Annotated in this window: 53 protein-coding genes (1 of these 53 only partly in view); 29 read left to right on the top strand and 24 right to left on the bottom strand. The window is 64.1% G+C overall.

Annotated features, from left to right (window positions below; all coding sequences use genetic code 11):
* The 8 genes from MTR72_RS19710 to MTR72_RS19675 form a co-directional block, all read left to right on the top strand.
* Positions 1 to 406 carry the 3' portion of a DUF721 domain-containing protein gene (locus MTR72_RS19710; protein WP_280965472.1) on the top strand. It extends 74 nt beyond the left edge of the window, so only the last 406 of its 480 coding nucleotides appear in the window; the start codon falls outside the window, past its left edge; the stop codon is at positions 404 to 406.
* A 140-nt stretch (positions 407 to 546) separates the two neighbouring features.
* On the top strand, positions 547 to 1,218 hold the full coding sequence (locus MTR72_RS19705) for a DsbA family protein (RefSeq protein WP_280971049.1): 672 nt from the start codon (positions 547 to 549) through the stop codon (positions 1,216 to 1,218).
* Positions 1,219 to 1,448: 230 nt separating this feature from the next.
* A complete protein-coding gene (gene smc, locus MTR72_RS19700) occupies positions 1,449 to 4,913 on the top strand; it encodes a chromosome segregation protein SMC (protein ID WP_280965473.1) in 3,465 nt (1,154 codons plus the stop codon).
* 137 nt (positions 4,914 to 5,050) lie between these two features.
* A complete protein-coding gene (locus tag MTR72_RS19695) occupies positions 5,051 to 6,028 on the top strand; it encodes a small ribosomal subunit Rsm22 family protein (RefSeq protein ID WP_280965474.1) in 978 nt (325 codons plus the stop codon).
* A gap of 135 nt (positions 6,029 to 6,163) precedes the next feature.
* The gene (locus MTR72_RS19690; RefSeq protein WP_280965475.1) at positions 6,164 to 6,724 is read left to right on the top strand and encodes a LemA family protein; all 561 of its coding nucleotides are present in this window, start codon (positions 6,164 to 6,166) and stop codon (positions 6,722 to 6,724) included.
* A gap of 172 nt (positions 6,725 to 6,896) precedes the next feature.
* A complete protein-coding gene (locus MTR72_RS19685) occupies positions 6,897 to 8,105 on the top strand; it encodes a M48 family metallopeptidase (protein WP_280965476.1) in 1,209 nt (402 codons plus the stop codon).
* Between the two features lie 194 nt (positions 8,106 to 8,299).
* The gene (locus MTR72_RS19680; RefSeq protein ID WP_027553825.1) at positions 8,300 to 9,052 is read left to right on the top strand and encodes a hypothetical protein; all 753 of its coding nucleotides are present in this window, start codon (positions 8,300 to 8,302) and stop codon (positions 9,050 to 9,052) included.
* Positions 9,053 to 9,112: 60 nt separating this feature from the next.
* The gene (locus tag MTR72_RS19675) at positions 9,113 to 9,790 is read left to right on the top strand and encodes a hypothetical protein (protein ID WP_341510847.1); all 678 of its coding nucleotides are present in this window, start codon (positions 9,113 to 9,115) and stop codon (positions 9,788 to 9,790) included.
* Between the two features lie 116 nt (positions 9,791 to 9,906).
* On the opposite strand, the gene MTR72_RS19670 is transcribed toward MTR72_RS19675, so the two are convergent.
* From MTR72_RS19670 to petA, 5 genes are all read right to left on the bottom strand, one after another.
* Positions 9,907 to 10,446 carry an adenine phosphoribosyltransferase gene (locus MTR72_RS19670; RefSeq protein WP_280965478.1) on the bottom strand — a complete coding sequence of 180 codons (540 nt, stop codon included), beginning with the start codon at positions 10,444 to 10,446 and terminating at the stop codon, positions 9,907 to 9,909.
* A 152-nt stretch (positions 10,447 to 10,598) separates the two neighbouring features.
* Complete coding sequence (locus MTR72_RS19665) at positions 10,599 to 12,764, bottom strand: anthranilate synthase component I (RefSeq protein WP_280965479.1); 2,166 nt, start codon at positions 12,762 to 12,764, stop codon at positions 10,599 to 10,601.
* Positions 12,765 to 13,069: 305 nt separating this feature from the next.
* Positions 13,070 to 13,744: a dienelactone hydrolase family protein gene (locus MTR72_RS19660; protein ID WP_280965480.1), complete on the bottom strand. Its 675-nt coding sequence runs from the start codon at positions 13,742 to 13,744 to the stop codon at positions 13,070 to 13,072.
* A 284-nt stretch (positions 13,745 to 14,028) separates the two neighbouring features.
* Positions 14,029 to 16,092, bottom strand: coding sequence for a cytochrome b/c1 (gene fbcH, locus MTR72_RS19655; protein WP_280965481.1), 2,064 nt, complete (start codon positions 16,090 to 16,092; stop codon positions 14,029 to 14,031).
* A 62-nt stretch (positions 16,093 to 16,154) separates the two neighbouring features.
* Positions 16,155 to 16,685: a ubiquinol-cytochrome c reductase iron-sulfur subunit gene (gene petA / locus MTR72_RS19650; RefSeq protein WP_280965483.1), complete on the bottom strand. Its 531-nt coding sequence runs from the start codon at positions 16,683 to 16,685 to the stop codon at positions 16,155 to 16,157.
* Between the two features lie 275 nt (positions 16,686 to 16,960).
* Between petA and MTR72_RS19645 the strand changes: the two genes are divergently transcribed.
* The 6 genes from MTR72_RS19645 to MTR72_RS19620 all read left to right on the top strand — a co-directional run bounded on the left by MTR72_RS19645 (position 16,961) and on the right by MTR72_RS19620 (position 20,748).
* Positions 16,961 to 17,419, top strand: coding sequence for a tRNA (cytidine(34)-2'-O)-methyltransferase (locus MTR72_RS19645; RefSeq protein WP_280971051.1), 459 nt, complete (start codon positions 16,961 to 16,963; stop codon positions 17,417 to 17,419).
* Positions 17,420 to 17,437: 18 nt separating this feature from the next.
* Positions 17,438 to 18,070 (top strand): 7-carboxy-7-deazaguanine synthase, encoded by a 633-nt coding sequence (gene queE / locus MTR72_RS19640; protein ID WP_280965484.1) that lies wholly within the window; start codon positions 17,438 to 17,440, stop codon positions 18,068 to 18,070.
* A 17-nt stretch (positions 18,071 to 18,087) separates the two neighbouring features.
* Positions 18,088 to 18,453 carry a 6-pyruvoyl trahydropterin synthase family protein gene (locus tag MTR72_RS19635; RefSeq protein WP_280965485.1) on the top strand — a complete coding sequence of 122 codons (366 nt, stop codon included), beginning with the start codon at positions 18,088 to 18,090 and terminating at the stop codon, positions 18,451 to 18,453.
* Positions 18,454 to 18,457: 4 nt separating this feature from the next.
* Entirely contained in the window at positions 18,458 to 19,357 is a 900-nt protein-coding gene (hemF, locus tag MTR72_RS19630; protein WP_280965486.1) for an oxygen-dependent coproporphyrinogen oxidase, read from the top strand.
* A complete protein-coding gene (locus MTR72_RS19625) occupies positions 19,354 to 20,094 on the top strand; it encodes an HAD family hydrolase (RefSeq protein WP_280965487.1) in 741 nt (246 codons plus the stop codon). Before hemF ends, MTR72_RS19625 begins: the two co-directional genes overlap by 4 nt.
* Before the next feature lie 432 nt (positions 20,095 to 20,526).
* Positions 20,527 to 20,748, top strand: a complete 222-nt coding sequence (locus MTR72_RS19620) for a YodC family protein (RefSeq protein WP_280965488.1) — start codon at positions 20,527 to 20,529, stop codon at positions 20,746 to 20,748.
* Positions 20,749 to 20,940: 192 nt separating this feature from the next.
* Here the strand turns inward: MTR72_RS19620 and MTR72_RS19615 are convergent, their stop codons facing one another.
* The 6 genes from MTR72_RS19615 to MTR72_RS19590 form a co-directional block, all read right to left on the bottom strand.
* Positions 20,941 to 21,690 carry a hypothetical protein gene (locus MTR72_RS19615; protein ID WP_280965489.1) on the bottom strand — a complete coding sequence of 250 codons (750 nt, stop codon included), beginning with the start codon at positions 21,688 to 21,690 and terminating at the stop codon, positions 20,941 to 20,943.
* Positions 21,691 to 21,994: 304 nt separating this feature from the next.
* Positions 21,995 to 22,765 (bottom strand): sulfite exporter TauE/SafE family protein, encoded by a 771-nt coding sequence (locus MTR72_RS19610; RefSeq protein WP_280965491.1) that lies wholly within the window; start codon positions 22,763 to 22,765, stop codon positions 21,995 to 21,997.
* Complete coding sequence (locus MTR72_RS19605; RefSeq protein WP_280965492.1) at positions 22,762 to 24,018, bottom strand: CCA tRNA nucleotidyltransferase; 1,257 nt, start codon at positions 24,016 to 24,018, stop codon at positions 22,762 to 22,764. Before MTR72_RS19605 ends, MTR72_RS19610 begins: the two co-directional genes overlap by 4 nt.
* 10 nt (positions 24,019 to 24,028) lie before the next feature.
* Positions 24,029 to 24,292 (bottom strand): DUF6111 family protein, encoded by a 264-nt coding sequence (locus MTR72_RS19600; RefSeq protein ID WP_280965493.1) that lies wholly within the window; start codon positions 24,290 to 24,292, stop codon positions 24,029 to 24,031.
* Positions 24,289 to 24,960 (bottom strand): CoA pyrophosphatase, encoded by a 672-nt coding sequence (locus MTR72_RS19595; RefSeq protein WP_280965494.1) that lies wholly within the window; start codon positions 24,958 to 24,960, stop codon positions 24,289 to 24,291. Before MTR72_RS19595 ends, MTR72_RS19600 begins: the two co-directional genes overlap by 4 nt.
* A complete protein-coding gene (locus MTR72_RS19590) occupies positions 24,957 to 25,580 on the bottom strand; it encodes a DUF1285 domain-containing protein (protein ID WP_341510846.1) in 624 nt (207 codons plus the stop codon). The genes MTR72_RS19595 and MTR72_RS19590 overlap by 4 nt, the downstream gene beginning before the upstream one ends.
* A gap of 249 nt (positions 25,581 to 25,829) precedes the next feature.
* Between MTR72_RS19590 and MTR72_RS19585 the strand changes: the two genes are divergently transcribed.
* The 6 genes from MTR72_RS19585 to MTR72_RS19560 all read left to right on the top strand — a co-directional run bounded on the left by MTR72_RS19585 (position 25,830) and on the right by MTR72_RS19560 (position 35,834).
* Positions 25,830 to 26,828, top strand: a complete 999-nt coding sequence (locus MTR72_RS19585) for an AAA family ATPase (RefSeq protein WP_280965496.1) — start codon at positions 25,830 to 25,832, stop codon at positions 26,826 to 26,828.
* Positions 26,828 to 27,772, top strand: a complete 945-nt coding sequence (locus tag MTR72_RS19580) for a DUF58 domain-containing protein (protein WP_280965498.1) — start codon at positions 26,828 to 26,830, stop codon at positions 27,770 to 27,772. Before MTR72_RS19585 ends, MTR72_RS19580 begins: the two co-directional genes overlap by 1 nt.
* The gene (locus MTR72_RS19575) at positions 27,769 to 30,576 is read left to right on the top strand and encodes a DUF4159 domain-containing protein (protein WP_280965499.1); all 2,808 of its coding nucleotides are present in this window, start codon (positions 27,769 to 27,771) and stop codon (positions 30,574 to 30,576) included. The genes MTR72_RS19580 and MTR72_RS19575 overlap by 4 nt, the downstream gene beginning before the upstream one ends.
* 7 nt (positions 30,577 to 30,583) lie before the next feature.
* On the top strand, positions 30,584 to 32,647 hold the full coding sequence (locus tag MTR72_RS19570; RefSeq protein ID WP_280965500.1) for a hypothetical protein: 2,064 nt from the start codon (positions 30,584 to 30,586) through the stop codon (positions 32,645 to 32,647).
* A gap of 245 nt (positions 32,648 to 32,892) precedes the next feature.
* On the top strand, positions 32,893 to 33,297 hold the full coding sequence (locus MTR72_RS19565) for a DUF2946 domain-containing protein (RefSeq protein ID WP_280965501.1): 405 nt from the start codon (positions 32,893 to 32,895) through the stop codon (positions 33,295 to 33,297).
* 137 nt (positions 33,298 to 33,434) lie between these two features.
* Positions 33,435 to 35,834 carry a TonB-dependent receptor gene (locus tag MTR72_RS19560; protein ID WP_280965502.1) on the top strand — a complete coding sequence of 800 codons (2,400 nt, stop codon included), beginning with the start codon at positions 33,435 to 33,437 and terminating at the stop codon, positions 35,832 to 35,834.
* Positions 35,835 to 35,918: 84 nt separating this feature from the next.
* Here MTR72_RS19560 and MTR72_RS19555 read toward each other — a convergent pair whose 3' ends face one another.
* The 7 genes from MTR72_RS19555 to MTR72_RS19525 all read right to left on the bottom strand — a co-directional run bounded on the left by MTR72_RS19555 (position 35,919) and on the right by MTR72_RS19525 (position 43,911).
* Entirely contained in the window at positions 35,919 to 37,241 is a 1,323-nt protein-coding gene (locus tag MTR72_RS19555) for a TAXI family TRAP transporter solute-binding subunit (RefSeq protein WP_280965503.1), read from the bottom strand.
* A 122-nt stretch (positions 37,242 to 37,363) separates the two neighbouring features.
* A complete protein-coding gene (locus tag MTR72_RS19550; RefSeq protein ID WP_280965504.1) occupies positions 37,364 to 37,807 on the bottom strand; it encodes a DUF2721 domain-containing protein in 444 nt (147 codons plus the stop codon).
* Between the two features lie 5 nt (positions 37,808 to 37,812).
* Positions 37,813 to 38,115: a hypothetical protein gene (locus MTR72_RS19545; RefSeq protein ID WP_280965505.1), complete on the bottom strand. Its 303-nt coding sequence runs from the start codon at positions 38,113 to 38,115 to the stop codon at positions 37,813 to 37,815.
* 29 nt (positions 38,116 to 38,144) lie between these two features.
* On the bottom strand, positions 38,145 to 38,558 hold the full coding sequence (locus MTR72_RS19540; RefSeq protein ID WP_341510845.1) for a hypothetical protein: 414 nt from the start codon (positions 38,556 to 38,558) through the stop codon (positions 38,145 to 38,147).
* A gap of 100 nt (positions 38,559 to 38,658) precedes the next feature.
* Positions 38,659 to 41,064 carry an arylsulfatase gene (locus MTR72_RS19535; RefSeq protein ID WP_280971052.1) on the bottom strand — a complete coding sequence of 802 codons (2,406 nt, stop codon included), beginning with the start codon at positions 41,062 to 41,064 and terminating at the stop codon, positions 38,659 to 38,661.
* A gap of 167 nt (positions 41,065 to 41,231) precedes the next feature.
* On the bottom strand, positions 41,232 to 43,583 hold the full coding sequence (locus MTR72_RS19530; protein ID WP_341510844.1) for an arylsulfatase: 2,352 nt from the start codon (positions 43,581 to 43,583) through the stop codon (positions 41,232 to 41,234).
* 16 nt (positions 43,584 to 43,599) lie between these two features.
* Complete coding sequence (locus tag MTR72_RS19525; protein WP_280965508.1) at positions 43,600 to 43,911, bottom strand: hypothetical protein; 312 nt, start codon at positions 43,909 to 43,911, stop codon at positions 43,600 to 43,602.
* Between the two features lie 210 nt (positions 43,912 to 44,121).
* Here MTR72_RS19525 and MTR72_RS19520 point away from each other — a divergent pair, with 210 nt between their 5' ends.
* From MTR72_RS19520 to MTR72_RS19500, 5 genes are all read left to right on the top strand, one after another.
* Positions 44,122 to 44,391, top strand: coding sequence for a hypothetical protein (locus tag MTR72_RS19520; protein ID WP_280965509.1), 270 nt, complete (start codon positions 44,122 to 44,124; stop codon positions 44,389 to 44,391).
* Positions 44,392 to 44,405: 14 nt separating this feature from the next.
* The gene (locus tag MTR72_RS19515; RefSeq protein ID WP_280965510.1) at positions 44,406 to 44,777 is read left to right on the top strand and encodes a hypothetical protein; all 372 of its coding nucleotides are present in this window, start codon (positions 44,406 to 44,408) and stop codon (positions 44,775 to 44,777) included.
* A 211-nt stretch (positions 44,778 to 44,988) separates the two neighbouring features.
* Positions 44,989 to 45,795, top strand: coding sequence for a hypothetical protein (locus MTR72_RS19510; protein WP_280965511.1), 807 nt, complete (start codon positions 44,989 to 44,991; stop codon positions 45,793 to 45,795).
* A gap of 281 nt (positions 45,796 to 46,076) precedes the next feature.
* Complete coding sequence (locus MTR72_RS19505) at positions 46,077 to 46,376, top strand: hypothetical protein (RefSeq protein WP_341510843.1); 300 nt, start codon at positions 46,077 to 46,079, stop codon at positions 46,374 to 46,376.
* A 336-nt stretch (positions 46,377 to 46,712) separates the two neighbouring features.
* Positions 46,713 to 47,330: a hypothetical protein gene (locus MTR72_RS19500; protein ID WP_280965512.1), complete on the top strand. Its 618-nt coding sequence runs from the start codon at positions 46,713 to 46,715 to the stop codon at positions 47,328 to 47,330.
* Between the two features lie 48 nt (positions 47,331 to 47,378).
* Here MTR72_RS19500 and MTR72_RS19495 read toward each other — a convergent pair whose 3' ends face one another.
* Positions 47,379 to 47,894: a GNAT family N-acetyltransferase gene (locus MTR72_RS19495; RefSeq protein WP_280965513.1), complete on the bottom strand. Its 516-nt coding sequence runs from the start codon at positions 47,892 to 47,894 to the stop codon at positions 47,379 to 47,381.
* A 146-nt stretch (positions 47,895 to 48,040) separates the two neighbouring features.
* Positions 48,041 to 48,532 (bottom strand): NUDIX domain-containing protein, encoded by a 492-nt coding sequence (locus MTR72_RS19490; RefSeq protein ID WP_280971053.1) that lies wholly within the window; start codon positions 48,530 to 48,532, stop codon positions 48,041 to 48,043.
* A gap of 105 nt (positions 48,533 to 48,637) precedes the next feature.
* Here MTR72_RS19490 and MTR72_RS19485 point away from each other — a divergent pair, with 105 nt between their 5' ends.
* Complete coding sequence (locus tag MTR72_RS19485) at positions 48,638 to 49,522, top strand: metallophosphoesterase family protein (protein ID WP_280965514.1); 885 nt, start codon at positions 48,638 to 48,640, stop codon at positions 49,520 to 49,522.
* A 129-nt stretch (positions 49,523 to 49,651) separates the two neighbouring features.
* On the opposite strand, the gene MTR72_RS19480 is transcribed toward MTR72_RS19485, so the two are convergent.
* From MTR72_RS19480 to MTR72_RS19470, 3 genes are all read right to left on the bottom strand, one after another.
* Positions 49,652 to 50,206: a hypothetical protein gene (locus tag MTR72_RS19480; RefSeq protein ID WP_280965515.1), complete on the bottom strand. Its 555-nt coding sequence runs from the start codon at positions 50,204 to 50,206 to the stop codon at positions 49,652 to 49,654.
* Between the two features lie 197 nt (positions 50,207 to 50,403).
* Complete coding sequence (locus tag MTR72_RS19475; protein WP_280965516.1) at positions 50,404 to 50,616, bottom strand: DUF4170 domain-containing protein; 213 nt, start codon at positions 50,614 to 50,616, stop codon at positions 50,404 to 50,406.
* Between the two features lie 72 nt (positions 50,617 to 50,688).
* A complete protein-coding gene (locus MTR72_RS19470) occupies positions 50,689 to 52,314 on the bottom strand; it encodes an isocitrate lyase (protein ID WP_280965517.1) in 1,626 nt (541 codons plus the stop codon).
* Between the two features lie 241 nt (positions 52,315 to 52,555).
* On the opposite strand from MTR72_RS19470, the gene MTR72_RS19465 reads away from it, so the two are divergent.
* Positions 52,556 to 54,001: a helix-turn-helix domain-containing protein gene (locus MTR72_RS19465; RefSeq protein WP_341510842.1), complete on the top strand. Its 1,446-nt coding sequence runs from the start codon at positions 52,556 to 52,558 to the stop codon at positions 53,999 to 54,001.
* A 176-nt stretch (positions 54,002 to 54,177) separates the two neighbouring features.
* Here MTR72_RS19465 and MTR72_RS19460 read toward each other — a convergent pair whose 3' ends face one another.
* On the bottom strand, positions 54,178 to 54,471 hold the full coding sequence (locus tag MTR72_RS19460; RefSeq protein WP_280965519.1) for an antibiotic biosynthesis monooxygenase: 294 nt from the start codon (positions 54,469 to 54,471) through the stop codon (positions 54,178 to 54,180).
* A gap of 228 nt (positions 54,472 to 54,699) precedes the next feature.
* Between MTR72_RS19460 and MTR72_RS19455 the strand changes: the two genes are divergently transcribed.
* Positions 54,700 to 55,521 carry a hypothetical protein gene (locus tag MTR72_RS19455; protein ID WP_280965520.1) on the top strand — a complete coding sequence of 274 codons (822 nt, stop codon included), beginning with the start codon at positions 54,700 to 54,702 and terminating at the stop codon, positions 55,519 to 55,521.
* 192 nt (positions 55,522 to 55,713) lie between these two features.
* Positions 55,714 to 56,076, top strand: a complete 363-nt coding sequence (locus tag MTR72_RS19450) for a hypothetical protein (RefSeq protein ID WP_280965521.1) — start codon at positions 55,714 to 55,716, stop codon at positions 56,074 to 56,076.
* Positions 56,077 to 56,193 lie beyond the last annotated feature (117 nt).

Below are 56,193 nucleotides of genomic sequence, written 5' to 3'. Positions count from 1 at the left end.
CAGGCAGGGCTTTGCCGCGCGCGAGCTGGTGACGCGGTGGGCGCAGATTGCCGGGCCGGAGATCGCAGCCCACGCGGAGCCATTGAAGATGCAATGGCCGCGCCCGGTGGAGGGCCAGCCGCAGGAGCCGGCAACGCTGGTGCTGCGGGTCGAGGGGCCGATGGCGCTGGAAATTCAGCACTCCGCGGACGTCATCCTGGAGCGGGTCAACCGCTTCTTCGGCTGGAGTGCGGTCGGCAAGCTCGCTTTCCGCCAGGCCCCCCTGTCGCGGTCCCGGCGACCGGTGCGGCCCGGCCCGCCGGACCCGAAGGCGGTCGCCAAGATGGCGGAGAGCCTTACCGACATCGAAGATGAACAGTTGAAGACGGCGCTGGCGCGCCTCGGGGCCGCAATCAAGCGAAATTGAGCCTTATTGCGCCGGCAATCTGGACCCGTCCTTGCGCCTCGCCATTGCCTCAAACGACATTTCAAGCTAGCGACAGGCCGCCCGAGAAGGGAACCTTGATACGAACTTTGGGCGAGACCACGCCAACCCGGGAGCCGACCTTGATCATCACCCGCCGCGCCTTCACCACGATGCTGTCGCTGACCGGGCTCGCCGCGCTCGCCGGGCTCTCGCCGCTGCGGTTCATCTCCGAGGCCATGATCCCTGAAGCAAAGGCGCAGACCGCCGCCGATGTGGCCAAGCCGGTGTCGCTGCCCGACATGGCGCTGGGCCCGGCAGACGCCGCCGTCACCATCACCGAATACGCCTCGATGACCTGCCCGCACTGCGCCGCCTTCAACGAGCAGGTGTTCCCCAAGATCAAGAAGGAATACATCGACGCCGGCAAGGTGCGTTACATCTTCCGCGAGTTCCCGCTCGACATCAAAGCAGCCGCCGGCTCGATGCTGTCGCGCTGCATCGCCAATGGCGACGCGCCGAAATATTTTGCGGTCACCGACATGCTGTTCCGCCAGCAGAGCGACTGGGTGACGAAGAACACCACCGAGACGCTGACGCGGATCGGCAAGCAGGCCGGACTCACTCAGCAACAGGTCGAGGCCTGCCTGAAGGACCAGGCGCTGCTCGACAAGATTGCCGCAGACCAGAAATATGCCAGCGATGTGCTGAAGGTCGATTCGACGCCGACCTTCTTCATCAACGGTGAGAAGATCAAGGGCGAGGCCTCGTTCGAGGAATTCGCGAAGAAGATCAATCCGCTGCTCAAGAGCTGATTTGAGCGCTGATTCGCACGCACGAAGCCTGATTCGCGCGGCTGTCGCCGCATCATTCCCGGCACAAATCCCTTGGGAAAAGCGGCTTTCGCTGGTTGCCCTCGCGGCACGGCGCGGCCATTGTCCAGCCGCATGAGCCGCCTTACGCGACTCGTCCAGACAGCGACATTGCCTTCCATGGTATTGTCCCGGCAGGGAGATTCGCGCCCTGTCAACAGAGATGCGTGTTTATGAAGATCACTCGCCTGCGCCTTCATGGCTTCAAGTCGTTCGTTGAGCCCACCGACTTCGTGATCGAGGCCGGCCTGACCGGCGTGGTCGGACCCAACGGCTGCGGCAAGTCGAACCTCGTCGAAGCGCTGCGCTGGGCGATGGGCGAGACCTCGCACAAATCGCTGCGCGCCGCTGACATGGATGCGGTGATCTTCGCGGGCTCCGGCAACCGCCCGGCGCGCAACCACGCCGAAGTGACGATGACGATCGACAATGCCGATCGCACCGCGCCGGCGGCGATGAACGACAGCCAGCTTCTGGAGATCTCCCGCCGCATCGAACGCGAGGCGGGCTCGGTCTATCGCATCAACGGCCGCGACGTCCGCGCCCGCGACGTGCAGATCCTGTTCGCCGACGCCGCCACCGGCGCGCGGTCGCCGGCCCTCGTCCACCAGGGCAAGATCGGCGAGATCATCCAGGCCAAGCCCGAGCAGCGCCGCCGCGTGCTGGAGGACGCCGCCGGCGTCGCCGGCCTGCACGCCCGCCGCCACGAGGCCGAGCTGCGGCTGAAGGCCGCCGAAACCAATCTCACCCGCGTCGAGGACGTGATCGGCCAGCTCTCCGGCCAGATGGAAGGCCTGAAGAAGCAGGCCCGCCAGGCCGTGCGCTATCGCGAGGTCGCGGCGAAGGTCCGTAAGGCGGAGGCCACGCTGTTCCATCTGCGCTGGATCGCGGCCCATGCCGAGGTCAACGATTCCGGCCAGACCCATGATCTCGCCGTGCGCGAGATGGCCGAGCGCACCCAGCATCAGGCGGAAGCCGCCCGCATCCAGGCGATCCGGGCTGCCGAGATGCCGGCGCTGCGCGATGCGGAAGCGCGTGCCGCGGCCGGCCTGCAGCGGCTGACCAATGCCCGCGAGATGCTCGACCGCGAGGAAGAGCGCGCCAAGGAGCGCGTCGCCGAGCTCGAGCGCCGGCTGACGCAGTTCGAGGGCGATATAGCCCGCGCCCAGCAGCAGACCATGGATGCGGACGTCGCGCTGCAGCGGCTCGACACCGAAGACGCCGAGCTGAAGGAAGAGATCAAGTCGCGCGTCGAGAAGCGCTCCGGCGTCGATGAGCGCGTGTCAGAGGCTGAGGCGACGCTCGCCGAAGTCGAGCAGCAGTTCGCCGAACTCACCACCTCGCTCGCCGACCTCACTGCCAAGCGCAACCAATTAGAGGCCAACGTCCGCACCCATCGCGACAAGCTCGCCCGGCTCGACCAGGAGATCGCCAATGTCGCGGCCGAGGAGCAGAAGCTCGCGGAGGAGACCGGCGGTTTCGGCGATCTCGACGAGCTGACCGCGGCGGTCGAGAACGCGGAACAGACGCTTGCAGCTTCGGAAGCCGCTGCCCAAGCGAGCGAAGCCGCCCACGTCGCCGCGCGCCAGACGCTGGAATCCTCGCGCTCGCCGCTGAATGAGGCCGACAAGCGGGTACAGCGGCTCGAGACCGAGGCGCGCACGATCTCCAAGATCGTCAACGGCGAGACCAAGAACCTGTGGCCGCCGATCATCGACGGCATCACCGTCGACAAGGGCTTTGAAAAGGCGATCGGCGCCGCGCTTGGCGACGATCTCGATGCGCCGGTCGATCCGTCGGCGCCGATGCGCTGGACCAATGCCGGCGTCACCGAAGGCGATCCGGCGCTGCCCGACGGCGTCGTGCCGCTCGCCAACCATGTGCAGGCGCCAGCCGAACTGGCGCGCCGCCTGGCGCAGATCGGCGTGGTGCCGCGCGAGCGCGGCGCCGAGCTGGTGTCGCAGCTCAAGACCGGCCAGCGGCTGGTCTCGCCCGAAGGCGACGTCTGGCGTTGGGACGGCTTTGTCGCGGCGGCTCACGCGCCGACCGGCGCCGCGCGGCGTCTTGCCGAACGCGCGCGCCTCGTCGACATCGAGAACGAGCTGGAGCAGGCCCGTATCGATGCGCAGATCAAGCGTCAGGCGCTGGAGAATGCCGAAGCCGAATTGCAGATGGCCGCGAGCACCGAAGGCGCCTCGCGCGAAGCCTGGCGCGCCGCGCAGCGCGAGCTCAACGCCGCGCGCGAGCGCCATGCCACGACCGAACGCGAGATCAATCGTCACTCCGCCCGCAAGTCGGCGCTCATCGAAGCGCACAGCCGCCTTGCGGCCGATCGCGCCGAGGCCGAAGCCGCACACGAATATGCCGCGGCCGCGATCACCGAGCTGCCGTCGAGCGAAGACACCGAAACCCGGCTCGCCGCCGTCCGCAGCGACATCGAGGGCCATCGCCGCATGGCTGCCCAGGTCCGCGCCGAGGCGCAGGCGCTGGCGCGCGAGGCCGAGCTCGCCGACCGCCGCGTGCAGGCGATCCTCGCCGAGCGCACCGAGTGGCAGAACCGCAAGGGCAGCGCAGCCTCCCACATCGACACCATCCAGGCCCGCATCACCGAAGTCTCGATCGAGCGCAGCGATCTCGAAAACGCGCCGGCCGTGTTCGCCGAGAAGCGCAGCGCGCTGATCACCGAGATCGAATATGCCGAGAACGACCGCCGCATCGCCGCCGACGCGCTCGCCGCCGCGGAAACCGCGATGGCGGAGACGGATCGTGTCGCGAAGTTGACGCTCGAGGCGCTGTCGAGCTCGCGTGAGGCCACCGCCCGCGCCGAGGAGCGCATGGAAGGCGCACGGCGCCGACTCGAGGACATCGAGCGCGAAATCCGCGACATGCTGGAAGTCGAGCCGCAGGCCGTCGCCGGCCTCGCCGAGATCGAGCCCGGTGCCGAGCTGCCGCCGCTGCACGAGATCGAGGAAGATCTCGAAAAGATGCGCCGCGACCGCGAGCGCCTGGGCGCGGTCAACCTGCGCGCCGAGGAAGAGCTGCGCGAAGTCGAGGGCCAGCACACCGGCCTCGTTACCGAGCGCGACGACCTCGTCGAGGCCATCAAGCGGCTGCGCCAGGGCATCCAGAGCCTCAACAAGGAAGCCCGCGAGCGGCTCCTCACCTCGTTCGAGGTGGTCAACAACCACTTCAAGCGCCTGTTCGTCGAGCTGTTCGGCGGCGGCGAGGCGGCGCTGCACCTGATCGAGAGCGACGATCCGCTGGAGGCCGGCCTCGAGATCATCGCAAAGCCCCCGGGCAAGAAGCCGCAGACGCTGTCGCTGCTCTCGGGCGGCGAGCAGGCGCTGACGGCGATGGCGTTGATCTTCGCCGTGTTCCTCACCAACCCCTCGCCGATCTGCGTGCTGGACGAAGTCGACGCACCGCTGGACGATCACAACGTCGAGCGCTACTGCAACCTCTTGCACGAGATGACCGGCTCGACCGACACGCGCTTCATCATCATCACGCACAACCCGATCACCATGGCGCGGATGAACCGGCTGTTCGGCGTCACCATGGCCGAGCGCGGCGTCTCGCAGCTCGTGTCGGTGAGCCTGCAAGAGGCGGTGGAGATCCTCGATCAGAACGTGGCGTGAGACTGCGGTCGCTCCACAACCATTGACGTCATCATCCGCCCAGGCGGATGATCCAGTACGCTGCGGCTTCTCCTCAATTGACCGGCGCTGCCTCGGAGTACTGGATGCCCCGCCTGCACAGGGCATGACGGTGGAAAATGATCTCGCCCACGCTTCCCGCTGAACTGAAAGCCGCGCTCGACGGCAAGCTCCAGGGCTTTTCCCGCAGCGATGCGGCACGACGGTCGTCGCAGATCTCCAGCACCTATCGCGCGGGCGGCGGCTCGGGCACGATCAAGTCCGAGGCCGATGCGCTCGCCTACGCGCTGGCGCGGATGCCGGCGACCTACGCCGCCGTCGCCGCAAGCCTGAACGCGCTGACCGCGATCGTGCCGGACTTGGCTCCCGAAATCCTGCTCGACGTCGGCGCAGGCCCGGGCACTGCGAGCTGGGCCGCTGCGGAGGCCTTTCCTTCACTGCAAGACTTCACCCTGCTCGATGCCAACGCCACGCTAAGCCGGCTGGCGCTCGAGCTCGCCGGCGACAGCGCGCGTCTGGCGGATTGCCGCTACCTGTCGGGCGACGCCGGAACCAACCTCGCAGAGGTCCCGCCCGCCGACATCGTCATCGCCAGCTACGTCATTGGCGAGCTCGCTGAGAGCGATCAGCGTGCGCTTACGGAAGCCATGTGGGCAAAGGCGCGCCATGCGCTGGTCGTGATCGAGCCCGGCACGCCGGCCGGCTACGCCCGCATCCTCGCGCTGCGCCAGCACCTGATCACGGCAGGCGCCTATGTCGCGGCTCCTTGCCCGCACGAAAAGCCTTGTCCGCTCACCGCGCCCGACTGGTGCCATTTCTCCCAACGCCTGCCGCGCTCGCAGGCGCACCGGCAGATCAAGGGCGCCGAGGTGCCGTTCGAGGACGAGCGGTTCATCTACGTGGCACTGACCCGCGCGCCGCCCGCGGGGCGCGCCACACGCGTACTGGCGCCGCCTGACGTCGGCAAGGCCGAGATCACGGCAAAGCTCTGCACTCCAAACGGCCTTGCCATCACGAAGGTGCCGCGGCGCGACAAGGCCGCTTATGCGAGCGCCCGGCGCTGGCGCTGGGGCGATGGCGTCATGTCCGAAAGTTAACGCCGTTCTGCGCTTTTTCCATTGAACTCGGACGGGTCCACGTCCGACCAAGGCTTACCTCCCCTCCGCGCCGGCCTGCCGTCCGGCGCCGTTTTGGTTTACCCTGCCCGCCTCAATCCCCTTCAGGAGTTCTCCATGTCGACCGGCTGGATCGTTCTCGGCGTTATCGTCGTCCTCGTGCTGTTCGCCTTCGGCGCCTACAACCGGCTTGTGACGCTGAGCCAGCGCGTCGGCCAGGCCTTTGCCGACATCGACGTGCAGCTCAAGCAGCGCCACGACCTGATCCCGAACCTAGTCGAGACAGTGAAGGGCTACGCAGCGCATGAGCGCGGCACGCTGGACGACGTCATCAAGGCGCGCAATTCGGCGATGTCGGCGCAGGGGCCGGCGCAGGTCTCCGCGGCCGAGAACCAGCTCTCCGGCGCACTCGGCCGGCTGATCGCGCTGTCGGAGGCCTATCCGGACCTCAAGGCCAATGCCAATTTCCAGCAGCTCGCCGCCGAGCTCTCCGACCTCGAGAACAAGATCGCGGCGAGCCGCCGCTTCTTCAACAACGCGGTGCAGGAGTACAACACCGGCATCCAGCAGATGCCCGCCGCGCTGTTCGCCGGCATGTTCGGCTTCACGCGCAAGGATTTCTTCGATCTCGGCGCAAGCCGTACCGAGGTCGAGGCGACGCCGCAGGTGAAGTTCTGATTGCCCGGGTGGCCCGCACTCCTTCTCACATTCTCACATTCGTCATTGCGCAAGTGCGCAATGGAGCGCGTCGGTGACGCGAACCCGGACTCTCGATCGAGACACTAAGCTCCAGATTCCGGGTTCACGCCGCTAGCGTGCCCCCGATTGAGAGGAGCTAACGGAAACAGCCATGGCTGCGTATGGTCTCTACACGCATATCGCCTCGAACAAGTTCCGTTCGATACTGCTGCTCGCCGGCCTGTTCCTGCTGTTCTACGTGCTGGTCTTCGCCGGCGCGCTGGTTGCCGAAGTCGTCCTCGACAGCAATCGGACCGTCAGTTTCTACCTCAGCCGCGCGTTCCACGACTTGATCGTCGCCTCGCCCTTCGCAACGATCGCGGCGATTGCGTGGATCGTGATTGCCTACTTCTTCCACCAGTCGATGATCGACGCGGTGACCGGCGGCCATAGCGTGACTCGCCAGGAGCAGCCGCGGCTCTACAATCTCCTCGAAAATCTCTGCATCTCGCGCGGCATCACGATGCCGAAGCTGAAGATCATGGAGAGCCCGGCGCTGAACGCCTTCGCGACCGGCCTCAATCCGCGGCAATATGCGATCACCGTCACCACGGGTCTCCTCAAAGCGCTGAACGACCAGGAGATCGAGGCGGTGCTGGGTCACGAGCTGACCCACATCAGGAACGGCGACGTGCAGCTCATGGTCGTCGCCGTCATCATCGCCGGCGTGGTCGGCTTCTTCGGCGAACTGTTCTTCCGCCTGTTCACGAGCTTCGACTGGAGCCCGAGCTCCGGCGGCTCATGGTCATCGGGCTCATCCTCCTCGTCGCGCTCGTCCTCGTCATCGAGCGACAGAAAGAGTTCCGGCGGCGGCGCGGTGATCGTCATCATCATCGCGGTGGCGCTGATCGTGCTGGCCTGGCTGTTGTCGCAGGTGGTGAAGCTCGCGCTGTCGCGTTCGCGCGAATTTCTCGCCGACGCCGGTTCGGTGGAGCTGACGAAGAATCCCGACGCGATGATCACGGCGCTGCGCAAGATCGAAGGCCGCGGCGAATTGCCGGGCGCGACCTCGGCGGTGATGGAGCTCTGCGTCGACAATCCCCGCGAGGGTTTTGCCGACCTGTTCGCGACCCACCCGTCGGTCAAGTCCCGGGTCGACGCGCTGATCAAGTTTGCCGGCGGCCATGACCCCGGCCGGCTGCGGACGCTTACCGCCGAGGCCGAAGAGCCCGAGGCCCAGGCCGACCAGAAGGACGCCTCGCCGTCGCCGACAGGTCCGTGGAACGATTCCGGCAAGCCAACCGCGGCTGCGCCGGGCCCCGCACCCGGCCCGTCCGGAACCGCTGTCGGCAATCCAGTGGGTCCTTGGGGCCGGCATTGAGCCGAGATTTCCCCTCTTATCCCGGCCGATCTCCGGCGGATTCACAGCGATTGGGAAAAACTCAGGGATTTGCGACAACACTGCTGCAAAGAATTGAATTCTCCCTCGTTTCTGCCATGTTCGCGCCCAACAACAGACAAGGGGCCTTACCGATCGCGTTCAAGCGATCGGCGGGCACGCGTTAGGGGACAGCAATGGCAAAGCCGGCAGTGGTTGTGGTGGGCGCGGACAAGGGCGGGGTCGGCAAGACCACGGTGTCGCGTACCTTGCTCGATTATTTTTCCGCCAACAACGTGCCGACGCGCGCGTTCGACACGGAGTCGCCGCGTGGCACGCTGAAGCGCTTCCACCCGGAGATCACCGAGATCGTCGACATGATGACGACGGCCGACCAGATGAAGATCTTCGACACGCTCAACGCGGCGAGCCCGTCGGTGACCGTGATCGACGTCCGCGCCGGCCTGCTCTCGCCGGCGCTGGCCTCGCTGCGCGATATCGGTTTCCTGGACGCGGCCAAGGCGGGCCAGATCACCTTCGCAGTGTTCCACATCCTCGGCCCCTCGATCGCCTCGCTGGACGAGATCGCGGAGACCGCGGGCTTCATGACCGGCGCAAAGTATTTCCTGGTGAAGAACTTCATCAACGACACCCAGTTCTTCCAGTGGGACCAGTCGACCTACAATTCCTATTTCCACCGCATCAAGGACGCCACCGAGCTGACCATCCCCAAGCTCAACGAAATGGCCTATGAGCAGGTCGAGGTTTCGTCCGTTCCGTTCCTGAAGTTCGTTGCCAACAAGGGGATGAACGACGAGGCCGCAAACTACTCCTTCGTGCTGCGCGGCTATGTCCGGCATTGGCTGGCGAACGTCTGGAGCGAATTCGACCGCATCCGGCTGACCGATATCGTCGGCTCCAAGCCCGCGGCCCGCAGCAGCGAAAAATAGTTGCACAACACGGGTGGATGCGGCTGGATTGGGCGGTGAATTCGACTGATATAGCTGTCGATGCCCGCGACGCCCGTCTACATCATCTGCTCGCCCCGCCCGCAGGTCGGCAAGACCCTGCTGGCGCGGCTATTGAGCGAATTCCTGCTGCTCAAGAACGGCGATGTCGCGGCCTTCGACGTCAATCTGAAGGAACCGTCGCTGCTCGATTACCTGCCGAAGATCACCGAGACGGCCGACGTCATCGACACCTACGGCAAGATGCAGCTCATGGACCGCGTCATCGTCGATGATGGCCTCGCCAAGGTGATCGACCTCGGCTTCCACGCCTTTGACGAGTTCTTCAAGATGACCGACGAGATCGGCCTGTTGAAGGAGGCCGCGCGCCGCCACGTCGCGCCCATGATCCTGTTGGTTGCCGACACCGACCGCGTCTCGGCGCGGGCCCATGAGATGCTGCGCGGCCAAATCCCGCGGATCAACCTGATCACGGTGGACAACGAATATGTCGTGCGCGGCGAGCTGCCGCCCGCGATGGAAGGCGGCCGGCTGTTCCGCCTGCCGGCCCTGCCCGGCTTCCTGAAGACCTATATCGATCGGCTGACCTTCTCCTTCACCGGCTATCTGCGCCAGGAGAAGGATTCGTCCACCGAGTTGCACCAGTGGATTCGGCGAAACTATCTCGCCTTCCGGGAGCTCGAGCTCAGCCTGATCCTGCAGCGGTCCCAAGTACGATGACGTCTGGTCCGACGACCTCGGTCTTTACTTCTCCCCAGCCGGGAGAGGTGAACCGAGTTCTGCGGCCGAGAGCGAATGAATTTACCCGGGCAATATCGTGGCCGCCCGTGTCTCGCTCAGTGCCCCTCGAACGTCATCAGCGTGCGGACCGGCACGTCCATGGCGCGCAGCTTGGCGGCGCCGCCGAGCTCGGGCAGGTCGATGATGAAGCAGGCGGCGACCACATTGGCACCGATCTGCCGGAGCAGCTTCACCGCGCCCTCCGCGGTGCCGCCGGTGGCAATGAGATCGTCGACCAGGATCACGCGCTCGCCGGGCGCGACGGCATCGACATGCATCTCCATCTCGTCAATGCCGTACTCCAACGAATAGGCGATGCGCACGGTGGTGTGCGGCAGCTTGCCCTTCTTGCGGATCGGCACGAAGCCGGCGGAGAGCTGGTGCGCCACCGCGCCGCCGAGGATGAAGCCGCGCGCCTCCATGCCGGCGACCTTGTCGATCTTGTTGCCGGCCCAGGGATGCACGAGCTGGTCGACCGCGCGGCGGAAGGCGCGCGCGTCGGCGAGCAGCGTGGTGATGTCGCGGAACATGATCCCCGGCTTGGGATAGTCGGGAATCGTGCGGACGCTGGCCTTCAGATCGTGGTCAAAAGTCATTGGTGTCTCACTTTAGACTTCATACTGTCATTGCGAGCGAAGCGAAGCAATCCAGACCTTGTTCGCTGAGACAAACTGGATTGCTTCGTCCGCGGAGCCTGTGATCCGGCCCGCCAAACGCGGGACCGGGTGGCTCCTCGCAATGACAGCACTCAATTCGCCCCCGCATCCAGCCGGAATGCGTTCTCGACGATGCGCAGGCCGACCTCGCCACCCAGCGACATCAGCGACTCCGGGTGGAATTGCACGCCGGCGACTGGCAGCGTCTTGTGCTCCAGCGCCATGGCGACGCCATCCTCGGTGCTTGCGGTCACGTTCAGAACATCCGGCATGCTGTCGCGCTCGACATAGAGCGAATGATAGCGGCCGATCACGATCTCGTTCGGCAGATTGCGCATCAACCTGCCGCCACGCACCTGAACGCGCGAGGGCCGGCCGTGGGCGGGATGGACGAGCTGCCCGAGTTCGCCGCCGAAATATTCGCCGATCGCCTGCACGCCGAGGCAGACGCCGAACACCGGCAGCTTCTTCTCCAGCGCTGAATCGATCGTCTTCTTGATCCCGAAATCCTCTGGCCGTCCCGGCCCGGGCGACAGCACCAGCAGATCCCACTTCTTCTGCTTGAGCATGTCGAGCGCATGCACATAGCGGACCACGGTGACGCTGGCGCCGACCTGGCGGAAATAGTCGGCGAGCATGTGCACGAAGCTGTCATCGTGATCGATCAGCAGCACCTGCTTGCCCGAGCCGGTCGCATCGGGCGCGAAGGTCGATAGCGGCTTCGGCGGATCGCCGCGCAGCGCCTGGAACAGTGCCGCCGCCTTTACCTGGCATTCGCGGTCTTCGGCGGCGGGGTCCGAATCGAACAAACAGGTCGCGCCGACGCGCACTTCGGCGAGACCGTCCTTCATCCGGATGGTGCGGATGGTGAGGCCGGTGTTGATGCTGCCGTCGAAATTCACCGCGCCGATTGCGCCGGCGTACCAGCGCCGCGGCGAACGCTCGTGATCCTCGACGAACTGCATCGCCCAGAGTTTTGGCGCGCCGGTCACCGTCACCGCCCAGGCATGGGTGAGGAACGCATCGAGCGCATCGAAGCCGGGACGCAGCATACCCTCGACGTGATCGACAGTATGGAAGAGCTTTGAATAGGTCTCGATCTGGCGGCGCGCCAAAACCTTGATCGTGCCGGGGACACAGACGCGCGCCTTGTCGTTGCGGTCGACGTCGGTGCACATGTTGAGCTCGAACTCGTCCTTCTCCGAGTTCAGGAGCTGGCGGATCTGCTCGGCGTCGCCGATCGCATCGGTGCCGCGCGCGATGGTGCCCGAGATCGGGCAAGTCTCGACGCGGCGCCCGTCGGAGCGCACGAACATTTCCGGCGAGGCCGACACCAGGAATTCGCCGTCGCCGAGATTCATCAGCGCGCCGTAGGGCGACGGGTTGATGACGCAGAGGCGTTGAAAAACTTCGGCCGGCGAGCGGTCGCACGGTTCTGCGAAAAGCTGCCCCGGCACCGCCTCGAACAAATCGCCGCGCGCAAATGCCGCGCGCGCGGTCTCGACCGTTGCCTGATATTCGCCGGGCGCGTGATCGGCAAAGCCCTGACGTTGTGTCTTCAGGTAAGGGCTGTCGGCGGTCTCGCGCGGCAGGCCTTCCGTGCCCCTGCCCTTCCAGGCGAAATCGTAGGTCAGGACCACGCCGCGGCCGGTGGCGCGGTCATAGGCAAGCAGCCGATCCGGAACATAGAGCACGATGTCGCGCTGGTCCTGTTCGCGCGGGCGCTTCTGCACGAGGTCCTCGATCTGGAACACGAGGTCGTAGGCGAAGGCGCCGAACAGGCCGAGCAGCGCGTCGTCATTGGCAGAGAAGGCGGCGATGAGATCGCGCACCAGCGACATCACGCTGGCGCGTCGCGTGCGCTGGTCTTCCTCGACCGGGGCATCGCCGCGGATGATGTGGCCGGCGAGGCGCGAAGCGGTCCTCTCGGAGATCACCACGCAGGGCTCGCGCAAGACGTCGCCGAGGAAGGCGATCAGCACTTGCCCGCGCCCGTTCAGCGCTTCGAGGGTGAAGTTGAAGCCGACCGTCTCGAGCTTGAGCGGCGGGTCCGAGAAGCCGAGGTCAAAACTCTCGTAGCGGCCGGGCACGGTCGTGCCCGAGGACAGCACTACGCCGCGGCGGCGATCAAGCAGGCTGATGAGATCGTCGAGCCTGTTGGCGCCGCCGGTGAACTGCTCCACCACGCGCGTGATCGCAAGGCCGGCACGGGTCGCATATTCGCTTCTGGCCGGAAGGGCAAAGACTGTCCTGTTCATGTGATCCTCTTGGGCTCCTCTTACGAGACTTGCCGAGGGAACGCCACACAGGACGAACGATCAGGCCGCCGCACTGCGTTGGCGACCTTCGACGATTTTGAGAAAAGAAATCGCACCGGCCACCTCTTTAGGAGGTGCGCCACCAACGACGGGCTGGGCGGACGGCGGTGCTCATGGGGGAACTAACACCATGGCGCGGGAGCGGCGTCAAGGGCGGGTCTCCGGGCTACACTTCGTCGTCCCGGACAAGCGAAGCGCAGATCCGGGACCCATAACCACAGGAAGTGGTTTGGCGAAGACGTCCCCTACCCCAGATGCTTCCTGAAAAACTCCGCCGCCCGGCCCCAGGCGAGCTCGGCAGCTTCTCGGTCGTGCACGGCCTGGCGCTGCTCGTTGACGAAGGCGTGCTCGGCGTCATAGCGGAACAGCTCCAGCGACTTGCCGGCGGCCTTCATGCCCTTTTCGAAGGCATCCACCACCTGCGGCGTGCACCAGTCGTCCTTGTTGGCGAAGTGGGCCTGGAGCGGAATCTTGACATCGGCGGGCTTGGCCGCCTGCTCCGGCGGGATGCCGTAGAATACGACGCCGGCTGCAAGCTCCGGGATTTTCGTGGCTCCGATGATGGTCACCGCGCCGCCGAGGCAGAAGCCGGTCAAGCCGACCTTGGCACCGTTGCGCGACAGATATTGCGTGGCGCCGCGCACCGTCTGCGTGGTGGCATCCATGAAGTCGAGCGAGTTCATCTCGTTGTTGGCGCTCTCCGTGTCGTGATACGGCACGACCTTGCCCTTGTAGAGATCGGGCGCCAGCGCGTCGAAGCCGGCCAACGCGAAGCGGTCGCACAGACCCTTGATCTGGTCCGACAGCCCCCACCACTCCTGGATCACGACCACGCCCGGCGCATTGCCGCGCGCGGCGTTGGCGAGATAGCCCGATGCATCCTTGCCGTCCGGTCGCTTGAAGGTGATGACGGTTCCCATGTTGTCCTCCGACGGTGTTCTGGGGGCGGTCGGCGGTATTTTGGCCGGTGGGCACGCGATAGGCAATCGCGCCAAACAACACACTCTCGTGCCCCGGATGCAATGCAGTGCGCCGCGCTTCGCGGCGTGATGCATTGCTGATCCGGGGCCTAGCCACGCACGAAAGGCTGGGTCCCGGCTCAGGGGCGCACCGTTGCACGCTGCGCCGCCTCCGGGACATGAGTGCGCGCAACAAAAAAGCCCCCGTCTCGGGGGCTTTTTCATTCTTATCGCGCCTTCGCCGCTCAATGCGAGTCGGCCCAGACCTTCTTCTTGGTGAAGTACATCAGGCCCGCGAAGATGATCAGGAACACGAACACCTGGAAGCCCAGGCGCTTGCGCGCTTCCATGTGCGGCTCGGCGGTCCACATCAGGAAGGTGGTGACGTCGTGAGCGTACTGCGCGACTGTGGTCGGCGAGCCGTCGTCATAGGTCACCTGGCCGTCGCTGAGCGGCTTCGGCATCTTGATGGCATGGCCCGGGAAGTACTTGTTGTAGTAGGAGCCCTCCGGGATGGTCACACCCTCCGGCACCTTCTCCTCGAAGCCCTGAAGCACAGCCGCGACGTAGTCCGGCCCCTGCTCCTGGTACTGGGTGAAGAAGTCGAAGATGAACCAGGGGAAGCCGCGTTCGTAGGAGCGCGCCTTGGTGATCAACGACAGGTCGGGCGGCGCCGCACCGCCGTTCGCCGCACGAGCCGCCTGCTCGTTCGGGAATGGCGAGGGGAAATAGTCGGCTGGGCGGCCCGGGCGCTCGAACATGTCACCGGCATCGTTCGGGCCATCCTTGATCTTGTATTCCGAGGCAAACGCCACCGCCTGCGCCGGCGAATAGCCGGGGCCGCCGGCTTCCGCGAGATTGCGGAAGGCGACGTAGGACAGGCCGTGGCAGTTGGCGCAGACCTCCTTGTAGACCTTCAACCCGCGCTGAAGCGCGCCGCGGTCGAACTTGCCGAAGGGACCCGCGAACGACCACTTGTTGGCCGGCGGCTTGTCGTTGCCTTCGGCGGCGCGGGCGTCCTGCAACGTGCCGAGGAACAGCGCACCCGCAGCAACGAGCGCAACAGCGACGGAAGCCACCACCTTGCCGCCCCTGGCAAGCACCGCCTCCGAGATCGAGTTCGGCACCGGCCGCGGCGTCTCGATGCGCGAGAGCAGCGGCAGCACGATCAGGAAGTAGGCGAAGTAGCAAACCGTCAGGATGCGGCCGGCGATCACATAGATGCCCTCCGGCGGCTGTGCGCCGAGATAGCCGAGCAGCAGGCAGACCACGACGAAGATCCAGAAGAACTGCTTGGCCAGCGGACGGTACTTCGAGGACCTGGTCCTGGCGCTATCGAGCCAGGGCAGGAAGCACAGGATGAGGATCGCCGAGAACATCGCGATGACGCCGGCGAGCTTGTTCGGGATCGAGCGCAGGATCGCGTAGAACGGCAGGTAGTACCACTCCGGCACGATGTGCGGCGGTGTCACGCCCGGGTTCGCCGGGATGTAGTTGTCGGCATCGCCGAGATAGTTCGGCATGTAGAAGATGAACCAAGCGTAGAGGATCATGAAGCAGGCGACGCCGAACATGTCCTTGATGGTCGCATGCGGCGTGAATGGTACCGTGTCCTTTTCCGACTTCGGCTCGACGCCGTCAGGATTGTTCTGGCCTGCGACATGCAGCGCCCAGACGTGGAGCACGACCACGCCTGCGATCAGGAACGGCAGGAGGTAATGCAGCGAGAAGAAGCGGTTCAGCGTCGGGTTGCCGACCGAGTAGCCGCCCCACAACAGCGTCACGATGCTCTCACCGACATAAGGAATGGCGGAGAACAGGTTGGTGATGACGGTGGCGCCCCAGAAGCTCATCTGGCCCCACGGCAGCACGTAGCCCATGAAGCCGGTCGCCATCATCAAGAGGTAGATGATGACGCCGAGGATCCACAGCACCTCGCGCGGCTGCTTGTACGACCCGTAATAGAGGCCGCGGAACATGTGGACGTAGACGGCGAAGAAGAACATCGACGCGCCGACGGCGTGCATGTTGCGCAGCAGCCAGCCATAGTTGACGTCGCGCACGATCAGCTCGACCGACTTGAAGGCCAGATCGGCATAGGGCGTGTAGTGCATCGCCAGAATCACGCCGGTCAGGATCTGCATCCCGAGCATGAAGGAGAGGATGGCGCCGAAGGTCCACCAGTAGTTCAGGTTGCGCGGGGTGGGATAGGCGACGAAAGACGAGTGCATGAGACCAAAGATCGGCAGGCGCCGCTCGATCCACTGCAGTGCCGGATTGCTCGGCTGGTAGTCGGATGGTCCGCTCATGATGCGATCCTGAGGAAATAAAACGACGTGACGGCGCGAAGCTTCGGACGAAGGCCCGAGGCTCAGCCGATCTGAATTTTGGTGTCGGAGACGAACTGGTAGGGCGGCACCGCCAGGTTGGCGGGCGCAGGCCCCTGGCGGATACGGCCGGACGTGTCGTACTGCGAACCGTGGCACGGGCAGAAGAAGCCGTCGTAATTGCCCTCATGGGCGATCGGGATACAGCCGAGATGGGTGCAGATGCCGATCACGACCAGCCATTGATCATGGCCGGACTTGACGCGCGCCTCGTCGCTCTGCGGATCGGGCAGGCTCGCCACGTTGACGGCGCGCGCTTCCTCGATCTGCTTCTTGGTGCGGTGGCTGATGTAGATCGGCTTGCCGCGCCAGAACACCTTGACGTCCTGGCCCTCGGCGATCGGGCTGAGATCGACCTCGATCGGCGCGCCGGCGGCGATCGTGGAGGCATCCGGATTCATCTGGGAAATGAAGGGCCAAAGCGCTGCTGCGCCCCCCACTGCGGCCGCTGCCCCCGTTGCAACGAATAGGAAATCACGGCGTGTCGGATGATCCGCCGAAGACGCTGTCGTCACGATTCCAACCCTTTCTTCTTATGCGACCGGTGGAACCGCCCCAGGGGGCGCCCAAAGGTCCCCAGAACAGGCTGCCGGCGCCCGCGGCCCCCCGCGGCAGAACTTTGCTTGCCCACGCCGAAACGGGTGAAACAGCAGTCCAGAATCGTTCTATTGGCACCCTTGCCGGGCGAGCGCAAGCCCGCTATCGGCGCGGAAGCGTGCAATGCACGAATTCCCGGGCGAGCGATGTTTTATTGAGACATTTCCGCCCCGCAACCGACGCCGCCACGCCCATGCAGATAGCACTTTTCCAGCCCGACATTCCGCAGAACACCGGTACGATTCTCAGGCTCTGCGCCTGCCTGGGGTTGGCCGCCCACATCATCGAACCCGCCGGTTTTCCTGTCTCAGACCGCTTGTTCCGCCGGGCGGGAATGGACTATCTCAACCATGTCAGCGTGACGCGGCACGACTCCTGGTCGAAATTTTCGGCCTGGCGCACGGAACAAGGCTACCGCCTGCTGCTGTTCACCACCAAGGGCGCCACGAACTATCTCGATTTCCGTTACCAGACGTCCGACATCCTGCTATTCGGGCGCGAGAGCGCCGGCGTCACTGACGAGGTGGTCGAGGCCGCGGATGCGCGGCTGGTGATCCCGATCAATCCGGGGCTGCGGTCGCTCAATGTGGCGATGACCGCGGCGATGGCCGCAGGCGAAGCGCTGCGGCAGGTCCGGAACCCGCAAGTTTGATACGTTGAGGAGAGAAGTTTGAGTTACGCGGTCAAGGAGATCTTCCTGACCCTGCAAGGCGAAGGCGCCCATGCCGGACGCGCCTCCGTGTTCTGCCGCTTTGCCGGCTGCAATCTCTGGAGCGGCCGCGAGGCCGATCGCGCGGAGGCGGTCTGCAAATTCTGCGACACGGATTTCGTCGGCACCGACGGCACGCTCGGCGGACGCTACGCGACGGCCGCGGAACTTGCCGACACCATCGCCGGACAATGGACCGGCGCAGGCCACAACCGCTACGTGGTGCTGACCGGGGGCGAGCCGCTGCTCCAGGTCGACGCCGCCCTGATCGAGGCGCTCCATGCGCGCGGCTTCGAGATCGGCGTCGAGACCAACGGCACGATCGCGCCCCCCGAGGGGCTGGACTGGATCTGCGTCAGCCCCAAGGGCGGAAGCGAGCTCGTGTTGCGGCACGGCCACGAATTGAAGCTGGTCTATCCTCAGCCGCTCGCTGCGCCGGAATCTTTCGAGGGCCTGGCCTTCGAGCGCTTCTCGCTGCAGCCGATGGACGGGCCCGAGGTCGCCGAGAACACGGCACGCGCCATCGACTATTGCCTGCGTCATCCGCAATGGCGGCTCAGCGTACAGACGCACAAGTCACTCGGCATCAGATAGGATCGGTCTGCGAACAGATGTGGGAATTGACGAAATCCTTCCGCTTCGAGGCTGCGCACTCGCTGTCCGGAACGACCTTCGGTGCGGCGAGCGAGGAAATCCACGGCCACTCCTTCCGCGCCGAGGTGAGCCTGCGCGGCACGCCTGATCCGGTGACCGGCATGGTGGTCGATCTCGGCCTCGTCCAGCGCGCGATCGAGGACGTGCGGCTGACGCTCGACCACAAGTACCTCAACAAGATCGAGGCCATTGGCGTGCCGACGCTGGAAAACCTCTCGCGCTTCGTCTGGGAGCGCCTCCAGCATATCGAGGGGCTGACCCGCGTCAGCATTTACCGTGACAGTTGCAACGAGAGCTGCACCTATTACGGTCCGCAGGGCTGACGGGATGGCATCTGTAGTGGACCTGAGCACGATCGAAGAACGCAAGGCTCGCGCGCGTGCCTGGTTCGAGCGCTTGCGCGACGACATCTGCGAAAGCTTCGAGCGGCTCGAAGACGACGCACCCACGGCACTCTATCCCGGCGAGGCCGGCCGCTTCGAACGCACGCCGTGGCAGCGCACCGACCATACCGGCGCGCCCGGCGGTGGCGGCGTGATGTCGATGATGTATGGCCGCCTGTTCGAGAAGGTCGGCGTGCACTGCTCGACCGTCCACGGCGAATTCGCGCCCGAATTCCGGGCGCAGATCCCGGGCGCTGCGGAGGATCCGCGCTTCTGGGCCTCCGGCATCTCGCTGATCGCGCACATGCGCAATCCGCACGTGCCGGCGGTGCACATGAACACGCGCTTCGTCGTCACCAGCAAGGCGTGGTTCGGCGGCGGCGCCGATCTCACGCCCGTGCTCGACCGCCGGCGCACGCAGGAGGATGCCGACACGATCGCTTTCCACGCCGCGATGAAAGAGGCCTGCAGCGGACCGAACGGCGTCGCCGACTACGACAAGTACAAGACATGGTGCGACGAGTATTTCTACCTGCCGCACCGGAAGGAGGCGCGCGGCGTCGGCGGCATCTTCTACGACTGGCACGACAGCGGCGACTGGGACGCCGACCTTGCCTTCACCCAGGATGTCGGCCGTGCCTTCCTGAAGATCTACCCTGAAATCGTGCGGCGCAATTTTGCGACGAAGTGGACTGCCGGTGATCGCGAGGAGCAGCTCATCCGCCGCGGACGCTATGTCGAGTTCAACCTGCTCTACGACCGTGGCACGATCTTCGGGCTCAGGACCGGCGGCAATGTGGATTCGATCCTGTCGTCGCTGCCGCCGGAGGTGAAGTGGCCATGACCGCGATGAAGCCACTGCCCCGCGCCATGCTGATCGACATGGACGACACCATCCTGTCGGCCTATGGCCGTCCCGAGATCGCCTGGAACACGATCGCAACCGAGTTTGCCGAGGAGCTTGCGCCGCTGCCGCCGCAGCAGGTCGCAACCGCGGTGCTGTCCTTCGCGCGAAATTTCTGGGCGAATGCGGAAGCCGCGTGGCGGCTGAAGCTTGGCGAGGCGCGCCGCCTGACAGTCAAGGGCGGCTTCGCGGCGCTTGCGGCAGCCGGCCATCGCGCCCTTCCCGACGATCTCGCCATCCGCCTCGCCGATCGCTTCACCGCCTATCGCGAGGATGAAATGTTCGTCTTCCCCGGCGCGCATGATGCCATCGACCGGCTGAAGGCGCTCGGCATCAAGCTCGCGCTGGTCACGAACGGTGCTGCCGACATGCAGCGCGCCAAGGTCGAGCGCTTCGAGCTCGCGCACCGCTTCCACCACATCCAGATCGAGGGCGAGCACGGTTTCGGCAAGCCCGAGGAACGCGCCTATCTGCACGCGATGGACGCACTCGGCGTCACCGCGAAAGACACCTGGATGATCGGCGATAACCTCGAATGGGAAGTCGTGACACCGCAGCGCCTCGGCATCTACGCGGTCTGGATGGACGTGCATGGCGACGGCCTGCCCGAAGGCTCGACCGTGAAGCCCGACCGCATCATCCGCTCGCTGACCGAACTGGTGCCGGACCGGGTCTAAGCGGGGCGCACAACAAAAATCGAAAAACAACCCCATGCACTGTAGCCGGCTGCTGCAAATTCAACGACTTACGGATTTTACGAAACGTCTTTGACACGTCGGGCAAAACAGGGGCATGATGCCATCCTCGTGATGGCTGCAATGGAAGGCCTTAGTAGGCAGTCACCTGCGGCCCATCCTTCGAGATGCCCGCTAGCGCGGGCTCCTCAGGATGAGGTCTTGTCTCGGCGCAATGTGAGACCCTCATGGTGAGGAGCCCGCCCCAGCGGGCGTCTCCCGGACGATGCTTCGCATCGCCTAGAGAACCATGCAGGCCGAGCACCCACGTAGTCGTAAGAGCCAATCGGGATCCCCCACCACATTCGCCCGTGTTCGACATGTCATGACAAATTGCTAGCCTCGTCCGGGTCGATCAACTCGAAAGGACTATCTATGGAATTGAAAGTCGGCGATGTCGTGATGCTGAAATCCGGCGGCCAGCCGCTGACCGTCGCGGAGATCAAGGAGGACGAGGTGCTCTGCCTCTGGATGGGCATGGAAGGCGACCTGTTCCGCGAGACGCTGCCGCTCGCCACACTCATGCAGGTCGAAGAAGACCACGATGAGGATGAGGACGACGAGGACGAGGAAGAAGACGACGAGGATGACGAGTAAGTCCGCCTAAGACCCCATCCTGGTCAGATCGGAGCGTTCCGCTCCGGCGCGCCTGATGTCCGCTTCTTTGCCAACAACGGCGCGATAGCGGACATCGCTGGATGTCGCAGATGGGGCCAGAAGCGGCAGTCACCGATGTCCAGTCTTACACCATCGTCGCCGGACCCGGCACGCTACACCTTTGGCGAACGATCAGAAGCCCACATACTCGTTCATGTAAAAGGTGTTGAGAATGGAAATCCGAGGCTGATCGGTTTTGATGGGCGGGCGGCCGTGCCAGCTCATCTTTGTCAGCGAGTGATAGGCCTTCAGGACCACGAACGCGTATCCGACATTGGGCAGGAAAGGGATGGTTTTCACAGGCTCCAGGCAGTACGAACCCACATGAAACAGGCCTTTGAGGGAAGCCCGATAGAGCGTCGTGCCGAGAGCTTCCTGGCTGATGTCGGCCGGACAATAAAGCTGCATCGTCACGACCTTTTTGCGTGTGTCCGGATGCGGCTTGATCTGGTAGCCATCCCTGTCCCAGTAGACCACCGGCTTCGCTATCAGCTTCAGAGCGTCGGCGTCGGGCACCTTGTCGCCGCGGGCGCGAATTGCGAGCCCGTCATGCAGTCTGTTCCGGATCGCCCGCTCGACCCCCTTCGAGGTCAACATGATCGATACCGCAGCCCATGCAAATCGCAGTGCCGGGTCGATCTTTTCGATGTTCTCGCCATAGAGGCGCAATGCCACACGAGTTCCCGTGTCAGTGATCGGATCATATCCTTGAGTGGGGACACTCCGTATCAGATCCCGGTAGAAATCCGCGGGAAAGAAATTGCGGAAGACAATATGCGGGAAGGGAAAAGAGAAATAATCGGCAGTCTCGATGCTGGTAACCGCATGTGCGGTGAGCTCGTCGGCCAGATCAGAAGGAGCTATCTCCGCAAGTGCCGCCATGAGGACACCTCAGAACACGCTTTTGTCTAACTCTTTCAATGCTCGCTTTCTGGCCGAAACAAGGCACAAGCAGTCACCGCGGAGAGAAATGAAGGGCATAATCGCCTTGGCTCGTCCGCTCAGAGTTCGCCAATCGGCGCCTCCGGGTCACGTAATACGCACGGCCAGCAAATGACGTCGGCCCAGCCTCCGAAATGAGACCTAAGCGAGACCTGCCAAATTCGTCGCAATGGGCCTGGAAGCCGACTCTTTTAACTCCACGCCTTGGACGAGCTTGGATCCGCGGTCCAGGCGCAAATGCCATCTACGCGATGAGCTGCTTCGCGGCCGCCGAGATCATCACCAGGCCACCGGTAATCACGGCGACGTCGAGGATCGCGGTGTGGATATGCACCGGCATCCGCTCGACGAAAGCTTTCGCCAGGAACGCGCCGGGTATGGCGATCGCGCCGATCAGAAGCGCAAGGGCGAGCACCTGCGCGGTCACGGCGCCGGCCAGGCCGAACACCGAGATCTTGATGAGGCCGGTGCCGAGCGAGATCATCGCATCGGTCGCGATCACCGCGGCGCCTTCGAGCCCCGCCGCCATCAATAGCGAGAGCAGGATCACGCCGGAGCCCGACGTGCCGCCCACCAGCACGCCATAACCGACGGAACCTGCCGCAAGGCCGGTATTGCCGATCTTGACCTCACGACGGCGGAGCACGCGACGCAATGGCACGCTCAGGATCAGCATGGTGCCGATCACGAGAGCGGCGCCGGCATTGGTGAGGCGCGTATAGCCGTAGGCGCCGAGCGCGGTCGTCACTGCCGCGCAGGCGAGCACGATCAGCGCGCGGCGGCGATCGGCATAGCGGACATAGGCAGCCGCGCGGCTGAGATTGGTGAAGATCGCGGAGATCGCGATGATCGGCACTACCGGCTCGGCGCCGACCAGAGGCACCAGCACCAGCGGCATCAAGGCGCCGGTGCCGTAGCCGGCAAGGCCGCCGATGATCGAAGCAAACAACGCCATCAACGCGACCAGCAAGAGCTGAAGGATCGAGATGTCAGCGAAGCCTGAGACGATGGTCACGTTTTCTGATCGCGGCTGACGCGTGCCGCAGCTTGATCGGCGATGGAGGCGAGCGCCGCCTCGTCTAGGGGAAAATTCGCGGCAAGCCAAGCGTCCTCGGCGAGCGTCAGCACGTGCCCGAGCGAAGGTCCTTCCGCAAGACCGCGCGCGATGAAGTCGGCCGCGCGAAGCGGAAACTTCGGCGCGGTCCAGCGCTGCGGCAGTTCGGCGAGCTCGCGCCAGCGCGATGCATCCACGTCAACGCCGCTCCTCGCCCAGGCCAGCAACACGCGATCGTGATAACGCTCGGCACCCAACCGGTACAGCAGCCGCCGCGCATGGGCCTCGTCCTTGGCGACAAACCGCCACCAGCGATGCCCCATCGAATCGAGCGCCTTGGCTTCGGCATTGGAGAGCCTTAGGCGCACGGCGACGCGCTTCGCATCCTCGGTCACGGCCACCGTCAATGCGGCAAGGCGCCGGGTCGCACTCGCCGGCAGACCGAGCGTGCGCTCGATCGCGATCATCGCCGACAGCGGCCCGGTATAGGCGACGCCTCCGATCAGGGCTTGCAGCAAACCGCCCTCGACCATCGCGCCGACCGCAGCGGCCGCGCCGCCCGCTACCAACAGCTTCAGCATCTCCATGCGCACGCGTTCGGCCGAAAGATTCGCAAGGCCGGCGCGGCCGCGGATGCAGGCGAGACAGCCGTCGCGATCGGGCTCGCCGACGCCGAAGGCGGCGTGGATGCGGAAGAAGCGCAGGATACGCAAATAGTCCTCGGCAATGCGCCGGTCGGGATCGCCGATGAAGCGCACACGGCGCGCGGCGACGTCGGCGAGCCCGCCGACATAGTCGTGCACGGCGCCGCTCGCATCGACCGACAATCCGTTCATGGTGAAGTCGCGCCGCTCGGCGTCCCTCATCCAGTCGCGGCCGAAGGCGACCTTGGCCTTGCGGCCGAACGTCTCGGTATCCTGGCGCAGCGTCGTGATCTCGTAAGGGTGCCCGTCGATGACGAGCGTGACGGTGCCGTGGTCGACGCCGGTCGGCACGCTCTTGATGCCGGCGCTCTTGGCGCGCCGCATCACCTCTTCCGGCAGCGCAGTGGTCGCGATGTCGATGTCGCCCGGCGACAGGCCGAGCAGCGCGTTGCGTACGGCGCCGCCGACCACGCGCGCTTCCTCGCCATTGGCGTTGAGCAGTTGCAGGACGCGCGCAGTCCCGCCGGAGGTCAGCCAGGGCGCATCGGCAAGCAATGGCTCCGCGCTCATCTCTCAGCCCCTATCTTTCCATGCCCGGCACGAGCTTGCCGTTCTCGAGATGGGCGGGAACGTAGGTCGAATCCGGTGCGGCGCCGGAGAAATGCGCAAGCCCGATCAGGCCCGCGATCACCAGCACGAGCGCAACCAGCGCAAGACGAGCGATGGTGTAGATCTGCCAGGATGACTGCACGAACAGGCCGGAGCGCGTAGCGACCAGGAAAAGCGCATAGACCGCAAAAGGAATGAGGAAAATTCCGATCTCGGTCAGCGCCGGCCGGATCATGACACATAGATCCGCTCATAAAGCACACGCAACATTCCGGCCGTCGCGCCCCAGATGTAGCGTTCCGCAAACGGCATCGCGTAGTAAAATCGCTCCATGCCGCGGAATTCCTTGCTGTGCACCTGGTGGTTCGTCGGGTTCATCAGGAAGGATAGCGGCACCTCGAACGCATCATCAACCTCGGAATGATTGATCGTGAGCTGAAAGCCCGGCCGCACCCTGGCGACGGTCGGCAGGATGCGGAAGCCGAAGGCGGTGCCATAGAGATCGAGATAGCCGATCGGCTCGACGAAATCGCGGGAAAGTCCGACCTCTTCCTCGGCCTCGCGCAGCGCAGCATCGAGCGGGGACGCGTCGGTCGCGTCGATCTTGCCGCCGGGAAAGGCGATCTGGCCGGCGTGATCGCTCAGATGCGCCGAGCGCTGCGTCAGCAGCACGGTCGGCTCGGGATGGTCGACCACCGCGATCAGCACCGCGGCCGGGCGCACCGGCTGCTCGCGCGCGACGATCTCGAGCATCTTGTCGGTGCCGGGATCGCCGGAGGCCGGAATGATGTTGGGATCGTAGAGGCCGGGCGGGACGTCGAAACGGAGGCGCGCGTTGGCGCGGGCGAAGAAATCCGCCGCGCTGGTCGCGACGGGCTCGTTCTTCAGGACAGGCTTGTTCAAAGTGCGGCCCTCACCTGCTCCGCGTCGGCCATGGCGAAGAATTCGCCGGCCGACTCGACGCCGAACATCGGCTGGCCATCGACCATCCGCTCCTCGCCCATGTCAACCAGATCGTAATAGAGCGCGCGGGTCACCTTGGCCCAGAGATCGGCACGCACATGCAGGTAGGGCGTCAACCCGCCGTCGTCAGCCTCTTCGAAGCGAAGCCTATGCGCGGCATCGCAGATGACCCAGTCGTCGACATTGGTGCGGAAGCGGAGCACGCGATGGTTGTCGTCGCCGTCCTGCTGCATCTCGACCGCCATGAACGGCGCATCGTCGACGCGGATGCCGACCTTCTCCACCGGCGTGACGAGGAAATGCTTGCCGTCTTCGCGCTTCAGGATCGTCGAGAACAGGCGGACGAGCGCGGGCCGCCCGATTGGTGTGCCCATGTAGAACCATGTACCATCAGCGGCGATTCGGATGTCGAGATCGCCGCAGAACGGCGGATTCCAGAGATGCACGGGCGGTAACCCTTTTTGCGCGCCTTGCGTGTTGGCGGCACTCTTTGCAGCGCTCTTGGCGGCGGCAGTCAGCCCCTCAAGACCGCGACCGGTGCTCTGCCCTTGGTTCGCCATGGTTTGCCCTGACTTTGTCGTTTGGCACGTTTGCTGCAGGTCTACGTTGTATGTGGGTGCGCGGTTCCATACCGGACTAATCCGGTATGGGAGGTCGCCACTTCGTGATGCCGTACATATCCCGAAGCCGATAAGGTGGGGATAGGTTAATTCAACGAATACATGGCCTTCCCTGCAAGTCTAGCATGGGGCCCATGTCATGACATGACGACGCAAGCGAGCCGCATGGCAGGTTCAAGGAGCTGACGGATGGCGGAAAGTGTCGAAAAACTCGAGGACGGAGTAGTCCGTTCGGCCGAGCAGGTGTCGAGCCAGATTCGCGCGGCGAAGGACGCGATCGCGACCGTCATATTCGGCCAGGATCGCGTGATCGAGAACACGCTGGTCACGATTCTCTCCGGCGGTCACGCACTCCTGATCGGCGTGCCCGGCCTTGCCAAGACCAAGCTGGTGGAGACGCTCGGCGTGACGCTCGGTCTCGATGCCAAGCGCATCCAGTTCACGCCCGACCTGATGCCGTCGGACATTCTCGGCGCCGAAGTGCTCGACGAGAGCACCGCCGGCAAGCGCTCGTTCCGCTTCATCGCGGGTCCCGTGTTCGCGCAGCTCCTGATGGCCGACGAGATCAACCGCGCGAGCCCGCGCACGCAATCGGCGCTGCTGCAATCGATGCAGGAGCAGCACATCACGGTTGCCGGCGCGCGCCACGATCTGCCGAAGCCATTCCATGTGCTGGCGACGCAGAACCCGCTGGAACAGGAAGGCACCTATCCGCTGCCCGAGGCGCAGCTCGACCGCTTCCTCATGGAGATCGACGTCGACTACCCCGACCGCGACGCCGAGCGGCGCATCCTGTTCGAGACCACCGGCGCCGAGGAGACGCTGGCCAAGGGATCGATGACGGCGGATGCGCTGATCACCGCACAACGGCTGGTCCGGCGGCTGCCGGTCGGCGATTCCGTGGTGGAAGCGATCCTGTCGCTGGTGCGCTCGGCCCGTCCGGGACCCGAGGGCGGTGACGCCGGCAAGTTCATCGCCTGGGGACCCGGCCCGCGCGCCAGCCAATCCTTGATGCTCGCGGTGCGCGCCCGCGCGCTGATCGACGGACGTCTGGCGCCTTCGATCGACGACGTACTCGACCTCGCCGAGCCCGTGCTGAAGCACCGCATGGCGCTGACCTTCCAGGCGCGCGCCGAAGGTCGCACGATTCCGGACGTGATCGGGCAATTGAAGACACGGATCGGTTGATGGCCGCAGACAACGGGCACAAAGCGAAGGAGACCGTAGCGATCCGACGTGCCGATGGCGAAAGCCGCACGCTCGCCGCATCGCTGCCGCGCCTGGTGCTGGAAGCCCGCCGCATCGCCGCCAACGTCATTCACGGCCTGCATGGCCGCCGCCGTGCCGGCTCGGGCGAAAGCTTCTGGCAGTACCGCCGCTTCGTCTCCGGCGAGCCGTCGCAGAATGTCGACTGGCGGCGCTCGGCACGGGACGAGCATCTTTATGTCCGCGAGCATGAATGGGAGGCGGCGCATACGGTCTGGATCTGGCCCGATCGCTCGCCCTCGATGGCGTTCGCCTCGAAGCAGGCGCGCGAGTCCAAGCTCGAACGCACGCTGATCGTGGCCTTTGCGCTGGCCGAGCTCCTGGTCTCCGGCGGCGAGCGCGTCGGGATTCCCGGCCTGATGGCGCCAACCGCAAGCCGCAGCGTCATCGACAAGATGGCGCAGGCGATGTTGCATGACGATGCCGACCGCCTGAGCCTGCCGCCGTCCTTCATTCCCTCGGCGCTCGCCGAAACGGTCGTGCTGTCCGACTTCTGGTCGCCGATTGCGGAGATCAGAACCATGCTTGCCGGGCTGTCCGGCTCCGGTGCCCACGGCACGCTGGTGCAGATCGTCGATCCTGCCGAAGAGACCTTCCCCTATGCCGGCCGGGTCGAGTTCGTCGAGCCGGAAGGCTTCGGCATGATCACCGCCGGCCGCGCCGAAAGCTGGGTGCAGGATTACACCGAACGCCTCGCGCAGCATCGCGACCAGATCCGCGCCGAGACCAACAAGCTCGACTGGTTGTTCTCGACGCATGCGACCGACCGCTCGGCCGCAGAACTGCTGCTATTCCTGCATGCCGGCATGCAGGTGAGCAAGTCGGGCGCGCGCTCCACCACGATCAAGGCGGGGCCGGCCGCATGATGGGATTGCCGCTCGCCTTCACCGAACCGCTGCTCCTGATCGGGCTCGTCAGCCTTCCCGTGCTGTGGTGGCTGCTCCGCGTCATGCCGCCGCGGCCGCGCCGCATCGAGTTTCCGCCGACGCGGCTGTTGTTCGACATCGCGCCGCGGGAGGAGACGCCTTCGCGGACACCCTGGTGGCTGACCGCGCTGCGCCTGCTGGCTGCGGCGCTCGTGATCTTCGCCGCCGCCGGCCCGATCTGGAATCCGCAGACCGGGATTGCCGGCAGCAAGGCGCCGCTGATGATCATGTTCGACGACGGCTGGAGCGCCGCCTCCAACTGGGAGGCCCGGATCAGGGCTGCCGACGAGCTGATTGCCAATGCCGACAACGACCGCCGCGCCATCGCGCTGGTGCCGCTGTCGGAGCCGAACCGCGACATCACCCTGATGCCGGCCGGCGCTGCGCGCGTTGCGCTGCGGCAGCTCGCGCCAAAGCCCTATTCGATCGAGCGCGTTGAAACTCTCACGGCGATCGACCGTTTCCTCAAGGCGACCGGCGACTGCGAGATCGCCTGGCTGTCGGACGGTGTCGACACCGGACGCGGCGAGGAATTTCTGCAAGGCCTCGGCAAGACGATCGGAGATCGCAGCTTGACCGTGTTCGAAGGCGGCACGTCCTCACCGCTGGCGCTCGCCGCAGCAGAGAACGCGGCTGCCCGGATGACGGTGAAGGTGCTGCGCACCGACAGCGGCATCGCCGCCGGCACCGTTCGGGCGCTGGACCAGAAGGGATCGCCGATCGGCGAAGCGCGCTACACTTTCGGCTCGCAGGACAAGGAGACGGAAGCCGCGTTCGACCTGCCGGTCGAGCTGCGCAACGACATCACCCGGCTCGAGATCTCCGGCGAGCGTTCCGCCGGCGCGGTGCAATTGCTGGACAAGCGCTGGCGTCGCCGCGCCATCGGCATCGTCTCGGGCTCGACCAGCGAGACCGCACAGCCGCTGCTGGCGCCGACGTTCTATCTCACCCGCGCGCTGGCGCCGTTCGCCGACGTGCGGCTGGCCGACAAGGGTTCGCCGCAGCAGGGCATCACTCAGTTCCTCGACCAGAAGCTGCCGATGATCATCCTGGCCGATGTCGGGACCATCGCGCCTGAGCTGCGCGAGCGTCTCAACGCCTGGCTCGACCAGGGCGGCGTGCTGGTGCGCTTCGCCGGTCCCCGCCTCGCGCAGGCCGAAGACGATCTCGTGCCGGTCAAGCTGCGCAAGGGCGGCCGCACGCTCGGCGGCAGCCTGACCTGGGAGAAGCCGCAGCATCTCGCCGCCTTTGCCGGCGACGGGCCGTTTGCCGGCGTCGCCGTCCCCAAGGACGTTACCGTGAGCCGCCAGGTTCTGGCCGAGCCCGACGCGGTGCTCTCGACCAAAAGCTGGGCCTCGCTCGAAGACGGCACGCCGCTCGTGACCGGCGAGCATCGCGGCAAGGGTCTCGTCAGCCTGTTCCACGTCAGTGCGGATATGCGCTGGTCGGACCTGCCGATGTCCGGCACCTTCGTCGAAATGCTGCGACGGATCGTCGACATGTCCGGCTACACGTCAAAACCGGGCCCCGGCGTCGCCAGCGAGGCAAGCAGCGAGACGGTGGCGCCGCTGCACATCCTCGACGGCTTCGGCGCGTTCGGTCCGCCGCCGGCAAGCGCCAAGCCACTGCCCGCGGATTATCGCGACCGTGCCACGCCGGACCATCCGCCCGGCTTCTATGGCCCGGCGGAAGGACCGCTCGCCGTGAACACGCTCGCCGCCGCCGACCGCATCGCACCGCTCAACACCGCGAGCCTGCGCGCGCGGCACGCCACCTACAGCAATGCCGAGCCGCGGGACTTGCGCGGATGGCTGCTGTCATCGGCGCTGGCGCTGTTCCTGATCGACGCCTTGATCGTCGCGCTGCTCGGCGGCGGCCTCGCCGCGCTGCTGCGCCGCCGTGGCGCAACCGCCGTACTCGCGATCGGACTGGTCGTTGCCGGCCTGGTGTCGCCCTCACCGTCGCGCGCTGACGGCGCCGCGGACGAGTTCGCGATGAAGGCGGTGTCGCAGACCCGGCTTGCCTATGTCGTCACCGGCAATGCCGACGTCGATTCCATCGTCAAGGCCGGCATGGCCGGACTGACGCTGTTCCTGGCGCAGCGCACCGCGCTCGAGGCCGGCGACCCCGTCGGCGTCGATCCGGCGCGCGACGAGCTGGCCTTCTTCCCGCTGGTCTACTGGCCGATCGTACCGGGTGCCCCGAAGCCGCCACAGGACGCGATCAACAGGATCGACGCCTATATGAAGCAGGGCGGCACCGTGATCTTCGACACCCGTGATGCGGTGGAAGCACCGCCCGGCGGGAACGGCGCATCGCAGACGCCCGGCATGCAGGCGCTGCGCGAGATCCTGTCCTCGCTCGACGTGCCCGAGCTCGAGCCGGTGCCGCGCGAGCACGTGCTGACCAAGACCTTCTACCTGCTGCGCGACTTCCCCGGCCGCTTCAACTCCGGCCAGACCTGGGTCGAGACGTTGCCGCGCGAGGACGACGACGAGAGCGCGCAGCGGCCCGCGCGCGGTGGCGACGGCGTCTCGCCGATCATCATTACCTCGAACGATTTTGCGGGAGCCTGGGCGATCCGTCCCGACGGCCAGCCGATGCTACCGCTCACGCCGGGCGAGCCGCGCCAGCGCGAATTCGCCTTCCGCGCCGGCGTCAACATCGTGATGTACACGCTGACCGGCAACTACAAGGCCGACCAGGTGCACGCGCCGGCCCTGATCGAGCGGCTGGGACAATAGGATCGACATGAATTACGGCATCGCGTTCACGCCGCTTGTCCCCGCGATCGTGCTCTGGGTAGCGCTCGCCGCGATCGTGGTGATCGCGGCCATCCTGCTGCTCGCGCGCGCGCGCGGCGCTGCCGTGCGCGTGGCAGCGCTGGCGCTGTTCCTGCTGGCGCTCGCCAACCCGTCCTTCACGCGCGAAGACCGCGATCCCCTCACCTCGGTTGCCGCCGTCGTCGTCGACAAAAGCCCAAGCCAGAACTTCGGCAACCGCACCCGCGAGACCGCGCAGGCGCAGCAATCGCTCGTCGACACTCTGAAGAAGATCAAGGGTCTCGAAGTGCGCGTCGTCGACGCCGGGCAGGCCGACGGCGAAACCGACGGCACGAGGCTGTTCGGCGCGCTCGCCTCTGCGCTGTCGGACGTGCCGGTCGACCGCGTCGCCGGCGCGTTCCTGATCACCGACGGCCGCGTCCACGACATTCCGGCCAACGCCGCCGCGCTCGGCTTCCAGGCGCCGGTGCACGCGCTGATCACGGGACAGAAGGACGAGCGCGATCGCCGCATCGCGATCACGGCGGCGCCGCGCTTCGGCATCGTCGGCCAGACCCAGACCATCACCTACCGCCTCGACGATCAGGGCGTCAGCGGCGAGCGCGCCAAGGTCACGGTCCGCCGCGACGGCGAGACGATCAACGAGCGCACGCTGTCGAGCGGACAGAGCGCGAGCGTCGACGTCGACATCAAGCATGCCGGCCCGAACATCGTCGAGATCGAGGCGTCACCGCTCGAGCGTGAGCTGACGCCGGTGAACAACCGCGCCGTCGTTGCCATCGACGGCGTGCGCGACAAGCTGCGCGTGCTGCTCGTCTCCGGCGAGCCGCATTCCGGCGAACGTACCTGGCGCAACCTGCTGAAGTCAGACGCCAGCGTCGATCTCGTGCATTTCACCATTCTCCGGCCCCCGGAGAAGCAGGACGGCACGCCGATCAACGAATTGTCGCTGATCGCGTTTCCGACCCGCGAGCTGTTCCAGCAGAAGATCAACGAATTCCAGCTCATCATCTTCGACCGCTATGCCCGCCAGGGCGTGCTGCCGATCGCCTATTTCGACAACATCGCGCGCTATGTGCGCTCGGGCGGCGCGGTGCTGGTTTCGGCCGGCCCCGATTACGCGTCGAACACCAGCATCTGGCGCACGCCGCTGGATTCCGTGCTGCCCGCCGAGCCTGTCGGCGTGACCGAGAAGCCGTTCTATGCGCATCTGTCCGACATCGGCAAACGCCATCCCGTCACGCGCGGGCTGGAGGGCTCCGCGAGCGAGCCGCCGCATTGGAGCCGCTTCTTCCGCACCGTCGACACCCGCAATGCCGTCAACCCGCCGGTGATGACGGGCGTGGACGGCAAGCCGCTGTTGTTCCTGTCGCGCTTCGGCGAGGGCCGCGTCGCGCTGCTGCTCTCCGATCACATCTGGCTGTGGGCGCGCGGCTATGAGGGCGGCGGCCCGCATCTCGATCTGCTCCGGCGGACGTCGCACTGGCTGATGAAGCAGCCCGATCTCGACGAGGAAGCCCTGCGCCTCCAGGTGCAGGGCAAGGATCTCGTGGTGATTCGCCAGACCATGTCGGACAGCGTCCAGCCGGTCAGCGTCACCTCGCCCTCGGGGGTGAGCCACGATCTCACCTTGAGCGCCGGCGAGCCCGGCGAATGGCGCGCCAGCCTGCCGGCCAACGAGCTCGGCCTGTGGCAGGCGACCGACGGCACGCTGAAGGCGCTGATCAACGTCGGCCCGACCAATCCGAAGGAATTTTCGGAGGTCACCTCCACCACCGAGACGTTGAAGCCGCTCGCGCAGGCGACCGGCGGCAACGCCGTGCGGGTGGTCGACGGCTCCAGCGTCGATCTGCCCCGCATCGTGCCGGTGCGGTCGTCCAGCGTGTTCCATGGCGATGGCTGGATGGGGGTCAGGATGCGCGACGCCAGCGTGGTGAAGGGCGTCGGCGTGCTGCCGATCTTCGCCGGCCTGATAGGGCTCCTGCTGCTGCTCGGCGCGTTCGCCGCGACCTGGGTCCGCGAAGGACGCTGACCCTAAAGCGCGATGTCATCGCGCTTTGGCGGTATTGTTTGAGCATTGTTTGAGTATGATCTTCTCGGAGAACCGCGTCGCGCTTTTCCGGATCATGCTCCGTTGCCCGAACGACACATCGCACGGCCGGTCTGCCCCGGCCCGCCGGGCGACGGTTGACATCCGCTGAGCGTTCCTGCGATGTTACTTTATAACATCGCGATGTCAGGGGATTGGCGCCTCGCGATGTGGGGTGCGTTCACAAGATGAAATGGTTCCGGTCGAACATCAGGCACGGCGCTCGGCTCGCGCTTTTCGCGCTGCTGGTGCAGTTCGCGCTGACGTTCGGACATAGCCATTGGTTCGCGCAGGCCGCACCGCTCGCACAGCAATCGCTGCAGCAGCCTGACGGCTACAAGGGTGTTACCGCGGTCGACCGCGCCGCGGTCCAGAAGCAAACGCCCTCGAGCCCCGATCGCGAGCAGCCCGGCGACGACAATTGCGCGATCTGCGCCGTGGTCGCGATGGCGGGCACCGTCGTGTTCGCGACGCCGCCTTTGCTGCTGCTGCCGCAAGCCGTGGAGCTGCTCTACCGCTCCACTGACGCTGAATTCATCCATCTGAAATCGGCCGGTGCGGCATTCCAGCCCCGCGCCCCTCCCGCGTCCTGACCTCCAACGCTTGATCACGCCCGGACTCGTCGCGGCCTTGAGCAGCGGCAATCGCCCGGGAGCCGTTGAAGTCGAATTGCAGGCCGCCTCCGATCAACAAGCAGACTTTCGGACGGCGCCTGACCGGAATCAGGACAATGACATCTAGATTGCGACGCGCGCAGCGCCTTAGCGGAGCAAGCCTGCTCCTGCTCGGCGCCGCCGCGACCCCGGCGCTCGCCCAAGAGTTGGCCCAGGAAAAGCCGGCCGCCACCGAGCTTCCCGCCGTCACGGTCACGGCGCCGAGCCCCATCCAGCGCAGGGCGGTCGTGCCGTCACGCACCCCAAGCCGCGTCGCCCGCGCCGCGCCTGCACGCCACCGCGAACGTGCGGCCGAACCCGCGCCGCCGGCCCCTACTCCACCCGCTGCACCTCAGCAAGGCGTGCTGCCGATCGTGACCAACCAGTTCGCCACAGTCACCGTTGTGCCGAACGAGGAGATCCGCCGCGAGGGCGGCGGGCAGCTCGGCGACCTCCTGTTCTCCAAGCCCGGCATCACCGGATCGAGCTTCGCGCCTGGTGCCTCCAGCCGGCCGATCATCAGGGGTCTCGACGTCAATCGCGTCGGCATCGTCGAGAACGGCACCAATTCCGGCGGCGCATCCGACCTCGGCGAGGATCACTTCGTCCCGATCGATACCCTTGCAACCAACCAGGTCGAAGTGGTGCGCGGGCCCGCCGCGCTTCGCTACGGCTCGACCTCGATCGGCGGCGTCGTGAGCGCCACCAACAACCGGATTCCGGATGCAGTGCCGACCTGCGACGCGCCGCCGTTCCAAACTTACGGCCTGCCGGCCAAGGCACCGCTCGCCACAGCCGCGACATCGCCCTGCGTCACGGCCGAGACGCGCTCCGCCTTCACTTCGGTCGATCGCGGCGTCGAAAGCGGTGTGCTGCTCGATACCGGCGGCGGCAACTACGCCTTCCATGCCGACGTGTATGGCCGCAACACAACGGATTACGGCATCCCGAGCTACCCGTATCTGTTCGACCAGACGCGGCCCATCACGAACGGCCGTCAGCCCAATTCGGCGACGCGCTCGGACGGCGCCTCGCTCGGCGGCTCCTACTTCTTCCAGGGCGGCTATATCGGCGCAGCGATCACGCAGAACGACTCGCTCTACCACATTCCCGGCATCGACGGCGCCGACCACAACACGCGGATTGACGCCCACCAGACCAAGATCAACGTCAAGGGCGAGTACCGGCCCGATGCCGCCGCGATCGACACCATCCGCTTCTGGGCCGGCGCCACCGACTACCGGCACAACGAGATCGGCCTTGCCGATCCCCTCGATCCCAACAGCGACGGCGTGCGGCAGACCTTCACCAACAAGGAGCAGGAGATCCGCACCGAGGTGCAGTTGATGCCGTTCAACGCCCGCTTCGCCGAGGTGACCACGGCGTTCGGCGTCCAGGCCGGCCACCAGGAATTGACCGCGCCGAGCCCCGACGATCCGGGCAGCCCACTCAACGGATTATGGGACCCTAACAATAACAACAGGGTCGCCGGTTACGTCTTCAACGAGCTGAAATTCACCGAGACCACCAAGGCGCAGATTGCCGGACGCATCGAACATGTCGATCTCTCCGGGACAACGCCGGCATTCATACCTCCCGTGTTCGACGTTAATATCGACCCTGCCAGTATTGGTCCTGCCACGCCGCGGAACCTGCACTTCACGCCCAAGAGTGCGAGCATTGGCCTGCTCCAGGATCTGCCGTGGGGTCTGGTTGCCAGCGTTACCGGTCAATACGTCGAACGAGCGCCGAAACCGGCAGAGCTGTTTTCGCGCGGCGCGCATGACGCGACCGCTACCTTCGACATCGGCAATCCGGACCTCGGCATCGAAACGGCAAAATCGATCGAGGTCGGCCTGCGGCGGGCGACAGGGCCGTTCCGTTTCGAACTCACCGGCTACTACACGAGGTTCAACGGCTTCATATTCCGCCGATTGACCGGCAACACGTGCGACGATGCCGCTTGTGTGGACATCGCCAATCCGGACCAGCTTGAACTGCAGCAAGCGAGATATTCGCAGCGCGATGCCATCTTCCGCGGCGGCGAATTCCAGTCGCAACTCGACGTCGGCGCGTTCCATGGCGGCATCTGGGGCATCGAGAACCAGCTCGACGCGGTGCGCGCCACCTTCACCGACGGCACCAACGTGCCGCGCATTCCGCCCGTGCGGATCGGCGGCGGCGTGTTCTGGCGCGACGACAACTGGCTGATGCGCGTCAACCTGTTGCACGCCTTCGCGCAGAACAACGTCGCCCCGATCGCGGAGACGCCGACGCCGGGCTATAACCTGCTGAAGGCCGAGGTCAGCTACAAGACCAAGCTCGGTCCCAATCCGTTCGGCGCGCGCGAGATGACGGCCGGCCTCGTCGGCAACAATCTCCTCAACGAGAGCATCCGTAACGCGGTGTCCTACACGAAAGATCAGGTTCTGATGCCCGGCATCGGCGTACGGGCGTTCGCCAACTTCAAGTTCTAGCCGAGACACGAAGTATCGGGTTTGGCTTCCGAATCGCGCCGGAGGTGCGCTGCACCTCCGGTTGCAGGCGTTCACCCCTTGCGTCTAAGCCGCAGTGGAAATTGCAGGTTTGGTCGCAAGCAGTGTCCTCCGATCGTGGATCAAGTTCTCCAACCTGTGGGCCGCGACATTCAATGTAGCCTCGTCCACCGCACTCTCGTCTCCCTTTGCGGCCTTGCTGCGCTGCTCTTTCAGAATACCGTCAATCTCTTCTTCGATTTCCACCAGCTCGGCCTCCGTGCCGACCTTCCGGATCCGTCGCGCCAGGGCATAAAGAGAATCCAACGGCCCTTCCACAGTTGCAGGCTGCCCGATTCCGAGAAATTTCCAGGCCGCCGCCAGAACCGATGCCAGGCCGCCTAAAATCATCGGGGTCAGATAGATCCAGTTGCCGTATTCATCCATGAAGCTCTGTTGGGTGCCGTTGTAGAAGGCTGCTGCCCCAGGATGCACGGCAAGGTAGGCATCCGGGTCGGTACTGGGGGCGGTAATTTGTGCAAACAGCGGCTGCTCGGTTAACAGGTCTCTACGAACGCTCATGATCGTTTGCGTGAGAGTGCCGATCAAATCGGAGCTAAGCTTCTTTCTCGCAACCAAATACAGCGACGTTCTCACGGTCGTGAGATCATCGTCTGGAACCGGCGGGGCTCCGCGTAACGTTCCCTTCGGCACGTCGAAGCTTTCATAGGCTCGATCATACTCCGCAATCGCGCCTGCGGACTCGATTGCAATCAGGACCGGCAACGCCTTCGGGCTTTGCTGAAACAAGCCCCGCACCTGCGCCAGGTATCGCTCGGCCAAAGGGATCACAACAAGCAGCGCGGCAACCTCCTTGGATTGAATCGCACGCCGCGCATCCGCAAGCTCAATGTCTTTGAACGTCTTGGCGCGATCCAGGCCATATTCCTTGCTCAGCACGTCGACAAGTCTGGCATTTGCGGCGCCTGCGATGACGCCCACTCGGCGGCCCTTCAGCTTATCCATGCTGTCGATCGTCGAGCCCGGTGGAGCGATGAGAAGTGCGACCATGCGGCTCACGACAACGACAGCCTGGGCTTGAGACAGATCGCCGACATCGCCACGAACAACCGCGAGATCAACGTCACCCGCCGAAAAGGTCTTGGCGGCTTCGAGTGTCGTACCGACGTCGATCACCTTGAGGCGCACCGCCGCATTCGTCGAAACGAGCCGGCTTGCGATAGCGGACATTGCCTTGACGGCCTCACCGTCAACCGAGCCCGCCGCCACGGTCAGCGTCACCGGCCGGGTATAGTATCGATAGCCAAGAAGACCTGCGCCCGTCGCAAGAATGGCAAGTCCTACGAGCAGGACAAAGCGAAGCCAGAGCGGAAGTTTGATCGAGATCATGCTCATCACTCCGTCGGATTTCAGGCCGTATCCCAATCCCCATTCATGTGTGCACGGCGTTCCGAGCTCGTGCACGCAAGCTCGGACCTTCCCTCGCAAGTCGCGATTTCCTTGGTCGAAATCTACACATGATGGTCGAAATCCCTTAGGGCAATTCGAGTCTCGCGAGCGAGATTGACCAGTGACAGGACGAAAAACACCAGTGCGGCAATAAACAGAATGGCAAAGCCATATTCGTGCGTGAGGTGCAGCAGAGCGCTCACGAACGCAATGATGATCAGGCAGGCTGTGATGATGGCACACATGGTGGAATAGAATATCGACTGGTTGAGGAGCGCCGCCCGGCGCTTAAGACGGGGGATATCCACCTTGAGGTATGCTTTGGGATCTTCTCTGTCGGCGATGCTGTGAAGGAATTGCGAGCGATCGATCACGCGGTTCATGCGCGACATCAGCACCGAAATGAACGCTGCAACGGCCCCAAGCAGAAACGCCGGTGCCGCCACGCTGCCGATGATGCGGGATAGCTGGTCGATCGATGGAATCAGCGGCAGCGCATCGCTCATGTCAGCTACTCCAGCGGCACCACCTTCGCGGCCATGTCGGGTGCGCGGCTCACGCGATAGTTCGCGTTGCTGCATTTGAGCACCCACACGTCATGGTCCGGCTTGGATCGCTTCGCGTCCTTGGTCGCGCCAAGCGCTTTTTCGCAGGTAAAGCCTTGCGTACGTATTTGGGCCGCGAGCATGGTCTGAACCGTTTCCTCGGCGGCCTGCGCCGATCCCACGAGGCCGCTTCCCGGCCTCAGTACCGACGGAAGGGCCGGCAGAGCTATAGCGAGCGCAACCGCAATGCAGTGGCTGAGGACTTTCATGTGACACTCCATCAAGCAAAGACCGTGAACTAAATCGAAAAGTCTTCTTCCTGGATTTCCCGTGTTGAGAACCAGGCCGCACCGAGCAGCAGTGCAAAAATCGCGTGGAGCGCGGTCGCCGGCCACAACAGGATGCCCGTCAATTTGCCGCCAAGCCCAACATAGACGAGATAGATCGCTGCGAGAAGGTTATAGATCAGAAGCGTTCGAACAGACGATAGTTGGTTGGGAGTCTTGGCAGTCGACGGCCACGTCGCGAGCACCAGCGCGAGCAATACGATGGCCGTGAGCCCTCCCAGCGCATCCCCGGCGTTGGAGAATTCGGCGCCGAAGACCAGCCAGGCGAACAGCGGTGGCCAGACGAACAGAACGAGGCCGGTGACGGCGGCCTCGAGAGCGGCAGCGAGAATCGTCCATTTCACGATGCTCGGACTGACCCACATGGTTTCAAAACCGACAGATGCACTCTCGAAGTCGACCTCTCGAGGTCGACTTCATCTTGCTGTGTGTAATTCAGCGACATCGCGTCGCCCCGTGTACCTGCTAGTTCTTGCCTTGCGTTTGCGTCTGCGGCTCTGGTTCGAGCTTGAACGTCAGCTTGTCGATCTTGCCGGTGAACTTGAACGGAGGATCGTAGCGATACTCCACCAGCGCCAATCCAGTGCGCGTGTCCTGGCCGATGTCGAAGCTTTCGTCCTCGGGGAAGGTAATCGGAGTCGTGTGTTCCAGCGTATTCCGCGCCACTTCCTTGCCGTCCACCGACAAGATGCCTGTGCCGCCCTTACCGAGGCCCGGACCATCGGACTTGAAGTCGAAAACGATGGCGTGCTTGCCGGCCGTCAGTTCGGGCCCCTCCCAGGCCGTGCGCTTGAGGTCGAGCAGGTTATAGAGGAACACCACCTTGCCTCGGCCGATTCCAAATTCGCCTTTGCTCAGGAACAGGCCATAGCCGCCGAAGCGCCCACCCTGGGTGACGATCATGCCTTCCGCGCCACGCTCAGGGATGTCGACGTCGGCGGTGATGGTGTAGCCCTTGTTCAGGATGCTCGGCGCCGCGCTGCCGGGCGTGCCGATCAGCTCGCCCGTATAGGTAAACACCGTTCGCCCGGCCGTGAGGCTCGGACGCGGCGTGTTCCAGCGCGCAAGCGTCGTATTATCAAGCGGCAGCACGTTGTACTTCTTCGCTTCGGAGTAGAAGAGGTCCTGCAACTGCTTCAGCTTATCCGGCATCTTGTCCGCGAGGTCGGTGTACTGCGTGGGGTCCTCCTGCACATTGTAGAGTTCCCACTTGTACCCCGTAATCACGTCCGGAGGTGCCTTGGTGCTCAGCTCCCAGGGAAGCGTTACGGGAATTGTCGCCGCAACCCACCCATCATGATAAATTGAGCGATTACCGAGCATCTCGAAATATTGCGTCGTGTGCTTCGTGGGTGCTGCGGCGTTTGCGTTATCCCACGTGTAGGCCATGCTGGTGCCTTCGATCGGGATTTGCTTGATCCCGTTGATCGTATCCGGTTGCTGAATGCCGGCCGCTTCGAGGATGGTCGGCACGATATCGATCACATGATGGAATTGGCGGCGGATGCCGCCGGCGTCCGTGATGTGCCCGGGCCATGACATGACCACGCCCTGGGCGGTCCCGCCGAAGTGTGACGGCACCTGCTTGACCCATTTGAAGGGCGTATCCATCGTCCACGCCCAACCGGCGGCGTAATGCGGGAAGGTCCGCTCCGATCCCCAGAACGGATACCAGAGGAACTGATCCTTCACCGGCACGGCAACGCCGTTGAAGGTGGTGAACTCGTTTGGTGTGCCGTTGAGCATGCCTTCAGCGCTCGCACCATTGTCGCCGCCAATGTAGATGATCAAGGTGTTGTCAAGCTCGCCTAGGTCTTCGACGGCCTGGATGATCCGTCCGATCTCATGGTCGGCATAGGCGAGATAGGCTCCATAGATGTCCGCTTGCTTGATGAAGAGCCTCTTCTCGTCCCAGCTCAGCGAATCCCATTCGGGCAAGTCTTTCGGCCACGGCGTGAGCTTGGCATTCTCGGGCATGATGCCCAGCCGCTTCTGATTGGCGAAGATTTTCTCGCGCACCTTATTCCAGCCCTCGTCGAAGAGGTGCATGTCGCTGATCTTCTTCACCCACTCGGGCGTCGGATGATGCGGAGCATGGGTGGCGCCAGGCACGTAGTAGACGAGCCACGGCTTGCCTGGTGCGATTTCCTTGAGCTGCTTCATGTACTGGATCGCCTCGTCGGCCATCGCGGTCTCGAGATTCCAGCCGGGATTGTTGAGGAAGGGATAGATCGCCGTCGTGTTGCGGAACAGGTTCGGCTGCCACTGGCTCGCATCGCCGCCGACGAAACCGTAGAAGTAGTCGAAGCCCATGCCATTCGGCCACTGATCGAATGGGCCGGCTTGGCTGTCCTGATAGGAAGGCGTGTTGTGGTCCTTGCCGAACCACGAGGTCGCGTAGCCGTTCGCCTTAAGGATGGTGCCGATGGTACCTTTCTCAATCGGGATGATCGAATCGTAGCCCGGGAAACCGGTTCCGATTTCATTGACCACTCCATAGCCAACCGAGTGATGGTTGCGGCCCGTGATGATCGCGGCCCGCGTGGGTGAACAGAGCGACGTCGAATGGAAGTTAGTGTAGCGCAGTCCGGCCTGCGCGATGCGATCCATGGATGGCGTAGGAATCACACCGCCGAAGGTACCGGGAGCGCCGAAACCCTGATCATCCGTCATGATCAGCAGAACGTTGGGGGCGCCCTTCGGCGGCACGACGCGCGGCGCCCACCATGGTTTCGACTCCGAGGCTCTTTCCTTGATGATACCGCCAAATTTCGGATCGGGCGGCGGGAGCTGCTTTCCATCAATTGTTGTGGTGGCGCCCGGCGATCCAATCGGGGCGGCACTTTGGGCAAATGCTGCCGCAGAGATCATGAATGGGGAAATATACAGAAGCGCAATGAAGATCTTGCGAGTACACATGACAAGTCCTCCCGAAATTGCGAGGGCCCAAAGCACGCGAGTTGCCTTTCATTTTCGTCACCACATTCGAAAGAGAACAAAGGCGGGGAGTGCCCCGCCTCTGTTGCTTCGTGCCGCGATCAATCAGCCTGGGCCTTCTCATGCATCCCCGCCTGCAATCTCTTGATGTCCGCAGGCGACAGTTGCGGGCGGTCGACCTTGACCGTCAGCTTGTTGAGCTTGGCCGTCAGCGCGAACGGAGGCTTGTAGTCGGCATCGTTCACGCCGGTGAGCGTGTCGGAGCCGATGTCGAAGCTTTCGTCCCACTGCAGGATCATTGGCAGCGTCTTCGGCATCCGCTTCCTGGCGACGTCCTTGCCATCGACCTTCAGCGTGCCTGTGCCGGGCTGCGCGAGACCGCTGAAGTTGTTGTACTCGAGCGTCTGCGCGCCGATGCCCTCATATTTGAAGTCGAACTCGACCGTGTGCCGGCCCGGCGGCAGCGCATCCGGCCCTTCCCACTTGATGCGTTCGAGATCGACCATGTTCCACAGGAACACCGGCTTGCCCTGCAGCAGGCAGAAGCCGTAGCCGGCGAAGCGGCCTCCCGAGGTCAGGATCATGCCCTCGGCGCCGCCCTGCGGCACGTCGATGTCAGCGGTGATCGTGTAGGAGGTGTTGAGCAGCACGGGCGAGTCCCCCTGCGGCAATCCAGTCATCGGCCGCGTGTACACGAACTCCTTGCGGCCGGCCGTGATGTTCGGACGTGGCGCGATGATGCGGGCCGCAACCGACGCGTCCATCGGGAAGACCTGGTACTTCCTGGCTTCCGCGACGAACTTCTGCCGCATCTCCTTGACCTTCTGCGGATTCTGCGCCGCGATGTCGTCGGTCTGGCTGAAGTCCTTGGTCAGGTTGTAGAGTTGGAAGACCTGGTTGTTGAGCGGATCCGGGTTCGCCGGACCGAACGCCTGCCAGGGTGCGCGGTTGACTTTGGTGGAGAGCATCCAGCCGTCGTCATAGAGCGCCCATTGGCCCATCATCTCGAAGTATTGGGTCTTGTGGCGGGACGCCGTTTTCGCGTTCGCCGCATCGAAGGTGTATGCGAAGCTCGTGCCCTCGATCGGCGCCTGCTTGATGCCGTCGACGACGTCGGGCGCACGGATGCCGGCCGCCTCGAGAATCGTCGGCACCACGTCGATCACGTGGACGAATTGCTCGCGCAGGGCGCCCTTGTCCTTGATGCGCGCCGGCCATGACACCACCATGTTCTGGTTGATGCCGCCGAGCCTGGAGGCATTCTGCTTGAACCAGTCGAAGGGCGTGTCAAACGCCCACGACCAGCCGGCTGACATGTGGTTGTATGTCTGCTCGGTGCCCCAGACGTCGTAGAACTTCATCTGCACGTCGACCGGCAGTTCATTCAGGCCGTTGAAGAACGCCACCTCGTTGGGCGTGCCGAGCGGTCCGCCCTCGGCGCTGGTGCCGTTGTCGCCGTTGATGTAGATGACAAGCGTGTTGTCGAGCCGGCCAAGATCCTGGAAGTGCTGGATCACGCGACCGATTTCGTGATCGTTATAGGCGGCGTAGGCCGCAAACACCTCGACCTGGCGGATGAAGAGCTTCTTCTCCTCGGCGCTCAACTGGTCCCATGGCTTGAGGATGTCCTTGGGCCAAGGCGCCAGCTTGGTGTCCTTCGGGACCACGCCGAGCCGCTTCTGGTTCTCCAGGATGCGCTCGCGCACCTTTTCGTAGCCGTCGTCGAACAGATGCATTGCGCTGATCTTGTCCACCCACTCCTTGGTCGGGTGGTGCGGCGCGTGCGTGGCGCCGGGCGCGTATTTGATGAAGAGCGGCTTCGACGGATCGGTCTGGTGAAGCCGCGTCATCCAGTCGATGGCCTCATCGGCCATCGCGGTGACGAGATTCCAGGTGCCGGGCGGCTTGCCCTGGAACGGATAGATCTGTGTCGTGTTGCGGAAGAGATTCGGCTCCCGCTGGTTTGCGTCGCCGCCGACGAAACCGTAGAAGTATTCGAAGCCCATGCCGATGGGCCACTGGTCGAACGGACCGATCTGGCTGGCCGCGAACGCCGGCGTGTTGTGGTCCTTGCCGAACCATGATGTCGCGTAGCCGTTGTCGAGCAAAATCCGGCCGATCGTCGCTTTGTCCTTCGCAATGATGCTGTTGTAACCGGGGAAGCCGGTCGACTGCTCGGAGATCACGCCGAAGCCGGCCGAATGGTGATTGCGTCCGGTAATCAGCGCCGCGCGGGTCGGTGAGCACAGCGCGGTCGAGAAGACGCGATTGTAGCGCAACCCCTCATTCGCGATGCGCTCCATCGTCGGGGTCGGGATGACGCCACCGAAGGTGCTGGGCACACCGAAACCGGCATCGTCCGTGATGATCAGCAGCACGTTCGGTGCGCTCTTCGGCGGCACGACACGCGGCGGCCACCACGGCTTCGATTGCAGCGCGTCGTCCTTGATCACGCCGCCGAATTTCGGATCAGGCGGCGGAAGCTGCCTTCCGTCTATCGGGGCCGTGGCGGCGGCTGAACCGGGCGGCGGCGCGCTTAGTTGCGTCTGTTGCGCAAACGCCGGCGCTGAAGAAGCAAATACAAATATAAGTGCAAATGCAGCCGCGAAGGATCGGGTAGCGCTCATTGCAATACCTCCCTTCAAATGAAGCGTAATCCTTGGCTAATCTCGACAAGAGGGACTTGACCTGGATCAACGGACAAAATGGCTGACCAGAGGCGGAGATATCTTTCTCCGCGGCATGCTTCGCCACAGATAAGCGGCGCAAGAACTGATCCATACGAAATCCATACGAAAATGTATCTGATTGCTCCGATGCCCCCAGCATTTGGCGCGAACACCGCCGCAGTGCCGGGTATCATCGAAGGTTTGAACCGATGCGCGATGGGCGGTACTCTTCCGCGCCCGTCGATGTTGATCTAGATCAACATCCGTCACGAGATGCCGTGGCCGTCTGCGCGGGCGGTTTATTGATTGCAGGAGAGTTCATATGTTCTCCAATGCATCGTTCGTCCTCATTCTTGCTGCTGCCGCTTTCGCAACGGCGGGCACTGCGTCTGCCCAAACGGCGGCGGCCCGACATGTTTCACCGCAGAAAACGATCGGCACAGCCAAGCCCGAGGCGCCATCAATTTTCGACCTCAATGCCCTTTCTGCCAAGCGTGGCTTCGCGTTGCGCCAGGATCTGTTCGATCGCAACAATCCCACCAATATCAGGTCTGATTGGCCCGGCCCGCCGGCGCAGCCCGGACAGTTCTAGAGATGGAGAGATAGATGAAGGCCATCCTTTTTGCATTTGGATTGCTCGCAAGCCCTTCGTTGATACCCGTGTCCGATCGCGTGCCCGAACTGAAGGTCGAAGCGCTCTGCGAGTCGACGTCCGAGACGGACAAGGCGATGGGATTGGCGTTGGCGCAAAGCTTTGCCGATTGTATGCGCGATGAGACGGCAGCGCAGAAGCAGCTCGGCACGGTATGGGCGACGGCCAAACCCGCAGTCCGTGACTCCTGCGAGAACGAGGCGACATCGCTCGGAACCCAAAGCTATGTCGATCTGCTCACCTGCATCCAGATGACGGAGACGGCAAGCGCGCTGTCGTCGACGCCGCCGCACAGGGGCGCGAGCAAGAATCGAAACAAGCAGTAGCGGAGCACCGCGGGCGCTGCTCACGAGCCTCTGAACAAACGGCGGAGCACCTAAGTAAACCTGCGGTACGACGCTCAAGTGGTGGGGGGACGCAGACGGCGAATGTACACGTCCCGTTCGCGGTGATAAGCTCCGCAGCAGACGTGACCGTCCATACTCGCCACGACAGAACTTTCAGACCGGCACGTCGACGCTGTCAGCGGAGGCGACCATGGGACCGATCGATTTCAAGTTCGGCACGCTCATCCGGACAGGGCCGAAACTGACCTACGGCGGCAAGTGGGACGCCGATCTTGTCGATTGGAAGATCGACCATTCCACCAATGCCTATCTCACGATCTTTATCCGTATCTTCTTCGCGAAGATCGACCCCGCCGGAAAAACCGGGACCTACGGCGATGCGGACGATACCGCCACGCATCCGTCCAAGAAATCCATTCAGAAATGGAAACCCGGCGAGTTCGAACAGTACGTTCGGAATCTCACGAGTAGTGCGCAACGTTTCTGGGACGGCCAGTTCTGGTTGAAGACGCCGAAAACGTATGACGGGCTAAACTATCTCGCCCACGGTCGTCCAGCCTACCGATGCAACGTGTATTGCAAGCTTGATCTCAAGGCGGTCTCAGCGGCCCACGACGCGCACTATACAATTGCCGTCGTTCGCGCACGGGACGGTGTGGACTTCCGTTCGAACTCAGTCCTTTACAGCCAGAACGACATCAAATCGGAGCAGATGATTCCGCACTCAACAGTGAAGTTCTGGACTCACTTCCACGAGGTCGGTCATCTGATCGGCCTCGGCCATGTCGGCACGGGCGGAAAGATCAATGTCCACAACGACAACAGCGCAACGGCCTATGGCGTGACGGCAGCGGAAATGCGGGACGTCATGGGGCGGGGTCATGCCCGCCACAACTGGCACGCGACCCCTTGGCAAGAGGCCGCCGAAGCTTTTACGGGCGTGAAGATCGCAGACTGGAAGGTTTTTCAGCACCACATCGCGCCCGAGCGCGTCTGAGTGCAAACCGAGCATTTATTTCCGAGACCGTGCCGGCGTCGGCCAATATCCGCTCAGACTTTGGTTGGGCACTAAGGGCCGATCGCACAGCGCCGTCTATGTTGCCGCATCAAGCGCGATCATCGCACAATCCGAGAAGCGTAACCCCGTAGCATCCCGGCAACCGTAGAGTTCCGGATTTCCAATTTTGGAAAGGGGTGTTCTACTGATGGAACGCCCCAAGTGTTTTGACCGCTCATTGCATCTGCGGCAGTCGCCGCTCTTAAATTATAGAAATGAGAATGCGCAAAGTAATTTTTTCAGTGGGACCCGTCCTGGCGGTCGCTCTCGCCGTCACGGCGCTTTGGCCGATACCGCATCCGGACGTGGAGCGGCTCGGCGACAGTGTTTACGAAACCATCTGGCTCTGGCGTATCCCGGCCTACGCCAATAATCCGGTTTGGCGCGTGCGCTGGACGTGGAGTGATCCACTTCGCGCACAGGCAAGGTGCTGTCGGGCGACACCGCAGTCGATGATCGACCCTGGTGAACTGCGAATTGCGCCGCGGTCCAATCCGTCGATCGCAAGGTTGACTGGCTAGCCGATCGTCGCAGTTCGGTTTGAAGAGTTCCGTTTTCGATCGCTTTGATCTGACGAGACGCTGCGGGCGTATCGCGGCATGCCTGATTCGGGCAGCGCTTCCATGCATGCCATCTTCAAACACGGCGCTCGCATTGCCAATGCGTTTGCACCTCCGCTGCTGTCAGACAGCCTCGGTTTCGCGACGCCAGTTCATAAGTATTTCTTCGAAATCATCTCAAACTTATCCTGCGATTTTATTATGTGTTTAGACCTTAACTAGGAACCTACTCTTTGATTTACATCTGAAATCGACGGTTTACCTTCTCCTTGAAGTAGCAATTCAAGGCCGACAACAATGCGCCGCAAATGGCTCAAACCGTCTCTCGTCGCAGTGCTGGCAATATGGGCGGGCAACGCAAGGCCGGACGAGAACAAGCCTGCTAACGGCGGATCGGCGTCGGTTATTCCTGGTAGCAGGATCGAATGCTCGCTCACGCGAAAGCCTGGCGAACCGTTCGATCCTCCGTCAACCTCAGCGATACCCCAGACCGGGGCCTTCGTTGCTCGCGAGCATTTTCGCGAAGACATGACGCCAGCGGCCGAGGTCAAAATTTCTTGGCTTGGCGCGACCTTTGTGCGCCGGTTCGCGGTCAAGGCTGAAACCGCTGGCGATACATCTTTGCAATCGTACGCGTTGAAGGCTCCCTCAAGTGCCACGGAGATCTCCGGAGACTTAAATTCGCGCGATGAGACCAAACTCGCGGATGTCTGGTGCCTGTTGAGGCTGCAGGCCAATGGAGAAAGCGGCGCGCTGGATATCAGCTCTTCCCCCAACATATTTTTTGTCCGTGATGCCATGGGTGAGCTTGGCGTGGTTGACGCCCTATGGGGCGGCGCGGGCTGGGAAATTGGAGCCAGTCCGCTCGGAAACCAACAGACATGGCCTCGTGGCACGCGCGTCTTCTCTCGCTGACGGAGCCGGTCGTTCATCCAGAGATCGCCGATTGCTCGAGCGCGCGCCCTAAACCCGCGCCTTGCTCCAGTCGGGGCCCACGGCCCCCGACACGCCTTCGAAGGCGCCGTCGACGAGCTCGAACACCAGGATGCGGTTTGCGTCGACCGGGCCTGGCATGGTGACGCGGCCCTTCGGCACCGGCTTGAAGCCGACGCGGCTGTAATAGGGCTCGTCACCGACCAGCAGCACCAGCCGGTGCCCCTTCTCCTTGGCGTCCTTCAGCGCGCGCTCCATCAAGAGCCGTCCGATGCCGCGGTCGCGGAACGGCGGCTCGACGGTGAGCGGCCCGAGCAGCAGCGCGGGCGTCTCGCCGATCAGCACCGGCAATTGCCTGACAGAGCCGACCAGAAGCGTGCCGATGCGCGCAGTGAAGGAGAGCTCGAGCAGGTGATCGACGTGCTCGCGGATCCGGTAGGCGCTGAGGACGAAGCGACCGGGACCGAACGTGCGTTCGTGCAGCCGCTCGATCGCCTGGGCGTCGCCGGCGGATTCGGGAAGGATAGTGAGCGAGAGATCGTTCATGTCAGCACGGCGTTTTCGAGCGAAGTGGACCCTGGTTCGCGTTCAGAAAACGCGTCAATATCAGGAGGCGGAGTAGCATCTGGCGATGCGCAGGTCCATGGCAGCCAGGCTCCGCTTCAGTTCCTTTAAGGCGTCCCGAGGCCCTCTCACCGCCACGTCGCAATCGCCGGCTTGCCGTCGAGCACCTCGGCGATGCGCAGCCGCGTGCCGGGCGTGGTGTCGTCCGGCAGCGCCGTGCTTGCGAAAAAGCCGCATTCGATGATCTCGCGGTTGGGCTCGGGCAGACGGTCCTGCCGGAAATGCCTGACGACGTAGACCGCGACATGATCACGCCGCGAGACGTGGCTGTTGAGGAAGATGCCGTGCAGCACCGCTTCGCCCGTGAGGTCGATATCTCCCTCCTCCTTGAGCTCGCGCCGCATCGCCTCCTCCATGGTCTCGCCGTAGTCGACGCCGCCGCCGGGGAGGTACCAGCCGCTGACATAGCTATGCTTGACCAGGAACACCCTGTTGTCGGCGTCCAGCACTACGGCGCGGACACCGAGGGTCATGCCGCGGACGAGCAGGAAATAGGCGTGGAAGAATCGCCGCAGCAGCGGCTCGCATCTTCGTCTTATCTGGTCCAGTCGTCCCCCCATCACGCCGCTTGCGTGGCCCCCCTTCAAGCCGTCCTTCAAGCTATCCTTGCCTCCACCGCCCGAGCTTGCCATTACAGCGGAGCAATAGCGAGGCAATCGCGCTCCATGGCACCGTTCACGCTCGCCCATCTCTCCGACCCGCATCTGCCGCCGCTACCGAGGCCCAGGGCGATCGAACTCGCGGGCAAGCGGGCGCTCGGCTACGTCAACTGGACGCGCAACCGGCACAAATACCAGCGCCGCGAGGTGCTCGACGCGCTGGTTGCCGACATCCATGCCCAGGCGCCGGACCACATCGCCGTAACCGGCGATCTCGTCAACCTGGCGCTGGAAGCGGAATTTGGACCGGCTCTGGCCTGGCTCGAAGGCGTCGGCCCGCCGGATTGCGTCACCGCCATCCCGGGCAATCACGACGCCTATGTCAGCGCCACGCGCCACCGCTTCGGCGAGACGTTCCTGCACTACATCGCAGGCGATGCGCCGGCGGCCGCGGCCTTCCCCGCCATCCGGCGCCGCGGACCGGTTGTGCTGATCAGCCTGTCCACGGCCGTGCCGACCCTGCCGCTGATGGCGACAGGCACGCTCGGCCGCGACCAGCTCGCAGCCCTCGAGGAGGTTCTCGCACAGCTTGCGAGTGAGGACGTCTTCCGCGTCCTCCTCGTGCATCATCCACTGCGCTCGCGCTCGCGTCACAAGAGGCTGACCGATTCGGCCGACCTCCTCGCCCTCGTCAGGCGGCACGGCGTCGAGCTGATCCTGCACGGCCACGACCATGTGCACTCGACGATGTGGTTCGACGGGCCGAACGGCAACGTCCCCGCGATCGGCGTACCTTCGGCCTCCGCGCTCGCCCATGGGCGCTATCCCGCGGCGGCGTACAACCTGTTCGCCATCGAGAGGGACAATGCCGGCTGGCGCTGCGAGCAGACGGTGCGCAGCCTCGATCATGGATTGAAGGTCCGGCAGATCAAGCACACGCGGCTGATTTAGTTTCGCCGTCGTTGCGAGCCACCGGGTCCGCGCAAAGCGCGGCCCGATGACAGGCTCCGCGAAGTAATCCAGAATCCCTCCGCGGAAACATTGCTGGATTGCTTCGCTGCGCTCGCAATGACGAGACTTTCACCAGCTCTGCAGCGCCGCAACCACGGCGACGCCAAACAGGGCGGCGGCGCCGAGGATGAAGCCGAACACGAACGGCCAGATGCGCGAGCGGCGCGGCGGCTCCGGCGCGACCGGCTTCGGCTCGGGCAATACGACCATCGCATGCTCGCGCTCGATCATGCGGCGGGCGACATACTCGGTGACGGCGTCGACGATCACGGCGGTATCGTGCGATTCGGCGAGAACGATGCGGCCAAAGCGGCTGTCCTGGACGAAGCGGTACATCCGCTTGTCGCGCCCCATCACGATGTGCGCGACGACATCGATCCAGAGCCTTGGCGCATCGCCCTGGCTGATGCCGCGGTCGAACAGGTCGATCTGCTCGGGCACCTGCGCAAACAACGGGTCGAGCGCGTCGTTGAGAATCTCCAGCCGCGCGACCTCGGCGTCGCGCAAATCGACCACGACGCCGGTCCGGTCGGCAGCCTCGATCCGCGCCCGCAGCAGCGCATCGCGCAGCCGTACCGGGCGCGGCTGGCTGGCATGGGTCCCGCTCGTCTCCGGCTCAGACATTCTCGGCCTCGCTACTCGAATACGGCCGTTAACCTATCAGCAACCACAACGTCCGCAAAGGGCCTACAATTCCAGATACTTACGGTGCCCACAGCCGGTTCACATGTGCCAAAAACAGACGATCCCACCCAGGCAGGGCCTGGATGGGACCGTCCGTCCTTGGACGTCTTCTTGAATTCGAGCTGGCAGCAACGCCGTTAAGCTGCCGGGGCGCGGTTCGGCTCTTCGACGATCGAGAAGCGGACGCCGGCCATGTGGCGGCTCTCTTCCGATACCTCGCGCCAGCAGTCCTCGGCTTCCTTGCGGGTCTTGAACGGGCCTTTGACCTGGGCCGAGCCTTCCACGAGCTTATGGAAGTTCATCGAGCCGAACTCACCGCCGATCACCCAGAAATTGCTGCCTTTGGTCATTGTCAGTCTCCTGTTGCCCTCGCGTGATCAGTCCGAAATCCGGCCGGACCCCGGACTGATCAATTCAAGCTGTTAGCCGAACTGGTTCATCGTGTTGTGGACGCCGCCCGCCTTCAGGGCAGCCTCGCCGGCGAAGTACTCCTTGTGGTCGTCACCGATGTCGGAGCCCGCCATGTTCTGATGCTTCACGCAGGCGATGCCCTGACGGATCTCGGCGCGCTGGACGTTCTTCACATAGCCGAGCATGCCCTGCTCGCCGAAGTACTCCCTCGCCAGATTATCGGTCGAGAGGGCTGCCGTGTGATAGGTCGGCAACGTGATCAGATGGTGGAAGATGCCGGCACGCTTGGCGGAGTCGGCCTGGAAGGTCCGGATCCGCTCGTCGGCTTCCTTCGCCAGCGGCGTGTCGTCATATTCCGCCTTCATCAGCTCAGCACGGTTGTACTTGCTGACATCCTTGCCGGCTTCCTTCATCGCATCATAGACCTGCCAACGGAAGTTGAGCGTCCAGTTGAAGGACGGCGAGTTGTTGTAGGCCAGCTTCGCGTTCGGGATCACCTTGCGGATGCGATCGACCATCTTGGCGATCTGCTCGATATGCGGCTTCTCGGTCTCGATCCACAACAGGTCGGCGCCGTTCTGCAGCGAAGTGATGCAGTCGAGCACGCAGCGGTCCTCACCGGTGCCGGGGCGGAACTGGTAGAGGTTGGAGGGCAGTCGCTTCGGACGCATCATCTTGCCGTTCTGGTTGATGATGACGTCGCCGTTCCGGGCGGTCGCGGCCGTCACTTCCTCGCAATCCAGGAAGCTGTTGTACTGATCGCCGATGTCGCCGGGCTTGTGGCTCACGGCGATCTGCTGCGTGAGGCCGGCGCCGAGCGAGTCGGTGCGGGTCACGATGATGCCGTCTTCGACGCCGAGCTCGAGGAACGCGTGGCGGCAGGCGCGGATCTTCGCCAGGAAGACCTCGTGCGGCACGGTCACCTTGCCGTCCTGGTGCCCGCACTGCTTCTCGTCGGAGACCTGGTTTTCGATCTGCAGCGCGCAGGCACCCGCCTCGATCATCTTCTTGGCGAGCAGGTAGGTCGCCTCTGCGTTGCCGAAGCCGGCGTCGATGTCGGCGATCACGGGCACGACGTGCGTCTGGAAATTGTCGATCTTCTCGATCAGCGCCTTTTCCTTCGCCTTGTCGCCTTCCTTGCGGGCGGCATCGAGCGCGCGGAAGATGTCGTTGAGCTCGCGGGAGTCCGCCTGACGCAGGAAGGTGTAGAGCTCCTCGATCAGGGCCGGCACCGAGGTCTTCTCGTGCATCGACTGATCCGGCAGCGGCCCGAACTCGGAGCGCAGCGCGGCGATCATCCAACCAGAGAGGTACAGATAGCGGCGATCGGTCGTGCCGAAGTGCTTCTTCACCGAGATCAGCTTCTGCTGGGCGATGAAGCCATGCCAGCAACCGAGCGACTGCGTGTACTTGGTGGGGTCGCCGTCATAGGCGGCCATGTCGGCGCGCATCAGCGCCGCGGTGTAGCGGGCGACGTCGAGGCCGGTCTTGAAGCGGTTCTGCAGGCGCATGCGCGCGACGGCCTCGGCCGTCACCCCGTTCCAGGTCGGCTGGATGTCGAGGAGCGCCTGAGCCGCCTCGATCTCGCTCCGATACGAAGCCGGGCCCTGGGTGATTCCGCGCGGTTGGAAGTTCATGTTCGTAATCCTTTCGGTAGCGACAGACCTGCAGCGTGGTGTCGCTATTTCTCAACATTCTTGACACTGCACTGCGAAATGCGTGACGAGAGCTAAACGCGAGAAACCGAAGTTCGTACAGAGTACTTGTATTTGAATGGTGATGTCTTGTAACATAAGAACTTGTAATAGATGTTATTTTGTAAAATCTGTAAAGATATGGGTCAGCTAGGCTGTCCTTAGCGCTCTGGAGAACTCGAAAATGGCCGTCGATTCCGGGAAGAAATTGTTCGTCGGCCCGCGCTTCCGGCGGATCCGGCAGCAATTGGGGCTGTCGCAGACCCAGATCGCCGAGGGGCTCGGAATCTCGCCGAGCTACATCAACCTGATCGAGCGCAATCAGCGCCCGGTAACCGCGCAGATCCTGCTGCGGCTTGCCGAGACCTACGACCTCGACTTGCGCGATCTCGCCACCGCCGATGAGGACCGTTTCTTCGCCGAGCTGAACGAAATCTTCTCCGATCCCCTGTTCCGTCAGATCGACGTGCCCAAGCAGGAGCTGCGCGACCTCGCCGAGCTCTGCCCCGGCGTGACCCACGCGCTGCAGCGGCTCTACGCCGCCTACGCCGAAGCGCGCCAGGGCGAGACCCTGGCCGCAGCGCAGATGGCGGACCGCGATGTCGGCACGCGCTTTGAAGCCAATCCGGTCGAGCGCGTGCGGGAATTGATCGAAGCCAACCGCAACTATTTCCCGGAGCTCGAGCAGGCCGCGGAAAGCCTGCGCGACGAACTGAACGTGCCGGCGGAGGGGCTCTATGCCGCGCTCGCCACGCGGTTGCGCGAAAAGCATTCGATCCAGACTCGGATCATGCCGGTCGACGTGATGCGCGAGACCTTGCGGCGCTTCGACCGCCATCGCCGCCAGCTCCTGATCTCGGAGCTGGTCGATCCGCCCGGCCGTGCGTTCCAGCTTGCCTTCCAGCTCGGGCTCGGCGAATGCGCGCAGCAACTCGAGGCCATCATCGGTCGCGCCGGCCCGCTCGACGACGCGCCGCGGCGCCTGTTCCGCATCACGCTCGCCAATTATTTCGCAGCCAGCGTGATGATGCCCTACCCGGCGTTCCTGGCGGCGGCCGAGGCGTTGAACTACGACATCCACGTGCTGGCGCAGCGCTTCAATGCCGGCTTCGAGCAGGTCTGCCATCGCCTCACCACCTTGCAGCGGCCGAACGCGCGCGGCATTCCGTTCTTCCTGCTCCGCGTCGACAATGCCGGCAACGTGTCGAAGCGCTTCTCCTCCGGCACCTTCCCGTTCTCGAAGTTCGGCGGCACCTGCCCCTTATGGAACGTGCATTCGACCTTCGACACACCCGATCGGCTGCTGAAACAGGTGATCGAGCTGCCCGACGGCACGCGCTATTTCTCGATCGCGCAGATGGTCCGGCGGCCGGTGGCGCCGCATCCGCTGCCGCAGCCGCGCTTTGCCATCGGCCTCGGATGTGAGATGCGTCACGCCGCGCGGCTCGTCTATGCCGCCGGCATGGATCTGGAGAAGGTCGAGGGCACGCCGATCGGCGTCAACTGCCGTCTCTGCGAACGCGAGAACTGCGCCCAGCGCGCCGAGCCGCCGATCACGCGCACGCTGATCCTGGACGAGACGACGCGGCGGGTGAGCTCGTTCGCGTTCTCGAACGCGCGGGAGTTGTGAGGGGCGTGTTGCGGTTGTTGCGTACCACATACACCGCCGTCATGCCCCGCGAAGGCGGGGCATCCAGTACACACAGCAGCCTGTCGGTTCTATCACAGCCGTCTCGGAGTACTTCATCGCCCGGTCAAGCCGGGCGATGACAGGTGAGAATGCGGCGTGAGCGATCTGTCCAATTCCTACGCCAGCGTATGCACGATCACCGGCCCCGCGGCCGCGCTCGCGTGCCCGGCGAGCAGCGAGCCGAGCTCCTTCTCGATCCAGGCGATCGCGCGCCGGTTGGCCTCCTCCGCCTGCTCGAACTTGTCGAAGATCGAGATCGCGGTGACGGTGTCGTCGCCGGCATAGACGACGTAATAGGCACGAAAACCGTCGACGTCGCTGATGATCGGAACGGCGCCGTCCTTGATGCGGCGTGCCAGCTCTTCCGCACTCCCGCTTTTCGCCTTGGCCTGACGGATGGCGGCATACATGGGATCCTCCTTCCGGCTGCTGATGTCGGGCATGGTGCCCTGGCCGGGATGTTACGCCGAAGTGCGGGGCCGATCCACGCTTGGTTAACCCCGGACTAACCCGCACCCCGCGGTCTGCAACCAACCATTAAGCACGCCTCAACATCGGTGCCTTAGTCTCGCCTCACTCACTTTTCGCAAACAACGACGGCCTATTCTGCCGCGCGAAGTGACATCAGGGGGTTCATCATGCGCGTTGCATTGCTGCTTGTGGCGACCGTCATCGGCGCGCTGTCCGCAGGTCCGCTGAACGCGGAGCCGGCGCAGCAGACATCCAATGCATCCGGGGAAGCGGCGCAGGCGCTGCCGCCCGGCTTCCAGAGCTATCGCGGCTACGCGTTCGACCTGACGGAGAACTCCGACCGCAAGGATGTCGACGCGCTCGCGGACAATCTGAAGCGCCAGCTCGACGTGGTGGAGAGCGCCGGCCTCAGCCCGCGCGTGCTGCGCTTCTTCCATTCGGTGCCGATCGTCGCGAGCGAGATGGCCTGCCTCGACGAAGGCGCCGCCGCCGCATGCTACGGCCGGGTCACGCCGGACATCCGGCGCACCGCTCCCCGGACGCTGACGGTGTGGGACCACGACAAGCAGCAATGGACCAACCCGAACGCGGTCGATCTCGCAGTCGATTCCGGGATCGGCGTGATCATGCTGCGGCCGAACATGATGGCCTATGAGAAGGCGCCCGTGATGCTGCACGAGCTGCTCCACGCCTATCATGCGCGGTTGTTGCCGGACGGCTACGCCAACAAGGGCGTGCTCGGCTACTATGCCTACGCCAAGTCCAAGGACCTGCTGCCCAAGGACACCTATGCCCTGAAGAACCAGATGGAGTTCTTCGCGGTCACCGCCAGCATCTTCCTTGCGGGCAAGGATGAGATCCACGAGCCGAAAACCCGCGAGACGCTCAAGGAGAAGATGCCGGACTACTACAAGTACCTGGTCGGCGTCTTCGGCTTCGATCCCGACCCGCAGGCCGCTTCCAGCGGACCGGTTGCCTCGCTGAAGTGAGGCGGAAAATAGCGCGCTAGCGCAAAACTACGCCAAGAAATCACGTCAAGAGCCGCGCGAGAAGCGCGGCTTTTTTGTTTTGTAAACCGGAACATGCGGATGACGCAGAGCCGGGAATTGCCAAGGCGGGGCCCGATCTGCATAGTCCCGCGCGCATCGATTTGGTGACTGTTTCAAAGAGGATAGAAGAACATGGCGGACGCCGACCTGGATGTCGTGATCCGGCAACTGGCCAGACAGCTACATACGGGCCTAATGACCCGCGCCAAGGAGCGACGGGATCGCTTCAATGGCCTCGCGGCCAAGGCCAAGGGCAAGGACACCCGGGACCGCTTCAAGATGATGGCTAAGGCCACCATGGAGCAGGCGACCGCCGCTGCAAGGCGCCTGCAGATGTCCGCCGACAACGTCGCCGACAGCTACGCGCGCTCGATGCGGCTCGTGGCCAGCACGCCCGTCGCGGAGAAGGCCGAGAAGAAGGCGGCGCCGAACGAGAAGCCGGTCAAGGAGAAGCCGGCGAAGAAGGCCAGGGCGAAAGCGAAGAAGGCCAAGTAGGATAAAGCCCCCTTCCTTCTTCCATTGTGGGCGAAGGTGACAAAGGCGGCCTTCGCCGCCGTTCTTAACAACGCCGAAGCGAAGCTTCGGCTATGGCGCCGGATGAGGGGTCGTATC

Origin of the sequence: Bradyrhizobium sp. ISRA442, from assembly GCF_038085055.1 — a bacterium.
Taxonomy (GTDB): domain Bacteria; phylum Pseudomonadota; class Alphaproteobacteria; order Rhizobiales; family Xanthobacteraceae; genus Bradyrhizobium.
The sequence above is the reverse complement of the archived record's forward strand: the minus strand, read 5'-3'. Positions and strand labels throughout refer to the sequence as shown.

What these genes read in the sequence shown, in the direction of transcription:
- MTR72_RS19590 (WP_341510846.1), bottom strand. Translation starts at nt 25,580, where the DNA reads ATGGCGAACCAAGGGCAGAGCACCGGTCGCGGTCTTGAGGGGCTGACT.
- MTR72_RS19635 (WP_280965485.1), top strand. Translation starts at nt 18,088, where the DNA reads ATGTGGGAATTGACGAAATCCTTCCGCTTCGAGGCTGCGCACTCGCTG.
- MTR72_RS19680 (WP_027553825.1), top strand. Translation starts at nt 8,300, where the DNA reads ATGGCAAAGCCGGCAGTGGTTGTGGTGGGCGCGGACAAGGGCGGGGTC.
- MTR72_RS19515 (WP_280965510.1), top strand. Translation starts at nt 44,406, where the DNA reads ATGAAGGCCATCCTTTTTGCATTTGGATTGCTCGCAAGCCCTTCGTTG.
- MTR72_RS19690 (WP_280965475.1), top strand. Translation starts at nt 6,164, where the DNA reads ATGTCGACCGGCTGGATCGTTCTCGGCGTTATCGTCGTCCTCGTGCTG.
- MTR72_RS19545 (WP_280965505.1), bottom strand. Translation starts at nt 38,115, where the DNA reads ATGAAAGTCCTCAGCCACTGCATTGCGGTTGCGCTCGCTATAGCTCTG.
- MTR72_RS19695 (WP_280965474.1), top strand. Translation starts at nt 5,051, where the DNA reads ATGATCTCGCCCACGCTTCCCGCTGAACTGAAAGCCGCGCTCGACGGC.
- MTR72_RS19510 (WP_280965511.1), top strand. Translation starts at nt 44,989, where the DNA reads ATGGGACCGATCGATTTCAAGTTCGGCACGCTCATCCGGACAGGGCCG.
- smc (WP_280965473.1), top strand. Translation starts at nt 1,449, where the DNA reads ATGAAGATCACTCGCCTGCGCCTTCATGGCTTCAAGTCGTTCGTTGAG.
- MTR72_RS19485 (WP_280965514.1), top strand. Translation starts at nt 48,638, where the DNA reads ATGGCACCGTTCACGCTCGCCCATCTCTCCGACCCGCATCTGCCGCCG.
- MTR72_RS19460 (WP_280965519.1), bottom strand. Translation starts at nt 54,471, where the DNA reads ATGTATGCCGCCATCCGTCAGGCCAAGGCGAAAAGCGGGAGTGCGGAA.
- fbcH (WP_280965481.1), bottom strand. Translation starts at nt 16,092, where the DNA reads ATGAGCGGACCATCCGACTACCAGCCGAGCAATCCGGCACTGCAGTGG.
- MTR72_RS19565 (WP_280965501.1), top strand. Translation starts at nt 32,893, where the DNA reads ATGAAATGGTTCCGGTCGAACATCAGGCACGGCGCTCGGCTCGCGCTT.
- MTR72_RS19540 (WP_341510845.1), bottom strand. Translation starts at nt 38,558, where the DNA reads ATGTGGGTCAGTCCGAGCATCGTGAAATGGACGATTCTCGCTGCCGCT.
- MTR72_RS19555 (WP_280965503.1), bottom strand. Translation starts at nt 37,241, where the DNA reads ATGATCTCGATCAAACTTCCGCTCTGGCTTCGCTTTGTCCTGCTCGTA.
- MTR72_RS19500 (WP_280965512.1), top strand. Translation starts at nt 46,713, where the DNA reads ATGCGCCGCAAATGGCTCAAACCGTCTCTCGTCGCAGTGCTGGCAATA.
- MTR72_RS19560 (WP_280965502.1), top strand. Translation starts at nt 33,435, where the DNA reads ATGACATCTAGATTGCGACGCGCGCAGCGCCTTAGCGGAGCAAGCCTG.
- MTR72_RS19475 (WP_280965516.1), bottom strand. Translation starts at nt 50,616, where the DNA reads ATGACCAAAGGCAGCAATTTCTGGGTGATCGGCGGTGAGTTCGGCTCG.
- MTR72_RS19600 (WP_280965493.1), bottom strand. Translation starts at nt 24,292, where the DNA reads ATGATCCGGCCGGCGCTGACCGAGATCGGAATTTTCCTCATTCCTTTT.
- MTR72_RS19495 (WP_280965513.1), bottom strand. Translation starts at nt 47,894, where the DNA reads ATGAACGATCTCTCGCTCACTATCCTTCCCGAATCCGCCGGCGACGCC.
- MTR72_RS19620 (WP_280965488.1), top strand. Translation starts at nt 20,527, where the DNA reads ATGGAATTGAAAGTCGGCGATGTCGTGATGCTGAAATCCGGCGGCCAG.
- MTR72_RS19450 (WP_280965521.1), top strand. Translation starts at nt 55,714, where the DNA reads ATGGCGGACGCCGACCTGGATGTCGTGATCCGGCAACTGGCCAGACAG.
- MTR72_RS19525 (WP_280965508.1), bottom strand. Translation starts at nt 43,911, where the DNA reads ATGGATCAGTTCTTGCGCCGCTTATCTGTGGCGAAGCATGCCGCGGAG.
- MTR72_RS19505 (WP_341510843.1), top strand. Translation starts at nt 46,077, where the DNA reads ATGCGCAAAGTAATTTTTTCAGTGGGACCCGTCCTGGCGGTCGCTCTC.
- MTR72_RS19550 (WP_280965504.1), bottom strand. Translation starts at nt 37,807, where the DNA reads ATGAGCGATGCGCTGCCGCTGATTCCATCGATCGACCAGCTATCCCGC.
- MTR72_RS19645 (WP_280971051.1), top strand. Translation starts at nt 16,961, where the DNA reads ATGCAGATAGCACTTTTCCAGCCCGACATTCCGCAGAACACCGGTACG.
- MTR72_RS19520 (WP_280965509.1), top strand. Translation starts at nt 44,122, where the DNA reads ATGTTCTCCAATGCATCGTTCGTCCTCATTCTTGCTGCTGCCGCTTTC.
- MTR72_RS19575 (WP_280965499.1), top strand. Translation starts at nt 27,769, where the DNA reads ATGATGGGATTGCCGCTCGCCTTCACCGAACCGCTGCTCCTGATCGGG.
- hemF (WP_280965486.1), top strand. Translation starts at nt 18,458, where the DNA reads ATGGCATCTGTAGTGGACCTGAGCACGATCGAAGAACGCAAGGCTCGC.
- MTR72_RS19675 (WP_341510847.1), top strand. Translation starts at nt 9,113, where the DNA reads ATGCCCGCGACGCCCGTCTACATCATCTGCTCGCCCCGCCCGCAGGTC.
- MTR72_RS19670 (WP_280965478.1), bottom strand. Translation starts at nt 10,446, where the DNA reads ATGACTTTTGACCACGATCTGAAGGCCAGCGTCCGCACGATTCCCGAC.
- MTR72_RS19685 (WP_280965476.1), top strand. Translation starts at nt 6,897, where the DNA reads ATGGCTGCGTATGGTCTCTACACGCATATCGCCTCGAACAAGTTCCGT.
- MTR72_RS19625 (WP_280965487.1), top strand. Translation starts at nt 19,354, where the DNA reads ATGACCGCGATGAAGCCACTGCCCCGCGCCATGCTGATCGACATGGAC.
- MTR72_RS19490 (WP_280971053.1), bottom strand. Translation starts at nt 48,532, where the DNA reads ATGGGGGGACGACTGGACCAGATAAGACGAAGATGCGAGCCGCTGCTG.
- MTR72_RS19570 (WP_280965500.1), top strand. Translation starts at nt 30,584, where the DNA reads ATGAATTACGGCATCGCGTTCACGCCGCTTGTCCCCGCGATCGTGCTC.
- MTR72_RS19615 (WP_280965489.1), bottom strand. Translation starts at nt 21,690, where the DNA reads ATGGCGGCACTTGCGGAGATAGCTCCTTCTGATCTGGCCGACGAGCTC.
- MTR72_RS19465 (WP_341510842.1), top strand. Translation starts at nt 52,556, where the DNA reads ATGGCCGTCGATTCCGGGAAGAAATTGTTCGTCGGCCCGCGCTTCCGG.
- MTR72_RS19585 (WP_280965496.1), top strand. Translation starts at nt 25,830, where the DNA reads ATGGCGGAAAGTGTCGAAAAACTCGAGGACGGAGTAGTCCGTTCGGCC.
- MTR72_RS19480 (WP_280965515.1), bottom strand. Translation starts at nt 50,206, where the DNA reads ATGTCTGAGCCGGAGACGAGCGGGACCCATGCCAGCCAGCCGCGCCCG.
- MTR72_RS19535 (WP_280971052.1), bottom strand. Translation starts at nt 41,064, where the DNA reads ATGATCTCTGCGGCAGCATTTGCCCAAAGTGCCGCCCCGATTGGATCG.
- MTR72_RS19580 (WP_280965498.1), top strand. Translation starts at nt 26,828, where the DNA reads ATGGCCGCAGACAACGGGCACAAAGCGAAGGAGACCGTAGCGATCCGA.
- MTR72_RS19660 (WP_280965480.1), bottom strand. Translation starts at nt 13,744, where the DNA reads ATGGGAACCGTCATCACCTTCAAGCGACCGGACGGCAAGGATGCATCG.
- MTR72_RS19605 (WP_280965492.1), bottom strand. Translation starts at nt 24,018, where the DNA reads ATGAGCGCGGAGCCATTGCTTGCCGATGCGCCCTGGCTGACCTCCGGC.
- MTR72_RS19455 (WP_280965520.1), top strand. Translation starts at nt 54,700, where the DNA reads ATGCGCGTTGCATTGCTGCTTGTGGCGACCGTCATCGGCGCGCTGTCC.
- MTR72_RS19665 (WP_280965479.1), bottom strand. Translation starts at nt 12,764, where the DNA reads ATGAACAGGACAGTCTTTGCCCTTCCGGCCAGAAGCGAATATGCGACC.
- MTR72_RS19470 (WP_280965517.1), bottom strand. Translation starts at nt 52,314, where the DNA reads ATGAACTTCCAACCGCGCGGAATCACCCAGGGCCCGGCTTCGTATCGG.